Origin of the sequence: Burkholderia sp. PR2, from assembly GCF_052372875.1 — a bacterium.
Lineage (GTDB): Bacteria > Pseudomonadota > Gammaproteobacteria > Burkholderiales > Burkholderiaceae > Burkholderia > Burkholderia diffusa.
The window spans coordinates 1-57,671 of sequence record NZ_JBQRWH010000001.1 but is presented as its reverse complement, the minus strand read 5'-3'; the positions used below and the strand labels follow the sequence as shown (position 1 = coordinate 57,671).

At 65.7% G+C, this 57,671-nt stretch carries 40 protein-coding genes, 2 tRNA genes, 3 rRNA genes and 1 pseudogene (1 of these 46 running past the window's edge); 24 read left to right on the top strand and 22 right to left on the bottom strand.

Annotated features, from left to right (window positions below; translation table 11 throughout):
• Window positions 1-34 carry the 3' portion of a porin gene (locus ACT2FV_RS00230; protein ID WP_444502943.1) on the top strand. 1,061 nt of this gene lie to the left of the window's left edge, so the window shows 34 of its 1,095 coding nt (coding positions 1,062-1,095); the start codon falls outside the window, past its left edge; its stop codon occupies window positions 32-34.
• Window positions 35-55: 21 nt separating this feature from the next.
• On the opposite strand, the gene ACT2FV_RS00225 is transcribed toward ACT2FV_RS00230, so the two are convergent.
• Entirely contained in the window at window positions 56-502 is a 447-nt protein-coding gene (locus tag ACT2FV_RS00225; RefSeq protein WP_059599714.1) for a hypothetical protein, read from the bottom strand.
• Between the two features lie 26 nt (window positions 503-528).
• Between ACT2FV_RS00225 and ACT2FV_RS00220 the strand changes: the two genes are divergently transcribed.
• The 3 genes and pseudogenes from ACT2FV_RS00220 to ACT2FV_RS00210 all read left to right on the top strand — a co-directional run.
• Entirely contained in the window at window positions 529-741 is a 213-nt protein-coding gene (locus ACT2FV_RS00220; protein WP_444502942.1) for a hypothetical protein, read from the top strand.
• A 181-nt stretch (window positions 742-922) separates the two neighbouring features.
• A complete protein-coding gene (locus tag ACT2FV_RS00215) occupies window positions 923-3,109 on the top strand; it encodes a TonB-dependent siderophore receptor (RefSeq protein WP_444502941.1) in 2,187 nt (728 codons plus the stop codon).
• Between the two features lie 60 nt (window positions 3,110-3,169).
• A pseudogene (locus ACT2FV_RS00210) lies at window positions 3,170-3,451 on the top strand (c-type cytochrome); the annotation flags it as partial.
• A gap of 34 nt (window positions 3,452-3,485) precedes the next feature.
• Here the strand turns inward: ACT2FV_RS00210 and ACT2FV_RS00205 are convergent.
• Window positions 3,486-5,408 (bottom strand): SMP-30/gluconolactonase/LRE family protein, encoded by a 1,923-nt coding sequence (locus tag ACT2FV_RS00205; RefSeq protein WP_151050786.1) that lies wholly within the window; start codon window positions 5,406-5,408, stop codon window positions 3,486-3,488.
• A gap of 678 nt (window positions 5,409-6,086) precedes the next feature.
• Complete coding sequence (locus tag ACT2FV_RS00200; protein ID WP_444502940.1) at window positions 6,087-7,280, bottom strand: porin; 1,194 nt, start codon at window positions 7,278-7,280, stop codon at window positions 6,087-6,089.
• Window positions 7,281-7,594: 314 nt separating this feature from the next.
• On the opposite strand from ACT2FV_RS00200, the gene ACT2FV_RS00195 reads away from it, so the two are divergent.
• The 4 genes from ACT2FV_RS00195 (at window position 7,595) to ACT2FV_RS00180 (ending at window position 10,303) form a co-directional block, all read left to right on the top strand.
• Entirely contained in the window at window positions 7,595-8,227 is a 633-nt protein-coding gene (locus ACT2FV_RS00195) for a LysE family translocator (RefSeq protein ID WP_444502939.1), read from the top strand.
• A gap of 42 nt (window positions 8,228-8,269) precedes the next feature.
• Window positions 8,270-8,806: a GNAT family N-acetyltransferase gene (locus ACT2FV_RS00190; protein WP_444502938.1), complete on the top strand. Its 537-nt coding sequence runs from the start codon at window positions 8,270-8,272 to the stop codon at window positions 8,804-8,806.
• 97 nt (window positions 8,807-8,903) lie between these two features.
• Entirely contained in the window at window positions 8,904-9,638 is a 735-nt protein-coding gene (locus tag ACT2FV_RS00185; RefSeq protein ID WP_444502937.1) for a metallophosphoesterase family protein, read from the top strand.
• Between the two features lie 53 nt (window positions 9,639-9,691).
• Window positions 9,692-10,303, top strand: coding sequence for an alpha/beta fold hydrolase (locus ACT2FV_RS00180; protein ID WP_444502936.1), 612 nt, complete (start codon window positions 9,692-9,694; stop codon window positions 10,301-10,303).
• A gap of 45 nt (window positions 10,304-10,348) precedes the next feature.
• Here ACT2FV_RS00180 and ACT2FV_RS00175 read toward each other — a convergent pair whose 3' ends face one another.
• Both ACT2FV_RS00175 and ACT2FV_RS00170 read right to left on the bottom strand, forming a co-directional pair.
• Complete coding sequence (locus ACT2FV_RS00175; RefSeq protein ID WP_151050777.1) at window positions 10,349-11,671, bottom strand: ATP-binding protein; 1,323 nt, start codon at window positions 11,669-11,671, stop codon at window positions 10,349-10,351.
• Entirely contained in the window at window positions 11,668-12,408 is a 741-nt protein-coding gene (locus ACT2FV_RS00170; RefSeq protein ID WP_059532572.1) for a response regulator, read from the bottom strand. The genes ACT2FV_RS00175 and ACT2FV_RS00170 overlap by 4 nt, the downstream gene beginning before the upstream one ends.
• Window positions 12,409-12,636: 228 nt before the next feature.
• Here ACT2FV_RS00170 and ACT2FV_RS00165 point away from each other — a divergent pair, with 228 nt between their 5' ends.
• Window positions 12,637-13,218 (top strand): thioredoxin family protein, encoded by a 582-nt coding sequence (locus ACT2FV_RS00165; RefSeq protein ID WP_059598717.1) that lies wholly within the window; start codon window positions 12,637-12,639, stop codon window positions 13,216-13,218.
• 28 nt (window positions 13,219-13,246) lie between these two features.
• Here the strand turns inward: ACT2FV_RS00165 and ACT2FV_RS00160 are convergent, their stop codons facing one another.
• Entirely contained in the window at window positions 13,247-13,885 is a 639-nt protein-coding gene (locus ACT2FV_RS00160; protein ID WP_444502935.1) for an FMN-binding negative transcriptional regulator, read from the bottom strand.
• A gap of 123 nt (window positions 13,886-14,008) precedes the next feature.
• On the opposite strand from ACT2FV_RS00160, the gene pdxR reads away from it, so the two are divergent.
• A complete protein-coding gene (gene pdxR / locus ACT2FV_RS00155) occupies window positions 14,009-15,562 on the top strand; it encodes a MocR-like pyridoxine biosynthesis transcription factor PdxR (protein ID WP_444502934.1) in 1,554 nt (517 codons plus the stop codon).
• Between the two features lie 97 nt (window positions 15,563-15,659).
• A complete protein-coding gene (locus tag ACT2FV_RS00150) occupies window positions 15,660-17,858 on the top strand; it encodes a penicillin-binding protein 1A (protein ID WP_444502933.1) in 2,199 nt (732 codons plus the stop codon).
• Between the two features lie 78 nt (window positions 17,859-17,936).
• Here the strand turns inward: ACT2FV_RS00150 and ACT2FV_RS00145 are convergent, their stop codons facing one another.
• Complete coding sequence (locus ACT2FV_RS00145) at window positions 17,937-19,172, bottom strand: hypothetical protein (RefSeq protein WP_174919730.1); 1,236 nt, start codon at window positions 19,170-19,172, stop codon at window positions 17,937-17,939.
• 327 nt (window positions 19,173-19,499) lie between these two features.
• Window positions 19,500-20,918 carry an MFS transporter gene (locus ACT2FV_RS00140; protein WP_124905556.1) on the bottom strand — a complete coding sequence of 473 codons (1,419 nt, stop codon included), beginning with the start codon at window positions 20,916-20,918 and terminating at the stop codon, window positions 19,500-19,502.
• 419 nt (window positions 20,919-21,337) lie between these two features.
• Here ACT2FV_RS00140 and ACT2FV_RS00135 point away from each other — a divergent pair, with 419 nt between their 5' ends.
• Window positions 21,338-23,797: a DUF3772 domain-containing protein gene (locus ACT2FV_RS00135; protein ID WP_444502932.1), complete on the top strand. Its 2,460-nt coding sequence runs from the start codon at window positions 21,338-21,340 to the stop codon at window positions 23,795-23,797.
• Between the two features lie 132 nt (window positions 23,798-23,929).
• Here the strand turns inward: ACT2FV_RS00135 and amaB are convergent, their stop codons facing one another.
• Window positions 23,930-25,441 carry an L-piperidine-6-carboxylate dehydrogenase gene (gene amaB / locus ACT2FV_RS00130; RefSeq protein WP_059598724.1) on the bottom strand — a complete coding sequence of 504 codons (1,512 nt, stop codon included), beginning with the start codon at window positions 25,439-25,441 and terminating at the stop codon, window positions 23,930-23,932.
• 653 nt (window positions 25,442-26,094) lie between these two features.
• On the opposite strand from amaB, the gene ACT2FV_RS00125 reads away from it, so the two are divergent.
• From ACT2FV_RS00125 to ACT2FV_RS00115, 3 genes are all read left to right on the top strand, one after another.
• The gene (locus tag ACT2FV_RS00125; RefSeq protein ID WP_444502931.1) at window positions 26,095-27,675 is read left to right on the top strand and encodes an amino acid permease; all 1,581 of its coding nucleotides are present in this window, start codon (window positions 26,095-26,097) and stop codon (window positions 27,673-27,675) included.
• Between the two features lie 135 nt (window positions 27,676-27,810).
• On the top strand, window positions 27,811-29,079 hold the full coding sequence (locus tag ACT2FV_RS00120) for an NAD(P)/FAD-dependent oxidoreductase (protein ID WP_444502930.1): 1,269 nt from the start codon (window positions 27,811-27,813) through the stop codon (window positions 29,077-29,079).
• A gap of 115 nt (window positions 29,080-29,194) precedes the next feature.
• Window positions 29,195-29,869 carry a TetR family transcriptional regulator gene (locus tag ACT2FV_RS00115; RefSeq protein ID WP_059464545.1) on the top strand — a complete coding sequence of 225 codons (675 nt, stop codon included), beginning with the start codon at window positions 29,195-29,197 and terminating at the stop codon, window positions 29,867-29,869.
• 123 nt (window positions 29,870-29,992) lie between these two features.
• On the opposite strand, the gene ACT2FV_RS00110 is transcribed toward ACT2FV_RS00115, so the two are convergent.
• Together ACT2FV_RS00110 and ACT2FV_RS00105 are read right to left on the bottom strand one after the other, a co-directional pair.
• The gene (locus tag ACT2FV_RS00110) at window positions 29,993-31,819 is read right to left on the bottom strand and encodes a phospholipase D-like domain-containing protein (protein WP_444502929.1); all 1,827 of its coding nucleotides are present in this window, start codon (window positions 31,817-31,819) and stop codon (window positions 29,993-29,995) included.
• Between the two features lie 104 nt (window positions 31,820-31,923).
• The gene (locus ACT2FV_RS00105; RefSeq protein WP_059598728.1) at window positions 31,924-32,682 is read right to left on the bottom strand and encodes a DeoR/GlpR family DNA-binding transcription regulator; all 759 of its coding nucleotides are present in this window, start codon (window positions 32,680-32,682) and stop codon (window positions 31,924-31,926) included.
• A 205-nt stretch (window positions 32,683-32,887) separates the two neighbouring features.
• Between ACT2FV_RS00105 and ACT2FV_RS00100 the strand changes: the two genes are divergently transcribed.
• The 3 genes from ACT2FV_RS00100 to nadE all read left to right on the top strand — a co-directional run bounded on the left by ACT2FV_RS00100 (window position 32,888) and on the right by nadE (window position 35,276).
• A complete protein-coding gene (locus tag ACT2FV_RS00100; protein ID WP_006752380.1) occupies window positions 32,888-33,073 on the top strand; it encodes a hypothetical protein in 186 nt (61 codons plus the stop codon).
• A gap of 253 nt (window positions 33,074-33,326) precedes the next feature.
• Window positions 33,327-34,196: a DMT family transporter gene (locus ACT2FV_RS00095; RefSeq protein ID WP_059598729.1), complete on the top strand. Its 870-nt coding sequence runs from the start codon at window positions 33,327-33,329 to the stop codon at window positions 34,194-34,196.
• A gap of 231 nt (window positions 34,197-34,427) precedes the next feature.
• On the top strand, window positions 34,428-35,276 hold the full coding sequence (gene nadE, locus ACT2FV_RS00090) for an ammonia-dependent NAD(+) synthetase (RefSeq protein ID WP_124905572.1): 849 nt from the start codon (window positions 34,428-34,430) through the stop codon (window positions 35,274-35,276).
• Window positions 35,277-35,355: 79 nt separating this feature from the next.
• Here the strand turns inward: nadE and ACT2FV_RS00085 are convergent, their stop codons facing one another.
• The 3 genes from ACT2FV_RS00085 to ACT2FV_RS00075 all read right to left on the bottom strand — a co-directional run bounded on the left by ACT2FV_RS00085 (window position 35,356) and on the right by ACT2FV_RS00075 (window position 39,569).
• Window positions 35,356-37,032 (bottom strand): S10 family peptidase, encoded by a 1,677-nt coding sequence (locus tag ACT2FV_RS00085; protein WP_444502928.1) that lies wholly within the window; start codon window positions 37,030-37,032, stop codon window positions 35,356-35,358.
• A 75-nt stretch (window positions 37,033-37,107) separates the two neighbouring features.
• Window positions 37,108-38,703: a S53 family peptidase gene (locus ACT2FV_RS00080; RefSeq protein ID WP_059598732.1), complete on the bottom strand. Its 1,596-nt coding sequence runs from the start codon at window positions 38,701-38,703 to the stop codon at window positions 37,108-37,110.
• 242 nt (window positions 38,704-38,945) lie between these two features.
• Window positions 38,946-39,569 carry a LysE family translocator gene (locus ACT2FV_RS00075; protein WP_444502927.1) on the bottom strand — a complete coding sequence of 208 codons (624 nt, stop codon included), beginning with the start codon at window positions 39,567-39,569 and terminating at the stop codon, window positions 38,946-38,948.
• 134 nt (window positions 39,570-39,703) lie between these two features.
• Between ACT2FV_RS00075 and ACT2FV_RS00070 the strand changes: the two genes are divergently transcribed.
• On the top strand, window positions 39,704-40,168 hold the full coding sequence (locus ACT2FV_RS00070; RefSeq protein WP_044848788.1) for an Lrp/AsnC family transcriptional regulator: 465 nt from the start codon (window positions 39,704-39,706) through the stop codon (window positions 40,166-40,168).
• A 68-nt stretch (window positions 40,169-40,236) separates the two neighbouring features.
• Here ACT2FV_RS00070 and ACT2FV_RS00065 read toward each other — a convergent pair whose 3' ends face one another.
• Complete coding sequence (locus ACT2FV_RS00065; protein WP_059598734.1) at window positions 40,237-41,148, bottom strand: LysR family transcriptional regulator; 912 nt, start codon at window positions 41,146-41,148, stop codon at window positions 40,237-40,239.
• A gap of 139 nt (window positions 41,149-41,287) precedes the next feature.
• Between ACT2FV_RS00065 and speB the strand changes: the two genes are divergently transcribed.
• Together speB and ACT2FV_RS00055 are read left to right on the top strand one after the other, a co-directional pair.
• On the top strand, window positions 41,288-42,244 hold the full coding sequence (speB, locus tag ACT2FV_RS00060) for an agmatinase (protein WP_124629501.1): 957 nt from the start codon (window positions 41,288-41,290) through the stop codon (window positions 42,242-42,244).
• A 53-nt stretch (window positions 42,245-42,297) separates the two neighbouring features.
• Entirely contained in the window at window positions 42,298-43,623 is a 1,326-nt protein-coding gene (locus ACT2FV_RS00055) for an MFS transporter (RefSeq protein ID WP_059464556.1), read from the top strand.
• 158 nt (window positions 43,624-43,781) lie between these two features.
• Here the strand turns inward: ACT2FV_RS00055 and metE are convergent, their stop codons facing one another.
• On the bottom strand, window positions 43,782-46,076 hold the full coding sequence (metE, locus tag ACT2FV_RS00050; RefSeq protein ID WP_444502926.1) for a 5-methyltetrahydropteroyltriglutamate--homocysteine S-methyltransferase: 2,295 nt from the start codon (window positions 46,074-46,076) through the stop codon (window positions 43,782-43,784).
• 127 nt (window positions 46,077-46,203) lie between these two features.
• Here metE and ACT2FV_RS00045 point away from each other — a divergent pair, with 127 nt between their 5' ends.
• The 3 genes from ACT2FV_RS00045 (at window position 46,204) to ACT2FV_RS00035 (ending at window position 49,962) form a co-directional block, all read left to right on the top strand.
• Window positions 46,204-47,112, top strand: a complete 909-nt coding sequence (locus ACT2FV_RS00045) for a LysR family transcriptional regulator (RefSeq protein WP_059532643.1) — start codon at window positions 46,204-46,206, stop codon at window positions 47,110-47,112.
• 223 nt (window positions 47,113-47,335) lie between these two features.
• A complete protein-coding gene (locus ACT2FV_RS00040) occupies window positions 47,336-48,928 on the top strand; it encodes an inorganic phosphate transporter (protein ID WP_444502925.1) in 1,593 nt (530 codons plus the stop codon).
• 290 nt (window positions 48,929-49,218) lie between these two features.
• A complete protein-coding gene (locus tag ACT2FV_RS00035; RefSeq protein ID WP_444502924.1) occupies window positions 49,219-49,962 on the top strand; it encodes a 2OG-Fe(II) oxygenase in 744 nt (247 codons plus the stop codon).
• 261 nt (window positions 49,963-50,223) lie between these two features.
• Here the strand turns inward: ACT2FV_RS00035 and ACT2FV_RS00030 are convergent, their stop codons facing one another.
• The 6 genes from ACT2FV_RS00030 to ACT2FV_RS00005 form a co-directional block, all read right to left on the bottom strand.
• The gene (locus tag ACT2FV_RS00030; protein WP_444502923.1) at window positions 50,224-51,648 is read right to left on the bottom strand and encodes a DHA2 family efflux MFS transporter permease subunit; all 1,425 of its coding nucleotides are present in this window, start codon (window positions 51,646-51,648) and stop codon (window positions 50,224-50,226) included.
• A 420-nt stretch (window positions 51,649-52,068) separates the two neighbouring features.
• A 5S ribosomal RNA gene (gene rrf, locus ACT2FV_RS00025) occupies window positions 52,069-52,181 on the bottom strand.
• 129 nt (window positions 52,182-52,310) lie between these two features.
• A 23S ribosomal RNA gene (locus tag ACT2FV_RS00020) occupies window positions 52,311-55,192 on the bottom strand.
• Between the two features lie 278 nt (window positions 55,193-55,470).
• Window positions 55,471-55,546, bottom strand: a tRNA-Ala gene (locus ACT2FV_RS00015).
• Window positions 55,547-55,584: 38 nt separating this feature from the next.
• A tRNA-Ile gene (locus ACT2FV_RS00010) sits at window positions 55,585-55,661 on the bottom strand.
• Window positions 55,662-55,723: 62 nt separating this feature from the next.
• Window positions 55,724-57,256, bottom strand: a 16S ribosomal RNA gene (locus ACT2FV_RS00005).
• Together the 16S, 23S and 5S rRNA genes with 2 tRNA genes alongside form the textbook arrangement of a ribosomal RNA operon.
• Window positions 57,257-57,671 lie beyond the last annotated feature (415 nt).

Here is a 57,671-nt window from a genome sequence, read left to right as displayed (position 1 = left end):
CGGTGTGATGGCCGGCATTCAGCAGAAGTTCTGATCGCCGGACATCGCCCGTCGATCAATCGGCGAGCCGGCAATGCGAAAGCTTCAATCCGGGCAGCACCGGCGCGTCGATATAGCCTTCGTTCTCGCAACTGAAGCGGAAATTCGCGGACGCCGTGAACGGCTTGATCTCGCCGCCGGGGAATTTCGGTTTCAGCGCGGCCTGGTCGGCCACGTCGAAATGCGTATCGAACTGTTCGCCGTCGGTCGTCAACGCACCGAAGTACGTGCCGCCCGGGTCGCTGCCCATCCGGATCACGGCGCCGACGAACGCGAGGCGCTTGCCGTCGTATTTCGTCTTCGCGGCGGCCATGTCCTGCGTATAGGCCTCGATCACGGTGCCGTAGTGCGCGTCGATCGCGGGCTCGGCGGCCGGCGCGGCGCAGGCGGCCTGGTACACGCCCGCCAGCAGCGCGCATGCGGCCAACGCGGCCGTCATGAACGGCGCGGGAATCTTTTTCATGGGTGGTCTCCCGTCAAGCGTAGTGGTTGAAGTCGTTGACCGAGGCGCGGCGCCGGCTGCCCGGCGCCACGCCGGACGATCGTGCCGCCGTTGCTTTATTCGTTCGAATCGCGGAACGCGGCTGCAGTCACTTCACCACCCGCATGGTCGACGGCGGTGCGAAACATCGCGCTGCACGCGACGTGACAGAAGATGGCATGGTGCGGCCCCCGGCTCTCATTGAATTTCACTGCGTCTGATTTTGGCCGCTACGGTAGCAGACGGCCGAAGACCCGGCAATCGCGATGCACGGTCCATATCGGCCTCGCTACAATTGCAAACGATTCTCATTACATATATCATGCGCGTCCTGCCTCGGCGAATCAGTGAAGCGCCGCGGCCCGCGCCTTCATCCTTAGCACTCCGTCCATTCATCGATTCATGCCATCCCGTCGACCGCCCCGCCGCGCGCGGACCTTGCGTCCGTGGCGCGCGAGCCTGCCTGCCCTGATCACCCTTTGCGTCGCAAGCGGCGCGCATGCGGATGCCGACCCTGCCGCCACGGCCTCGCCGGCCGCGCCCTCGGGCTCGTCGACGCCCGCGCCGCCCGAACGCGAACTGCCGACGATCAGCGTCAGCGCATCGGCGGCCACTGATCCGACCGTCGGCTACCAGCCGCGCACCAGCAGCGTCGCCGGCGGCGACGATCGTCCGCTCAGGGAGATTCCGCAATCAGTTGCCGTGGTCAGCAGCAGTGTGATGCAGGACCAGCAGGCGCGTTCGCTCGATGACGTGCTCGGCAACATCAGCGGCGTGACGCAGACCAACACGCTCGGCGGCACGCGCGACGCGTTCATCAAGCGCGGCTTCGGCTCGAACAACGACGGTTCCGTGCTCGTCGACGGCGTGCGCACGCCGGTGCTGCACAGCTACCTCGCGACGATCGACCGCGTCGAAGTGCTGAAGGGCCCCGCTTCGCTGCTGTACGGGATGCAGGACCCGGGCGGCGTGATCAACCTCGTCACGCGCAAGCCGGAAGAAACATTCGGCGGCTCGATCTCGGCCTCGCGCACGAGCCACGGTGGCAGCGGCGCGCAGTTCGACCTGACCGGCCCGCTCGGCAAGCCGGGCCAGGTCGCGGGCGGCACGCTCGCGTTCCGGCTCACCGGCGAATACGACACGAGCCGCTACTGGCGCAGCTTCGGCCGCCAACGCGATGCGCTGATCGCGCCCGCGCTGTCGTGGCACGACGCGAACACGTCAATCGACGTCAGCTACCAGTACGTCGACTACACGACGCCGTTCGATCGCGGCACCGTGCTCGTGAACGGCCGCCCCGACGATGCGCTGCGCTATCGCCGCTACGAGGAAGCGTGGGCGCAAAGCAGCGGAATCCAGGAAACGCTGCGCGCACGCATCGAGCACCGCTTCTCCGACGCATGGCGCGTGCGCGCGACCTACGGCTGGGGCCGCGACCGCTACGATCAATACATCACCCGCGCGACCGCCTTCAACAGCACGACCGGCGCGCTATCGCGCACGTCCGACGCCAACCTCGGACGCAACGACTCCGACCAGATCGCGACGCTCGGCCTGCTCGGCAACCTGACGCTCGCGGGAATGAACCACGCGCTCTACATCGGGGGCGAATACGAGCGGCAGCGCAGCTTCCGCGGCGACACGATCCGCGGCACCGCGACCAGGGGCTTCGATCTCTACGATCCCGTCTACGGCCTGCTCGCGCCCGGCGGCACGGTAAGCACGAAGCAGAGCGATTCGCTTTCGAAGGTCCACACGTACTCGATGATCGTGCAGGACTCCGTGAAGATCACCGACCGGCTCACCGCGGTCGGCGGGTTGCGCTGGGAGGACTGGCAGCAGGAATCGGGAATGGGGCGGCCGTTCGTGTTCGCCGACCGCTCGCACGGCAACGTGTGGCTGCCGCAGTTCGGGCTCGCCTATGCGCTCACGCCGTCGCTGACCGCGTATGCGAACGTGAGCCGCTCGTTCAAGCCGAACGTCGCGTCGAACGTGGCTGCGCCGCTCGCGCCGGAATTCGGCCGCGTGCTGGAAGCCGGCCTGAAGTTCAACCTGAAGCCCGGCATCACTGGCACGCTCGCGGCCTATCAGATCGACAAGCGCAACGTCGCGGTCACGGTCGGCGACATCACGTCGACCATCGGCACCGCGCGCTCGCGCGGGATCGAACTCGACGTCGCGGGGCAGCTCACGCGCCATCTGAGCCTGATCGGCAGCTACGCGTACACGAACGCGAACGACCGCGACAGCAACACGCCGCTCGTCAACGTCGCGCGCCACACCGGCAGCCTGTTCGCGGTGTACGACACGGCGATCGCGAACCTGCCCGGACGCTGGCGCTTCGGCGGCGGCGCGCGGCTCGTCGGCGCACGGCCCGGCGACACCGCGAACAGCTTCACGCTGCCCGGCTACGTGACCGTCGATGCTTTCGCGGCCTATGAAACGACGATCGGCAAGTTCCCGACACGCATTCAGCTCAACGTGAAGAACCTGCTCGACAAGACCTACTATCCGTCGAGCAACAGCAATCTGATCGTCGCGGTCGGCGAGCCGCGGCTCGTCACGCTGACGACGACGGTGTCGTTCTGACGCACCTTCGCATCGGGCGGCACGATCGCCGTCGGCAACATGACATGGACGGTAAAGCCAGTCTTTCCCGCGCTCTAGGGTGCACGCTCGTTCAACTGGGGCGCGGGCATGGGCGACATCCGCAACGCGGCCGGTTTCGTGAAGGCGAACATGCTGCTTGGGCTCGGCGGCACGCTGACCGATCAGGAAGCGTGGGAGGTCGCGATCTTCATGGACAATCACGAGCGCCCGCAAGCCCCCCATTTCACCGGCTCGCTGCAGGACACGCGCGCGAAATGCCACGACACGCCCGACTCGATGTACGGACGCGAGGTGAACGGCCGCGTGCCCGGCGCGCCATGAAACCCTGCTTGCCCAAGCGGCGCGGCATACCTGATCACGGATGCCAGCGATACACGACGAGGCTCGACCCGTTGTAGTTGTCCTTCGTGATCACGTATTCGCCGGTCGAGCGCAGGTACGCACGGATGCCATACATCGAGTCGACGTCGTTGCCGACGTCCATCGCCGACGTGTTCGAATTCGTCAGCGTGGTCACGAGGCTGCCGGTGTTCAGGTCGAACACGTCGACGTTCGGCACCGTGTGCACGTAGCCGACGAACAGGTAGTGGCCTGCCGCCGCCATCGATTTCGGATTCGCGCTCGTCAGGTTGATCGCGACGTTCGGCGTGCTCGTGTTGCCGGCCTTCCAGCCGCGATAGACCTCGATGTGCCCGTTCATCGCTGTCCAGTCCCAGCTGCCCGAGATGCCCTGCGCGAGGATCATCGTGTCGCTGTCGGCCTGGTAGATGATTCGTGTGAGCGGCAGCACGGTGCGCGGAATCGGAATCTGCACCGGCTTGCCCCATGTCGGTTTCCCGGTCGCGTCGAAACCCGTCATCGGATAATGCGAAATGTTGTTCGTGCGATCGAGCCCGGCCCACACGTCGCCGTTGTCGTCGAGCGAGAAGCCGGCCGTCACCTGCAGCGTCGTGTTGAACGGCTTGCCGGGGATCGAGCCGTCCGGAATCGCGATGTAGCCGCTCGCGCCGTTGAAGTGATAGATGTTGTAGTTGCCCGGATTCTGTCCGGTCGCGACCAGCATCCGCGTGCCGTTCACGAGCGCGAGCTGGCCGAAATGTTGACCGCGCTGGTAGTCGTTCATGTCGAGGCGCGGGTCCTTCGGATAGGTGAACGGATCGATCGTGTTCGCGACGAACGTGCCGCCCGCGGTGCCGGTGTACACGTTGTTGCCGCTGTAGAAGAACGCGCCGTCGGTGGCGGGATCGGGCGCGGCGGCAGCCTCGAAGTTCAGTGCCTGCAGCTTCCATTGCAGCACGCCCGTCGGGCTGTACGAATGGAGGTCGGTGCTGCCATTGCGCCCGAGATCCCAGCCGCCGCCCCACGCGTTGTTCAGCACGTACAGGTTGCCTGCCGCGTCCTTGCCCATGCCGGCGACGCGCGTGAAGCGCTTGTCGCCGACCTGCCCCTTGATGCCCGAAGTCGTGTCGAGATACCCGCCGAGCACGCCGAACGTGCCGCGCTGCACGGGCTGGCCCACGAGCGCGTAGATCTTGATGTTCATGTCGGGGCCTTCGTCGCCCACCAGCAACTGCCCGCTCGGCGCATCGAAATACAGCGACGCCGGCCGCGCGCGGGCCGCCATCTGGATCGTGCTCATCGCCGTGCCCGTCGGGCTGAACTGCGCGACGACACCCGCACTCTTGCGCGCGACCCACAGGTTGCCGGCCGCATCGAGCGCCAGCGCACCGGGGCCCGATACGCCGATATCGCGCTGCCACACGCCGTCCGTCGTGTAGACGCGCACGCGGTTACCGTAGAAGTCGCTCACGTACAGCAGGTTGCCGGTCGTCGCGAGGCCCGTGATCACGTCCGCGTACTGGATGCCCGTCCACGTGCTGACAGGAATGCGCAGGTCGCGCTGGTTCGTGCTGCGGTTGTAGCGGCCGACCGAGCCGCTGCCGAACGTGCGGTTGTAGCCGAGCGCGACGAACAGCGAGTTCGCGTTGCCGGTGATCGCGCCACCCTGGAATTCGTCATGGATGCCGATCGTGCCGAGCGTCTGCCCGTTCTGGTAGATCGCGACACCGCCCGCGTTCTCGTCCCAGCGCGACGCCGTATAGATCACGCCCTCGGGCGCGACCCAAAGCGAGCGCGCACCGTTGCCGACGTGCGCGGCGAGCGTGCCGAACGTGTTCGCGAGCCAGTCCGTCGTGTATTGCGCTTGTGCGTGACCGGCCGGCGCCAGCATTGCCATGCACAGCCCAAGCAATGCCGCACGAATTTGTTTCGATAACATGAATGATGCTCCCGGACGATCGTTTTTTACACTCTAATTGGCCGCGTATGAAATATTGGTGATTTTTTCAAAAACCGATTCAATTTCGCTGCGAATGATTCATTACGTTCCTTTACCGCGCGATGCCGCCTGACTGAAGACGCATCGCTCCGGGCTTCGTATCGCAGCCCCGCCCGACAGCGCTCTCGCGAGCCGCTTTTTCCGGCACTTTATTCCGAAACACCTGACCATAACGCGTCATTTTTTCTGATTCGCGCACATTGAACTTCCATTGCCGTCGAATCGATTAAATGATTACAAATCGAAATTAAAATGAAAGAGAAAAAATATTGTCCCGTGCGCGCCGCATTGCCGGGAAAATCGTGAATACATGAAATAAGGCGACGTGCGGCAGGTTGCCGTTGCCAATGAAGATGCGGATGAGGAGCGGGATGGACCGCGCGTGCGGCGAAGGAGAGGTGGACACCGATGATGAGGAAGGCCGCGCCCCGGCCGGGCGTGCGGCCGGTTCAGGTCAGCTCGCGCTGTCGAGCGTCGCGCCGCCCCAACCGTCGAGGCACCTGGGCAGCGCATCGACGACGTCGATCACGCGCTGGCGGTGGAACAGACATCGATCAGCAGCGGGCCACGCAACCGGCGGCCCGCATCGAACGCGAGCGGCCGGTCATGCGCGTGACGTCAGAACTTCTGGCGCAGGCCGAGGCTGACGATCGCCTGCGACCGCGAGTCGGACGAGTGGCCGTTCGCCTTGTCCGACACCGATGCGGTCGCGGCCACCGGCCGGCCGAGCGCGTCGAGCGTCGTGCCGGACGCATGCTGGTACGCGCCGAGCAGGTACACGCTGGTGCGCTTCGACAGGTCGTAGACCGCGCCAAGCGTGACGTTGTGATACTGCGCGCGGTTGTCGATGCCGTCGACGTCGCTGCCGCGCGTGTAGCTGTAGCCCGCGAACAGCTGCGTCTGCGGCTGCACGTTCCAGCGCGTGAACACGCCCGCGACGTTGAAGGTCGCGTGGCCGTTGAACAGCGACTGGGCACCGCTGCGGTACTGCACGTTGCTGTAGTTCACGCCGACCACGGCCGGGCCGAAGTCGTACGTCGCGCCGGTCGCGATGATCTGCTGCGACTGCGCGCTCGCATAGCCTTCGTTGATCGACGAGTTGAACAGGCCGTCGTCGGTGCTCTGCCACTTGCCGGCCGTCGGGTCGGTCGCGCCCGTCTTGCTGTTGTCCGAACGCTCGTAGCCGACGCCCACGCGCAGCGGCCCCGCCGCGTATGCCGCGCCGACGCTCCACGTGTTGCGCTGCTTCATGCTGCCCGGCTGACTGCCGAAGCCGTACAGCGCGCCGAACGTGAAGCCCGCGTAGTTCGCGCTCGTGTACTTGATCGAACTGTCGACGCGCGCGGTCTGGTCGAGATCGTCGATGTCGCCCGGGTGCGCGCCGAAACCGCCGATGAACGACGACGGGCCGACCGGGCTCACGAAGTCATCGAGCGACGTGTACTGGCGGCCGAGCGTGACCGTGCCGTAACGGTTGCTGCCGACGCCGACGAAGGCCTGCCGGCCGAACTGGCGACCGCCCTGACCCGACGTGCCGTTGGTGATGTCGAAGCCGTTCTCGAGCACGAACAGCGCGCGCATCCCGCCGCCGAGATCCTCGGAACCCTTGATGCCCCAGCGGCTGCCGGACAGGTTGCCGGTGGTCAGCCCGACGTTCGAATGCCCTGTATAGGCGCCCGGCGAGCCGACCCGTTCGTTGCTGCGATAGGTCACGCCCGCGTCGACGATGCCGTACAGCGTGACGGAGCTTTGCGCGGATGCGATGCCCGCGAGCGAGAGCAGCAGCGGTGCTGCGATCAGTTGCTTGTTCATGGTTTTTAGCGTCTCCGGGCGGTGAGCCCGTTGTTCTATGCGAGTAGCGCGTGCGGCCGGAAGCCCCGCCGGCATGCGACGCCGGCCGCGTCCGCACACGGGAACGCGCGCGTGCGATACGCGCGCGCGACGTCGCGGCGAGCATGCCCGCCACGGCCGCCATGGTAGTTGGAACCGGTTCCCATCAACAGCGCAATAATGAAAACAACTTCTTGCCAGAATCGAGATAATCGGCCGCGCAGCGAACGCCGCTGTACAGCGCGACAACGCGCGCCCGATAATCGAGCACCCGCGTTCCACATGGAGCCATCGGCATGCATCAAACGACCTTGCTGATCTTCGCCGCCGTCGCGTTCGTCGGAATCGCGACGCCAGGCCCGACCGTGCTGCTCGCACTGACCAACGGCTCGCGCTACGGCGTGCGCCGCGCGGCCTACGGTTTCGCCGGCGCGATGCTGTCCGACTTCGTGCTGATCGTCGCGGTCGCGCTCGGCCTCGGCGCCCTGCTGATGGCGTCGGCATGGTGGTTCTCGGTGGTGAAATGGCTGGGCGCCGCCTATCTCGCGTATGTCGGCATCCGGCTGCTCACGTCGAAGGGCTCGCTCGACGTCACCGTCGGGCATGGCGGCACGGCGCACGGACGCAACGCGTTGATCTTCGCGAAGAGCTTCCTGACCGCGGTGACCAATCCCAAGGGCTATCTGTTCTTCTCCGCATTCCTGCCGCAGTTCCTCGATCCGTCCGCGCCGCTCGCGCCGCAATACGTCGCGCTCGCGGTCACGTTCGCGCTGCTCGACGGGGCGGTGATGTTCGGCTACGCGCTGCTCGGCGCTCGTGCGGTGCGGCTGCTGAAGCGCTCGGGCGCGCTGTGGCTCGAACGCACGTGCGGCGCGATGCTGCTCGCACTGGCCGGTTCGCTCGCGCTGTACCGGCGTCATGCCGCATAGGCGCGTCGGCATGCGCGCCGCATCGCGCGTGATGGGTGCGCGATGAGGATCGCCGCGCCGCCCCGCTCCGGTTTCCCCGGTCTGTCGCTCCGGCAGCTCGACCGCTCGGATCTCGACGCGTGGTACGCGTACCTGTCGAGGCGCGACGTCGTCCGCCACACGAGCTGGAACCTGCATGCGCGCGACGATCTGCTGCCGCTGTTCGACGATATCGAGTCGACTCATCCGGATTCGATCCGCCGTCTCGCAATCGTCGACGACGCGTCGGGCGCGCTCACGGGGACGATCGGATTGCATACGGTGTCCACCGCGAACCGTTCGGCCGAGATCGCGTACGACCTCGCACCGTCGCACTGGGGGCGCGGCATCGCGAGCGCGCTGTGCGCGAGCGTCACCGCGTGGGCGTTCGCCGAAGGTGGCTTCATGCGCATCCAGGGCGTCGTGCTGAGCAGCAACGCCGCCTCCGCGCGCGTCCTGCAGAAATGCGGCTACCGGTACGAAGGGTTGTTGCGCGCGTACCGGATGGTGCGCGGCGTGCCGGGCGATTTCGCGATGTACGCGCGCATCGCGACCGACTGAAACTCGTCGCGCGTCGCGCGTGTCGCGTCACCGACGCGATTGGACGAACCGCGCCGAATTCGCGACAATCGCCGTTCCCCGCCTCGACTTGCTCACCATGAAAATCGCCGCGCTGTCCGACATCCACGGCAACCTCGCCGCGCTCGACGCGGTGCTCGACGACGTGCGTCGCCGCGGCGCCGACGTGATCGTCAACCTCGGCGACATCGTGTCGGGCGCGCTCCATCCGGCCGAAACGGCCGACCGCCTGATCGCGCTCGACCTGCCAACCATCAAGGGCAATCACGAACGGCAACTGCTGACCGGCGATCGCGACACGATGCGGCTGTCCGATCGCTGGGCGCACGATGCGCTGCGCGACGAGCATCGCGCGTGGATCGCCGCGCTGCCCGAGCGCCTGACGCTCGACGAAGACGTGCTGATGGTGCACGGTACGCCCGCCAGCGACCTCGTCTATTTCCTCGAAACGGTGACGCCCGATGGCTGCCGCGCGGCGACGCCCGATGAAATCGCGCAGCGCGCGGGCGACGCGCCGGCGTCGCTGATCCTGTGCGGCCACACGCATGTGCCGCGCATCGCGAAGCTCGACGACGGCCGTGTGATCGTCAACCCGGGCAGCGTCGGGCTGCAGGCGTACATGGACGATCTACCGCATCCGCACCGGATCGAAACCGGTTCGCCGCATGCGCGCTATGCAACGGTGTCGCGCACGTCGGCCGGCTGGCACGCCGAGTTCCATGCGGTCGAATACGACTGGCATACGGCCGCCGCCACCGCGGCATCGCGCGGCCGCGACGACTGGACCGTGGCGCTGCGCACCGGCCGGTGCTGACGCAGCGTCACGCCTTGTTCAACCCACTTCGCTTCCCGGAAAACCACCCCGTCATGCCCGTTCCATCGCAACTGCTCTTCCTGCCCGGCGCGTCGGGCAGCACCGCGTTCTGGCAACCGCTCGCGAGCCGCCTCGCGCATCCGGCCGCGCGACGGATCGTCGGCTATCCGGGCTTCGGCGACACGCCGCGCGATTCGACCGTCGACGACTTCGACGGCCTCGTGCGCCATGTGCTGACCTCGATCGACCGGCCGACCGCCGTGATCGCGCAATCGATGGGCGGCGTGATCGCGATGCGCGCGGCGCTCGAACGTTCGGCGCTCGTCACGCACCTGGTGCTGACGGTCACGTCCGGCGGCCTCGACATGCAGGGGCTCGGCGCGCAGGACTGGCGCGCCGCCTTCGCGGAAGCGAACCCCCAGTTGCCCGACTGGTTCCTGACGTTTCGCGCCGACCTGTCGCATGACCTCGGCCGCATCGCGCAGCCGACGCTCCTGCTGTGGGGTGATGACGATCCGATCAGTCCGGTCGCGGCCGGCCGGCGCCTGCTCGAACGGCTGCCCGATGCGCAGCTGCATGTCGTGCCGGGCGGCCGCCACGATCTCGCGGCGATGCATGCGGATACGCTTGCGCCGCTTGTCGACGCGCATTTGCAGCGCGTGTGACGCGGGCCGCTTCGATTCGAAACCCGCAATGCCCTTGGCGCCGCATCACGCGGCGTTCGCCAGCGTCAGCCGCGCTTCGAGCCCGCCGCCGTCCGGCCGGTTGCGCAACGTGAGCGTGCCGCCCATCGCGAGCGCGAGCTGACGCGCGATCGCGAGGCCGAGGCCCGTGCCGCCCGTCTCGCGATTGCGCGACGTCTCCACGCGCCGGAACGGTTCGAACACCGCGTCGAGCTGATCGTCCGGAATGCCGGGGCCGCGATCGAGCACCGCAATGACCGCGCCGCCGCCCGCTGCCGGCTGCACGTCGATCTCGGCCGCGCCCGCGAACTTCAGCGCGTTGTCGACGAGGTTGCCGACGATCCGGCGCAGCGCCTTCGGCCGCGTGACGAGCGCGAGCGGCCCGCCGCTGTGCAGCGCGACGTCCTGCCCCGCATCCGTGTAGTCGCACACGATGCTGTCGAGCAGTGCGTCGAGATCGATGCGGCGCGCGGCCTCTTCCGTGCCGTGCAGCGTGCGCGCATACGCGACGCCTTCCTTCACCAGATGCTCCATCTCGAGCAGATCCTGGCGCAGCTTCGCGCCCTGCGCGTCGTCGTCCATCACGTCGACGCGCAGCCGCATCCGCGTGATGGGTGTCTGCAAGTCGTGCGAGATCGACGCGAGAATCTGCATGCGCTCGGCCATGTACTGCGCGATGCGGTCCTGCATCGCGTTGAACGCGCGGGCTGCGCGCGCGACTTCGGACGGGCCGTCCTCGTTCAGGCGTTCGCCCTTCAGGTCGGGGCCGAGCGCGTCGGCCGCCTGCGCGAGCTGCTTCAGCGGCCGCGTCGCGAGCCGCACCGCGAGCCAGCAGCACGCGGCCAGCACCGCGAGCTGCAGCGCGAGCACGACCGGCAGCCAGCCCGACAGCGGCACCGTCGACATCGGGTGGATGTCGATCGTCAGCGGCGAGCCGTCGGTCAGGCGCAGATGCACCTGCAGATGCTCGCGATCGCCGGGGAGCGCGTTCGCGGTCAACGGGTAATCGCCGCCGATGCCGTCCGAAATCGAGCGCTCGACGCGCGCCGAGAGCCGCGCCTCCGGAGGCGTGCCCGTCTGGCCCGGCCCGAGGATGAACGCGTAGCTGCGCCGCGCGAGACGCGGCAGCCACGCGGCGCGCTGGTCGGGCGGCAGGTGATCGAGCAGCGCGACCGAGCTCGCGACCTCGCGCTCGATGTAGCCCATCATCAGGTTGGTGGTCGCCTGGTCGCGCTCGGTCACGGTGAGCCAGAACGACAGCGTCTGCGCGAGCACGAGGCCCACGCACAGGATCAGCGCGAGCCGCGCGAACAGCGAGCGCGGCCAGTGCCACAGCGTGCGCGTGTTCATGCGTCGCCTTCGACCGCGGTCACCGCCGACGAAAACACGTAGCCCTCGTTGCGCAGCGTCTTGATGTAGCGCGGCTCGCGCGCGCCGTCGCGCAGGCGCTGCCGCAGCCGGCTCACGAGCAGGTCGATCGACCGGTCGAACGGATCGGACTGCCGGCCCTGCGTGAGGTTGAGCAACTGGTCCCGCGTCAGCACGCGCTGCGGATTGTCGAGGAACACCCGCAGCAGCCGATACTCGGCGCCGCTCAACGCGACCAGCGTGCCTTCGGTGTCGAGCAGGTGACGCCCCGTCGTGTCGAGCCGCCATTCGCCGAACGCCAGCATCGCGGCCGTCTCCGTCACCTGCATGCCGGGCGGCAGCATGCGCGCGCGGCGCAGCACCGAGCGGATCCGCGCGAGCAGTTCGCGCACCGCGAACGGCTTCGCGAGATAGTCGTCGGCGCCCATCTCGAGGCCGATGATGCGATCGGTTTCCTCGCCGCGCGCGGTCAGCATCAGCACCGGCACCGTCCGGAACTTGCCCGCGCGCAGGTCGCGACACAGCGTGAGGCCGTCCTCGCCGGGCATCATCAGATCGAGCACGATCAGGTCGGGCGCGCCGTCGTCGAGCGCGTTTCGCATCTCGCGGCCGTTCGCGGCAAGCGACACGCGCATGCCGTTCTTCTCCAGATAGTCCGCGATCAGTTCGCGGATCGCGCGATCGTCGTCGACGATCAGTACGTGGTCGATCTTGTCCATGAGTCGATGTCGTTGGCGTGATGTTCCGGCTGGCGATGTCCGCTTTTATACCGCATCGCAGGCGCGCGTTTGTATCCCAATGTATCGCGCCGCCGCGACGACACACAACATTGCACAGGCGCGGCTTGCCGGACACACCGCAGATACGTCGGCGCGGCCCAATGACGGCTGTCGAAACCTGTCCGGCCCGTGCACTTGCGCGGCGGCCGGCCGAACCGGAGAACCGCCATGCTGCCCAGATTCAGGACCGCCGCCCTCGTGATCGCCCTCGCCGCCACGGCAGGGCTCGCCGCATTCGCCGGCACCCGCGACGACGCGGGCACGACCACCTCGCTGGCCGGCACGCCGGCGCCCGACTTCACCGGCATCGAGCGCTGGCACAACAGCGCGCCGCTCAAGCTCGATCAGTTGCGCGGCAAGGTCGTGCTGGTCGATTTCTGGACGTACTCGTGCATCAACTGCATTCATACGATCCCGTACGTGAACGACTGGTACCGGAAGTATCGCGACCAGGGGCTCGTCGTGGTCGGCGTGCATACGCCCGAGTATCCGTTCGAACGCGACGCGAAGAACGTCGCCGATGCGATCAAGCGCTTCGGCATCCAGTATCCGGTCGCGCAGGACAACCGCTACGACACCTGGCGTGCGTACGGGAACCAGTACTGGCCCGCGCTGTACCTGATCGACGCGAACGGGAAGGTCGTCTATACGCGGTATGGCGAGGGCGGGTATGACAAAACGGAAGCGGCGATCCGGGGGGCGCTGGCGCAGGCGGGAGAAGGGGCGAAGGGCGCGACGCATACGCAGTAGCATGCGCCCCCATGCGATTCACCGTGACCTACCCCCGCTTCGCATCCGCCTCCGCCAGCATCGCCTCCCCGATCGCGAGATTCCCGTCCGCGATCAGCGCGTCGCCCGCGCCGCGGATATCGTCGACCGCCTTGTTCTGCCCGAGCTTGCGCTTGCCGACGAGCCGCGTGATCTCGATCTGCAGCCCGACGATCGACTGCAGCATCGTGTCGAGATAGTCCTTCGGCGCGTCGGCCATCTTCCAGGGCACCGGCTGCGACGCCTCGTGCGTGCGCGTCAGCCGCGCGACCACGCCGCGCACGAACTTCTCGTCGTCGCGCACCGTGATGCGGCCGTGCGCATGCACGACCACGTAGTTCCACGTCGGCACCTGCCGATGCGCGGCATGCTTGCTCGGGTACCAGTTCGGCGAAATGTACGCGTCGCCGGCGCGAAAGATCACGAGCACGTCGTCGCCGTTCGCGACCTCCTGCCAGACCGGATTCGCACGCGCGACGTGCGCATGCAGTTCGCCGAGGCCGCCGTCGCCCGGCAGCAACTCGAACGGGAGGTGGTTCGCGTCGAGCCCGCTCTTCCCGTGCGTGACCAGGCTGCCGAACGGATGCTGCACGATCAGTTCGCGCAATGCGTCGAGGTTGGGCTCGTTGAAATCGGCAGGGACGTACATGTCGGCTCCACGGTCGTGCAGGGATTGAAATGGCTCGGGCACTGGCCCGTCATGCGCAGATTGTGACCGCTAACTGGTTTATTCTGTAGAGCCGGTTTCGAACAATTTCAGAAGACCAGAATCATGGCCAGAACCGCCCGGATCGTCGAAATCCCGTCGCTCGGCGTGCTCGACCGCGCGGCCGGCGACCTGAGCCGCCAGCTCGCGCAGGCGTTGCGGGAAGCGGTGCGGCGCGGCGACGTGCGGCCCGGCGACACGCTGCCGTCGACGCGGCTGCTCGCGACGTCGCTCCAGGTCGCGCGCGGCACCGTCGTCGACGCGTATGCGCAGCTCGTCGCCGAAGGCTTCCTGGCGGCGCGCGGCGGCGCCGGTACGCGTGTCGCGAACGCGCTCGCCGAGCCCTCTCCGCCGACCGTCGAACCACCCGCCGCCCGGCGGCGTGCCGCACACGCCGGGCTGCCCGAACCGGCCGCGACGTTCGCGCGGATCGCCCGCGAATTCCGTCCGTTGCCGGCCGTGCCGTTCGCGATCTCGGTGCCGGTCGGGCTCACCGCACCCGACGACATCTGGCGCCGGCTCGGCAACCGCCTGCGCGCCCGCGGCGCCGGTGCGCCGTCCGGTTATGCGGATCCGCAAGGCGCGCTGCCGCTGCGCGAAGCGATCGCCGATTACGTGCGCCGCTCGCGCTCGGTGCGCTGCAGCGCCGATCAGGTCGTGATCACGAGCGGCACGCAACAAGGGCTGCACCTCGCGAGCCAGGTCCTGCTCGGCCCGACCGATCGCGCGTGGGTCGAGAATCCCGCCTATCGCGGCATCACCGCACTGCTCGAGAGCACCGGGCGGCGTGACGCGATGGTCCGCGTGCCGGTCGACGCGGACGGCATCGACGTCGAGGCCGGCATCCGTCTCGCGCCGAACGCACGCGCGGCGTTCGTCACGCCATCGCACCAGTACCCGCTCGGGATGCCGATGAGCATGGCGCGGCGCAACGCGCTGCTCGGCTGGGCGCGCGCGCATCGCGCGTGGGTGGTCGAGGACGACTACGACAGCGAGCTGCGCTACGAAGGCTATCCGTTTCCGTCGCTGCAAGGGCTGGATCCAGAACACGTGATCTATCTCGGCACGTTCAGCAAGATCCTGTTCCCGTCGCTGCGGCTCGGCTACGTGATCGCGCCCGGCGATCTCGTGCCCGCGTTCTGCGGTGCGCGCGTGCTGATGGATCGGCACGCGCCGACCGCCGATCAGCACGTGCTCGCCGCCTTCATCGCGAAAGGGCATCTCGACCGCCACATTCGCCGTGTGCGCGGCGTCTATGCGGAACAGCGCGCGTTGCTGATCGACACGCTCGGCGCGCGGCTGCCGCGCGAGCGCGCGTGGGTGCAGCCTGGCGATCAGGGGATGCACGTCGTGCTGTGGCTCGCCGAAGGGATCGACGATCTCGACGTGGTGGCGCGCGCCGCGCAGGCGGGCGTCGCGGTGCGCGCGGTATCGCCGATGTTCGCGCCGGGCACCGCGCGCCCGGGCCTCGTGCTCGGCTTCGGCGGGTTCGATCGCGCACGGATGGAAGCGGCCGCGCAGCGCCTAGCGGATGTGGTCGGCGAAGCGGCCGGCACCGTTTCATCGGAAGAATCGCGGCAACGCGTACGACCAAAGGTTGTCCGCGGGAAACAAACGTAATCGTCTGTAAATCCTGCAAGAAAACGGGCTGTTTGGCCACGGACAACGGTTCGCGGTTTGCTAGGATCGCGCCTTTTCCGCTCGCGCTCCTGCCGCCGTGAATCGCTTCGTGCCGTTTCTTCGAGACCTGTGGCTTCGCTGCCGCACCGGCGCCCGCTTGCTGGGCGCCGGCGCCTGGCATCGCCTGCGCCATCCGACGCGCCGCGGTGTCGCCCTGACGCTCGCCGCGATACCGGTGCTCGGCCTGCTGGTCCTGCTCGCGTTCGTCCCGTTCACGCCGAGCATCGGCGACATCCGCAAGGCACGCATCGACCGCCCCGCGCGCGTGCTGTCGGCCGACGGTCAGCTGATCGCCGAGTTTCGGCCCGTCAATCGCGAATGGGTGCCGCTCAAGCAGATCTCGCCGCACATGGTCGACGCGCTGATCGCGACCGAGGACCACCGCTTCTACGCGCATCACGGCATCGACTGGCGCCGCACGCTCGCGGCCGGGCTGCACACGTTCTCGGGCAGCCGCCAGGGCGGCTCGACGATCACGCAGCAGCTCGCGCGCAACCTGTATCCGGACGAAGTCGGCCGCGCGCCGACGCTCACGCGCAAGGTGAAGGAGCTGATCACGGCATTCAAGATCGAGACGGTGTACAGCAAGGACGAAATTCTCGAGACCTACCTGAACACGGTGCCGTTCCTGTACAACGCGTACGGCGTCGAGATGGCCGCGCGCACCTATTTCGGCAAGTCGGCGGACCAGCTCGACATCGTCGAAAGCGCGACGCTCGTCGGGATGCTGAAGGGCAACAGCTACTACAACCCGGTGCTGAACCCGGAGCGCGCGGTACAGCGCCGCAACATCGTGCTCGCCCGGATGGCGGCAATGGGCATGCTGTCGCAGCGGCAGCTCGCGCAGTTGCAGCGCCGGCCGCTACGCGTCGACTTCGAGCCGCAGACCGCGCAACCCGGCCCCGCGCCCCACTTCGCGGTGCAGCTGCGCAAGTGGCTGATCGCATGGGCCGACCGCAACAACTACGATCTCTACGCCGACGGCCTCGTCGTGCGCACGACGCTCGATGCACAGCTGCAGGACATGGCGACGCAAGCGCTGACGCAGCAGACCGATCGCCTGCAGGCGATCGCCGACAGCGCGTGGCACAACCCGTCCGGCTGCGGGCTGCGCAACGACCTGTTCCGCGGCTTCATCCGGCAGACGCCCGACTATCGCGCCGCGCGTGACGCAGGGCTCACCGATGTGGCGGCGCTGAAGCAGCTCGGCGCGAATCGCGCGTTCATCCGCGCGTTGTGCGAGCGCAAGACGCAGGTGCAGGCGGGCTTCGTCGCGATCGATCCGCGCAACGGCGCGATTCGCGCGTGGGTCGGCAGCCCCGATTTCGGCAGCGAGCCGTTCGATCACGTCGTGCAGGCGCGACGCCAGCCGGGCTCAACGTTCAAACCGTTCGTCTATGGCGCCGCGTTCGCGGACGGCATGCAGCCCGGCGATACGTTCGTCGATCGCCCCGTCGCAATCCCGATCGGCGCGCACGCGGTGTGGCATCCGACCGATGCCGAGCCGCCGACCGACGCACCGATGACGCTGCGCGACGCGCTTGCGCTGTCGCGCAATCGCATCACCGCGCAGGTGATGCAGCGCGAAGGCGCGGCCAGGGTCGCGCAGCTCGCGCGCGCGATGGGCGTGCGCGACAGCGCGCTCGACGCGGTGCCGTCGCTCGCGCTCGGCACGAGCCCCGTCACGCTGAAGGAAATGGTGTCCGCGTACGGGACGATCGCGAACCGCGGCGTGTACGTCGCACCGCAGATGATCACGCGCATCGAGGATCGCGACGGCAAGGTGCTCGCCGCGTTCGGCAGCGCGCCGCCCGAACGCGCGCTGCCGGTGGCCGCGGCACAGACGCTGGTGGACGTGATGCGCGGCGTCGTCGATTACGGGACCGGTGCCGACATCCGCTCGCGCTACGGGATTCGCGTCGACGTCGCGGGCAAGACCGGCACGACGCAGGACAACACGGACGGCTGGTTCATCCTGATGCATCCGCAACTGGTGGCTGGTGCATGGGTCGGCTTCGACGACGGCAGCGTGACGCTGCGCAGCGACTACTGGGGCGCGGGCGCGCACAGCGCGCTGCCGATCGTCGGCTCGTTCTACGATGCGGCGCTGCGTGCGCGCGCGATCGATTCGCACGCGCAGTTTTCGCCAGACTTCCGTCCGCGCAGTGCACCGGCGCCCGCACCGAGGCGGCGTCCGCATCCCGGCCTGTTCGACTGGCTGAAAATCTTCCGCTGAGCACTGCTCGGCAACGACGCCTCGTCCTCCCGGACGAAGCGATCCCGGCATGCACCACCTTCGTCGGAGCGGCCGTCGTCAGTCCGCCGTGTCGCCGCTCTTCGGCAGCTTCGACCAAGCGTTGCGTCCCGGCGCCGGCGACCATGCCGGACGCGTCTTGCGCGCGCTGTCGATCACGACCAGATAGCGGCCGGCGATCGGCGTGATGTCGCGATCGCGGCGCAGCACCCACAACGACTTGCCAGCATCGACGCGCGCCTGATAGTCGTCGTCGAGAATGCCGTGCCGGTCCAGGAACGTGTTCAGCGAAGCAGGAATGCGCACACAGCCTTTCGAGTGCCGGATGCCGAGCAGCGGCTCGAGGCGATCGGGGTCGGTCGCGTGCATCTGGAAGCGCATCGGCGACTTGCCGCCCTTGCCCCAGCCCCGCTCGCCGTCCACCCAGCCGAAGTCGTAGATGCGCATGTCGCGCATGCCGTAGCCGCGAATGCCGTTGTCGTTCGTCGTGCCTTCCGCGCGGAAGTCCATGTTGTCGGGTGAATGGTGGAACACGCCGAGCGGCGTCAGGAAGTGATCGTATTGGCCGGGCCAGCCGGTGGCGACCGGCGACGCGCCGATCAACAGCCACGCATCGGACGGCGTCGCGCGGAAGTAGATGAACAGCGCCTGCACGTTCGGTGCACGGTCGACGAGCGCAACGTATTCGCCGGCCAGGTCGCCGAGATCCGCATCGGCGAGCGCGTTCTGAAGGCGATCGCCATACGCGCGCTGCTCGCTCGCGGGCACGTTCAGGCGTCGCTTGACTTCCTGCGTGAAGCGCTTGCGCATGTCGATCGCACGCGCGGTTGCGTTCTTCGCCTCCTCGGCCGACAGCGGCGGGTGCCGGCGCGGCGGCGTCGGTGCGGGTGCTTCGGCTCCGCTTGCCGGTGTGCCGGATGCTGCCGATGCCGCGGAAGCGGGAGAGGCCGCGGACGCAGCGGATGCCGGCGATGCCCCGCTGGCGGGTAACGCATGATGCACGGCGGACGCCGCAGACGCGGGCCCAGCCTCCGACGACACATGCGCTGGCGAAGCCGGATGCGCGGCCGAAGCAGATGATGAGGAAAACGTAGCAGTGGCCGACGGCACGTCGGACGCAGCGAAGGCTGGCCGCGCGACGAGAACGGAGATCGGGAGAGCGGCTGCAAGCCACACATACGTGGCGACCGCCAGGGTACGGCAACGCGGCCTGGACAACCGCCGCGTCAGGTCGGAGAGCATCATGCGATCGAAGCCATCGGCCGATCCGGCCGCCGCACGTTGCAAACGGCGCATCTCCCGCGCGAGCCATCGACAAGCCGGGGGCACGCGTGCGCCCGGCGCCGACGCCTCTTCCCGGTGGAGTCGTTCGCAGTACAACGCGTTCGGTCCAATGGCGGCTAATGAGTCGTCAGGTCTTTCATTCTACCCGCTCGGACACGAATCGGCAGGGCCGAACCCCCGGTTTCGTGGCGGTTTTGCGCTTCGTCACGCTTTGTTTCAACTCGTTGCCGCTTGCTTCGCCGCTGCATGGCAGGTTGCTTCGCTGGGCGTTTCCGGCAACTCGAAGCGCCGGAAATTCACGCGCGTGCCGCATGCGGCACGTGCGTGCGCAACCCGCGCCTACTTCGAAATGGCTTCGAGCGCGATGCCTTTGGTACGCGGCCCCATGAATCCGATCGCGGCCATCACGATCACCATCGCGCCGGCAATGAACGCGAACACGCCGAACGTGCCGAAGCCCTTCAGCACGGCCGCGATCACGAACGACGAGAAGATCGCCGAGAAGCGGCTCCATGAGTAGACGAAGCCCACCGCGCGCGCGCGGATCGACGTCGGGAACAGCTCGGCCTGATAGGCGTGGAAGCTGTACGACATGATGTTGCTCGCGAGCGTGAGGCCGATGCCGAGCACGATCAGGAACGCGCCCACCGTCGTCTGGCTGAACAGCAGCCCGCAGACGACGATCGCCGCCGCCATCGCAACGATCACCGACTTGCGCTCGAAGCGGTCGGCGATCACGAGGCCGATCAGCGGGCCGAGCGGTGCGGCGAGGGCGATCACGCTCGAATACATGAGGCTCGACGTGATCGTGATGCCCTGCTTGATCAGCAGCGTCGGCACCCAGTTCGCGAAGCCGTAGAAGCCGACCGTCTGAAACACGTTGAAGATCGTCATCATGATCGTGCGGCTGCGATACGGCGGCACCCACATGTCGCGGAAGCTGCCGCGCGGCGGCACCGGCTCGGCCGGCGCGGGCGGCGGCAGCGGCCGGCCGTATTCGGCTTCGACCTTCGCCTCGAGCGCGCGCATGATGCGATCGGCTTCGTCGACGCGACCCTGCTGCGCGAGCCAGCGCGGGCTCTCCGGTAGCTCGCGGCGAATCCACCACACGAACAGCGCGCCGTGCGCGCCAATCAGCACGACCCAGCGCCAGCCGTCGAGGCCGAGCGGTGCGTGCGGCACGAGCAGGTACGCGAGGAATGCGACCACCGGCACCGCGACGAACCCGACCGCCTGCTCGCACGCGAACGCGCGGCCACGGATCTGCTTCGGCACGAGTTCGGAGATGTACGTGCCGATCGTCACCATCTCGACGCCGAGGCCGAGACCGACGACGAAGCGCCAGAAGTTCAATCCGCCTGCCGTATCCTGGAACGCCATCACGACGTTGGCGGCGGTGTACCACAGCAGCGACCACGTGAAGATCGCGCGGCGGCCGAAGCGATCCGCGAGGAAGCCGCATGCGATCGTGCCGATGAAAAGGCCGGAGAACAGCGCGGCGATGAAGCTCGCGACGCCCGTGGTGCCGAACAGGCCGTGCGTCGTCGCGGACAGAATCCCGCTTTTCACGAGGCCCGGCGCGACATAGCCGCTGTACAGCAGATCGTAGAGTTCGAAGAAGAAGCCGAGGCTCAGCAGCACGACGAGCTTCCAGACGCTGCGGGTCGGCGGCAGGCGATCGAGGCGGGCCGAAATCGAGCCGGCGTCGATGGAAGAGGACGAGGCGGCTGCCTGTGGAAAGCTGTCCGTTGAGACCATCTTGGTCGTGTCTCCTGATCGTGTCGTGTGTTTTGTTGTCCGGCGGCCAGCGGGCCGCCGTCGGGCGATTCGCTGCATTGTACCGGCACGCCGCTCGGGCCGCGTTGCATGGCCAACCGGTTCGGACACCCCACTTTCGCGCCGGCTATTGTGTAAATTGCGTAACGTTCTGTCGGATCTGTAAGGTTCGCCGGCGTCACGACGTTGCGCTGCCGGACTGCGAATGCGACCGTCACGGCCCCGCCGGCAAGGGCCCGCGCGGCAATCGCATGCCCGTGCGGGCACCGCTGTACGCGAAAGGCAAGGCGCACGATCGGCAGCGCCGCGGCCGCCATGCCCCGGTAACATGCTACCGGGCCAACTCCCGGCTTCCGGGCGCCTTGCGGCACCCGGCATTGTCGGCAAAACGTAAGCATTCCATGTCCATACAACGACTATCCACGTACGCACGCCGAATCGCGCTGTTCGCACTGCTGCAGTTCGCGGCGATCGCGACCGCGTCGGCATTTCCGACGGCCGCGTCCGCACCGGGCGCGAGCGGCGTCGGCGTCCCCGTGCCGACGATTTCGCTCAGCGACGCCGTTGCGCAACTCAAGCAGATGCAGGTGCAACAGGACCGCATCAAGCAGCAGACGTCGAACGCGACCAACAGCAAGGAGCTCGACGAGCTCGGTGACGCGACCCAGGAACTGAGCGCCGACGTCGACAAGCTGCAGAGCCAGCTCGCGCCGCAGCGCACGCAGGTCCAGGCTCAGCTCGACGTGCTCGGCCCGCCGCCGGCCCCGGGCGCATCGCCCGAAACACCCGCCGTCGCACAGCAGCGGGCGACGCTGAACGCGCGCAAGGCGCAGATCGACGCGGCGCTGAAGCAGGCCGCCGACCAGAAGACCAACCTCGCGAACCTGAACGACCAGTTCTCGAAGCTGCACCGCAGCCTGCTGAAGAACCAGCTCGCGTTCCGTTCCGGCAGCATCTTCGGCGCGCAGTTCTGGCTGCCGCTGTTCCATCTGTCGCCGGACGACGTGCAGCGGCTCGACGATTTCAACGACGAACTGCGCGACATGCTGCGCTCGTCCTGGACACCCGGCCAGCGCGCGCTCACCACGCTGCTGATGATCGCAGCGCTCGCGGTCTGGCTCGGCGGCCGCCGCATCGTCGAACGCGGGCTCGCGTGGTTCTGCCTGAACCGCCTGCCGCCCACCCGGCTGCGCCGCAGTGCGCTGGCGCTGGCCACGGCGTTCTCGACGCTGCTCGCGACCGCGGTCGCCGTCCAGATCCTCTATCTCGCGCTCGCCCGCCACTCCGAGCTCACGTCGTCGATGACCGATCTGTGGGACCAGTTCGCGAAGCTCGCCGTGACCTGCGCGCTGATCGCCGGCCTCGGCCGCGCGCTGCTCTGCACGAAGCATCCGTCGTGGCGGCTGCCCGCGCTCGCCGATCCCGTCGCGCTCGCGATGAAGCCGTTCCCCGGCGTGCTGGCCGCGCTGCTGCTGATGTCGGGCACGCTCGAATCGATCAACCGGATCGTCGATACCAGCCTGTCCGTCACGCTGTTCGGCCGCGGCATCGTCTCGCTCGTCGTCGCGCTGACCGTCGGCGCGTCGATCCTGCGCGCGAATCGCGTACGCAGCGCGCTTGCGGCATCCGGCGAGGCGCCCGAGGATCGCTCGACGCTCGCGGGGCTGATCCATGCGGGCGTCACGCTGGCGATCGTCGTGTCGCTCGGCGCGCTGCTGATCGGCTACATCACGGTCGCACGCTTCATCACCTACGAGCTTGTGTGGTTCGAGATCGTGCTGTGCAGCGTCTACATCATGACGCAGCTGACGCGCGACGCGAGCGAAAGCCTGTTCTCCGCGAACCTGTCGACCGGCAGGCAGATCAAGCACCTGTTCGCGCTCGACGACCGTCATCTCGACCAAGCCCATACCGTCGTGTCCGGCCTCGGCACGAGCCTGCTGATGCTGGTCGCGGCGATCGCGTTGCTGACGGGCGGTTTCGGCACGACGCCGAGCGACCTCCTCGACAGCGCGGTCGCGATGATCGGCGGCCAGCGGCTGCAGAGCCTGAACATCATGCCCGACCGGATCATGAACGCGGTGATCGGGTTCGCGATCGGCTTCTACCTGCTGCGCTCGGTGCGCCGCTGGCTCGACAGCGAGTTCATGCCGGCACTCGGCATGGATGCGGGAATGCGCGTGTCGCTGATCACGCTGTTCACCAACGTCGGCTACGTGCTGCTCGTGCTGATGGCGCTCGGGCTGCTCGGCGTCAGATGGAGCAACCTTGCGTGGATCGTCAGCGCGCTGTCGGTCGGTATCGGTTTCGGCCTGCAGGAGATCGTGAAGAACTTCGTGTCGGGGCTGATCCTGCTGACCGAGCGGCCGGTGAAGGTGGGCGACATGGTCAGCATCGCGGGCGTCGAAGGCGACATCCGCCGCATCAACGTGCGCGCGACCGAGATCCAGCTCAGCGACCGCTCGACCGTGATCGTGCCGAACTCGCAACTGATCTCGCAGAACGTGCGCAACGTGACGATGGGCAACAGCACGCAGGGCGTCGCGACGCTGATGCTGACGTTCCCGCTGAACACCGACCCCGAGCAGGTGCGCGACCTGCTGCTCGACGCGTATCGCGAGCATCCGGCGATTCTCGACAAGCCGGCGCCGTCGGTCACGTTCAGCCAGCTGGCGCCCGACGGGATCACGCTGAGCGTCACGGGCTACGTGGCGAGCCCGCGGATCGCGAGCGCGACGAAGAGCGACCTGCTGTTCGAGATCCTGAAACAGTTGCGGGCGTCGCAGATCACGCTGTCGACGCCGCAGATGCTGGTCGTGCAGAACATGCCGGCAATCGACGGATCTGCAACTCACAAATGAATACGTGATCGGGCGGGCGCAGATCGGGCATCGCCACGCACGCATCGCCGAAAACGACAAGGGCCGGTTACCGCCTTCGCGGCAACCGGCTCTCGTCATTCGAACGTCGACGCGCCCTTGCGGGCCCCTCCGTCAGACGTCGAACTTCACGCCCTGCGCCAACGGCAGCTGACGGCTGTAGTTGATCGTGTTCGTCGCACGGCGCATGTATGCCTTCCACGCATCCGAACCCGACTCGCGGCCGCCGCCCGTTTCCTTCTCGCCGCCGAACGCGCCGCCGATCTCAGCGCCGCTCGTGCCGATGTTCACGTTGACGATCCCGCAATCGCTGCCCGCCGACGACATGAACTGCTCGGCCTCGCGCATGTCGTTCGTGAAGATCGCCGACGACAGGCCCTGCGGCACCGCGTTGTGCACGTCGATCGCGTCCTCGAAGTTGTCGTAGACCATCACGTAGAGAATCGGCGCGAACGTCTCGCGCTCGACCACCGCCGATTGCTTCGGCATCCGCACGATGGCCGGACGCACGTAGTACGCATCCGCGTGACCGACATCGATGCGCTCACCGCCCTTCACTTCGCCGCCCTGCTCGCGTGCGTCGGCCAGCGCCTTCTGCATCGCGTCGAACGACGCACGGTCGACCAGCGGGCCGACGAGCGTGCCTTCCTCGAGCGGGCTGCCGACCTTCACCGACGCATAGGCCTTCTCGATGCGCGGCAGCAGCTGGTCGACGACGCTGCGATGCACGATCAGGCGGCGCAGCGTCGTGCAGCGCTGGCCGGCCGTGCCGACCGCCGCGAACGTGACGGCGCGCACCACGAGGTCGAGGTCGGCGCTCGGCGCGACGATCATCCCGTTGTTGCCGCCGAGCTCGAGGATGCCGCGTGCGAGACGCTGGCTCAGCACCTTCGCCACTTCCTGGCCCATCCGCACACTGCCCGTCGCGCTGACGACCGGCACCTTCTTCGACGACGTCAGCACCTCGCCGACATCGCGCATGCCGAGCACCAGCTGGCTCAGGCCCTTCGGCGCGACGCCCGGGTGGGTCTTCTCGAATTCGCGGATCGCCTTCTCGAGCAGCACGTGGCACGCAATCGCGGTGAGCGGCGTCTTCTCCGACGGCTTCCACACGACCGAATCGCCGCACACAAACGCGAGCGCCGCATTCCAGGCCCACACCGCGACCGGGAAGTTGAACGCCGAGATCACGCCGCACACGCCGATCGGGTGCCACGTCTCCATCATCCGGTGACCCGGGCGCTCGGACGCGATCGTCAGGCCGTAAAGCTGGCGCGACAGGCCGACCGCGAAGTCGCAGATGTCGATCATTTCCTGAACTTCGCCGAGCCCTTCCGACGTGATCTTGCCGGCTTCGAGCGTGACGAGGCGGCCGAGTTCGGCCTTGTGCTCGCGCAGCACGTTGCCGAACACGCGCACGAGCTCGCCGCGCACCGGCGCCGGCACCGTGCGCCACTTGAGGAATGCGTCGTGCGCGGCGTCGATCTTGCGCTCGGCGTCGGCGGGCGAGTCAACCGCCAGCGTCGCGAGCGTCGCGCCGTCGAGCGGCGAACGCGCGGTCAGCGCATTGCCTTTCCACTGGGCGAGATCGATGTCGAGCGCAGCAAGAATGTCGTTGAATTGCATCACTTCCTCTTCAGGGACAGATTGATCGGTGCGGCGGCAACGCCGCCCGCGTGATTCGATTGGAGCGCGTTCGCGCGCCCTGTGCAAGCGGATGCGCAGCTCGGCAGGCCCGGTGCGCCGCGTGGCGCATCGCGCGGCGCCGCCACCGGAAACCCGGCCGGACGGCACGCCCCGGCCTCGCGAGGCACGATCCATGAGACACATTGTCGGTGGCCACAAGTCGGGCCGCTATTGATATTAACTCACGACTTCATTCCCAAAACGCAACACCCGGGCAGGACGAGACCGCTTGATTCGGTACGGTCACGGGACCTGTCCGGGGCCAGTGGCCGGGCCACCGGGCCGGTTTCGATGCGCGACAAGTTGATGACAAAGTTGCATCACCCTGTGCGGAAATATCGTTTGCCGCGCATGCGGCCGGCACATACGATCGGTGCGGCGTCGAGGTGCACCGCACCCGGCGCCCCGACGCGCCGCCGATCAGCGGCCGGACGACAGACGAAGGCGACACGCGTCGCTGCCCGGTGCACCGGTCGTTCCAGTCGATCCGGATCAAGCCCGCGCAGCAGTGCCGCTGCCCGCCGTGGCGGCCGGCGACGCGTCACGCTTCGCAGCCAAAAAAACAATCCTGGAGACAGCGCCCAGCACCCGCCATGCATTCAGATGCCCGCCCCGACTCGCCCCGTCCGTCCGGCTCGCCGCCCGCGAAGCCGTCCCTCCACCGCGCACTGCAGGCGCGCCATCTGCGGATGATCGCGATCGGCGGCTCGATCGGCACGGGCCTGTTCGTCGCGTCCGGCGCGTCGATCTCGCAAGCCGGCCCCGGTGGCGCGATGCTCGCGTACATGGTGATCGGCCTGATGGTCTACTTCCTGATGACGAGCCTCGGCGAAATGGCCGCGTTCATGCCGGTGTCGGGCTCGTTCGCGACCTACGGCGCGAAATTCGTCGACGAGGGCTTCGGCTTCGCGCTCGGCTGGAACTACTGGTACAGCTGGGCCGTGACGCTCGCGGTCGAGCTCGTCGCCGCGCAGCTCGTGATGCACTACTGGTTTCCGCACGTGCCAGGCGTCTGGTGGAGCGCGATCTTCCTCGCGCTGATCTTCGCGCTCAACGCGCTGTCGGTGCGCGGCTTCGGGGAAGCCGAATACTGGTTCGCGCTGATCAAGGTGCTGACGGTGCTCGCGTTCGTTGGCGTCGGCCTGCTGATGATCTTCGGGATCATGCAAGGCGGGCCGAGCGCGGGCTGGGGCAACTTCACGATCGGCGACGCGCCCTTCGTGGGCGGTTGGGCAACGATGCTCGGCGTCGCGATGATCGCGGGCTTCTCGTTCCAGGGCACCGAAATGATCGGCGTCGCGGCCGGCGAATCGGAGAACCCGCGCACGACGATCCCGCGCGCGGTCAGCCAGATCTTCTGGCGCATCCTGCTGTTCTACGTGTTCGCGATCTTCGTGATCGGCGTGCTGATTCCGTACACCGACCCGAGCCTGCTGAAGAGCGACGTCACCGACGTGGGCGCGAGCCCGTTTACGCTCGTGTTCCGCCACGCGGGCCTCGCGTTCGCGGCCGGCGTGATGAACGCGGTGATCCTGACGGCCGTGCTGTCGGCCGGCAACTCGGGCATGTACGCGTCGACGCGGATGCTCTATAACCTCTCGGTCGAAGGCCGCGCGCCGAAGCTGTTCGCGAAGCTGTCGCCGGGCGGCGTGCCGCGCAACGCGCTGTACGCGACGACCGCCGTCGGCGCGCTGTGCTTCCTCACGTCGCTGTTCGGCGACAAAACCGTCTACCTGTGGCTGCTGAACACGTCGGGCATGGCCGGCTTCATCACCTGGCTCGGCATCGCGGTCAGCCACTACCGGTTCCGCAAGGGCTTCCTCAAGCAGGGCTATCGGCTCGACCAGCTGCCATACCGGTCGAAGTGGTTTCCATTCGGCCCGCTGTTCGCATTCGCGTTGTGCGCGGTCGTCGCACTCGGCCAGGACTACCAGGCGTTCCTCGCCGACAGGATCGACTGGGCCGGCATCGCCGCGACCTACATCGGCCTGCCGTTCTTCCTCGCGATCTGGCTCGGCTACGCGCTGGTGCGCAAATGCCGCCTCGTCCGCTACGAGGACATGGAGATCGCGCCGTGGATCGAGCGCAACGCGACGCCCGAAGCGACGGTAAAGGCCAGTACCGGCTATCCGGCCTACGTTGCCGCCCCGCCCAACCCGACGCCGGGCGCCTGACGCCCGGTCGTGCAACGGCCGCCGCCCGACCGCCGCGGCCGTTGCACTGAAAAACCCATTCGACGCGACGCGCGCGTTCAGGCAAGATCGACGCGCGCCGTCCGTTTTTCCGTCGTGACGAATCACCGAAAACGCATGCAGAACTTCTACGAAGCCACCGTTACCCGCCAGCCCTACCCGCAACTGAGCGGCACCATCGACACGCAGGTCTGCATCGTCGGCGGCGGCCTCGCCGGCCTGTGCACGGCGCTCGGCCTCGTCGAGCGCGGCGTGCGGGACGTCGTCGTGCTCGACGGAGAGCGGGTCGGCTTCGGCGCATCGGGCCGCAACGGCGGCTTCGTGTTCGGCGGCTACAGCCTCGACAACGCAGACCTGCTACGCACGCTCGGCCGCGACGAAGGCCGCCGCCTGTACCGGCTCACCGTCGATGCGGTCGACCTGATCCGCGCGCGGATCGCGCGCTACGGGATCGACTGCGACATCGTCGACGAGGGCGTGATGCTCGCGAACTGGTTCGACGATCCATCGCGGCTCGACGGCGTGCGCACGCTGATGAAGCAGGAATTCAACGTCGACTGGGAACCCGTTTCGACGGACGCGCTGCGCGCGCGGCTGAAGACACAGCGCTATTACGGCGGTCTGTTCGAGCCGAACGCGTTTCACTTCCATCCGCTCAAGTACGTGCTCGGCGTCGCGGCGGCCGCATCGCGCGGCGGCGCGCGCGTGTACGAACGCTCGGCCGCGCTCGGCATCGCGCGCGAAGGCGCCGGCTACGTCGTGCGCACGGCGCAGGGCACGGTGCGCGCGAAGGACGTCGTGTTCGCCGGCGGCGGCTATGCGCGCGGCGTGTCGCCGCGCATCGAGCGCGCGGTGCTGCCGATCGCGACCTACGTGATCGCGACCGAACCGCTCGGCACGCGCCTGCCCGACGCGATCGACGCGCCGTACGCGATCTACGATACGCGTTTCGCGTTCGACTACTACCGCCCGCTGAAGGACACGCGCATTCTGTGGGGCGGCCGGATCTCCGTGCTCGACCGCGGCCCCGACGCGATCGCGCGACTGCTGCGACGCGACCTTTTGCGCGTGTATCCGCAGCTCGAAGGCGTGAAGGTCGAATACGCCTGGGGCGGGCTGATGAGCTACGCGCGGCACAAGATGCCGCAGATCGGCCGCGACACGGACGGCGTGTGGCACGCGATCGCATTCGGCGGTCACGGGATGGCGCCCACCACCGTCGCCGGTGAAGCGCTCGCCGCCGCGCTGGCCGGGGAGCGGCCCGTGCCGGAGGGCTTCGCCGCGTTCGGGCTCACGCGCACGTTCGGGCTCGCGGGACTCGCCGCCGCGCAGCTCACGTACACCGCGTACCAGGCCCGCGACGCGCTCGCGTCGTGCCGGCGCTGAGCGGCGGCAGCAGCCGAAACCGCACGGCCGATTAGAACGAAAGGTCGGCCGGGCCGGCATTTCCCGCATGCTAGAATGGATTTTTCATGCCGCCGCGAACCCACAACAAAGTCACATGAAAGCTGGAAGCAAGGCCGCCACGTCCGAAAGCCGCGCACTTGCGACCGATGCGCGGCGCAAATACGATCCCGAGCAAACCAAGCGCAACATCCTCGACGTCGCCACGCAGGAGTTTTCCGCGATGGGCCTCGCCGGTGCGCGCGTCGACGCGATCGCCGAGCGTACGAACACGACGAAGCGGATGCTGTACTACTACTTCGAAAGCAAGGAAGGCCTGTACGAGGCCGTGCTGGAGAAGGTGTACGGCGACATCCGCGCACTCGAGCAGGAACTGCACGTCGGCGACATGGAGCCGCGCGAAGGCATGCGCCGGCTCGTCGAATTCACGTTCGACTATCACGACAAGCACCGCGACTTCGTCCGCCTCGTGTCGATCGAGAACATCCACGGCGCGAAGTATCTCGAACAGCTCAAGTCGTTCAAGAACCGCAACGTCAGCATCATCAAGACGCTCGAGGAACTGCTAGAGCGCGGTGCGGCGAGCGGCGCCTTCCGCAAGGACATCGACGCGTTCGACCTGCATCTGCTGATCAGCTCGTTCTGCTTCCACCGCGTGTCGAACCGTTATACGTTCGGCGCCGCGTTCGGCCGCGATCCGTCGGCGCCGCGGCTGCGCGCGCGACATCGCGAGACGATCACCGACTCCGTGCTGCGCTACGTCGCCGCATAGGCGCACCGCGCGATTCCGCCCGAAGGCTGGCCGGCGAGCATTCCACTCGCCGCCCGGCACACCTCCCGAACCTCGCCGCGCCGCCTGCAACCGGCACGAGCCGAACGCACGCCGCGCACTGCTTCATGCCGCCTCACGCCGCGCGTGCGTCGCGGGCGAGTCCGTCTGCACGGTCGACGCCAGCGCGATCCGCGCCTTCTCCTCCGGGCTTCCCGCCACGTAATATTTCTTCGCCCAGCTCGAATCCGGTGCGAGCGCGAGCTGCCGCTGCGCACCGGCGCCATGCCGTTTCGTTTCGATCGACAGCGCCCGCGCGCGGTAGTGCTCGTAGAGCCGCAGGAATTCCGCGAGATAGATCGCCGCGATCCGCGTGTCGCGAATCTCGAGCAGGTTCTCGTCGTTGTACTGCTCGGAGTTGCGGCTCATGTTCGCCGAGCCCGTATAGACGATCGGGTTCGCGCCTTCCGCATCGATCACGATGAACTTGTGGTGGATCACGACCGGCGGATACATCGGCGCCGGCTCGCCCGGAAAGAGGCGCAGCTCCGGTTCGAAACCCTGCGGCACCGTTGCCGGCGAAAAATAGGCGGCATCGATCACGTCGCGCCGATCGCGCTGGCGATGGTAAAGCTCGAGGTTCGCGAGCGTCGCCGCATCGAGCGACTGCCCGTCGTGCTGCGCGGCATCAGCCTTCGTCGCGCTACCGACGTTGATGCGGTTCACCAGGCCGAACATCATCAGGCCGCGGTCGCCGGCTGCAAAGCATGCGTCGCGCAGCGCAGCGTCGGTCGGCATGAACAGGCAGAACGACACCGAATGCTTCGCGGCCGCGATCGCGGCGACGATCGTATCGATCTCGGTGCGCTGCCCCGCCGGCTCCGGCGAAAACGCGACGCGCACCTGCGCGCTGCCGATCGTCATCGGCGCCGACCAGCCCGCCGACAATTTCGCCGTCTCCGCGATCGGCGGATTCGCAGCCAGCGCGTGCGCACGCGCGTTGTACAGCGCCGCGAGCGCCGGCGAATCGAATGCGTGCAGCACGTTCGCCTGCTCCGTCAGTCCTTCGGTCGTGAAGTTCGCGGAACCGGTCAGCACGCGCGTGGGCGTCACCGCGGTCGTCGCATTCGCCGGTGCGTCGGTCACGATGAACTTGTCGTGCATGATGTGCGTCCGGTCGCGCGGCGCGCGCGTCGCGAGGCCCTGCAGCGCGTCGACGGCCGGCTGGTTCGGCGACGGCAGCGGCGGCTTGCCCTTGCGCGCAGTCTCGTGCGCGTCGTAGACGATCGCGAGCGACGCTTCGCCATGTTGCCGTCCGAACGCCTCGAATGCGGGCAGCGCCCACAGCGTGTCCGTCAGATGATAGACGGCCGACACCGCGCGCGACGCGGGGTCGAGCATCGCCGCGAACACCTGTTCCATGTCGTTCGCGAGCCACGTGCGCAGCTTCAGTGCCTGGTCCGCGCTCGGCGCAGCATCCGGCGCGAGACCCAGTGCCGCGACCTGCTTCGCGAACGCCTGCGAGCTGACGACCGCACGGTTGAACCACGTACCGACGCCATCCACGACGTGAGCGGGCAATACGACCTCGCACACGCCGGCCTCCGCATCGAGCACCTGCAGGTGCTCCGGCGTGCCGACGACCGGATAGACGTCATAGCGGAATGATGCATCGCGGTCCTGCGGATCGATGCGCGCGTCCCACCACATGAATTTCTGGATCGGCGCCTGGTCGGTCGGTGCGTCGCCCTGCGTGTCGGCGGCCGGGCCGTCGAACGTGAGCCGGTTCGGCAGCCAGCTGTACGGCGCCCGCGTCTTGCCGTCGGCCGCCCAGAAACCGGGCGTGCGCCGGATCGCGAAGCCGAGGAAGTCGGTGCGCGACGCCGCGTCGGGCCAGTCGAAGGCCAGCAGGACCAGGGTCGGAGAAAGATAGCTGCGTACGCTGACGGTCATTCGTTGCTCCTGCCGGGCGGCCCGGTCGAGATGAATGAGTCAGTGTTGACGGTGGTTCTTCCCGTGCGATGACGGTTCGATGAACCTTGTATGTCGGACGCGCGTCAATCGCACACGAGCAGCTCGATGCCGCGTGCGGTCAGCGCGCGGCGCACGGCCTTGTCCGGCGCGCGCTCGGTGACGAGGTAGCGCGCGGCCGACGTGCCGTTGATCCGCACCGGCGTCACGCGGCCGAACTTCGAATGGTCGGCAACGATGATCGCCGTGCCGGCGGCCGCGATCATCCGGCTGCGCACTTCGGCCGCGAGCCGCGAGTAGTCGGTGCAGTCGCCGTCGGCCGTGATGCCGCCCGCGCCGACGAACGCGAAATCGACATGGTATTGCGCGAGTTGCTGGATCGTATCGAGCCCGAACGTCGCGTCCTCGTCGTCGGACAGTTCGCCGCCGAGCAGCGTCACACGATTGCCGTTGCGCCGCGCGAGCACGAACGCCGTGCGCCAGTCGTTCGTGTAGATCGACAGCCGGTGCCGGTCGGCCAGCGCGAGCGCGACCGCGTGCGGCGTGCTGCCCGAGTCGATCAGCACCGATGCGTCGTCGGGCACGAATTCGGCCGCGCGTCGCCCGATCGTGCGCTTCGCTTCGGCGTTCGCCGCTTCACGCTCGGACAGGCTCGGCTCGCGGCGGTCCGCTGCCAGCGCGCCGCCATGCGTCATCACGAGCAGGCCGCGCGCCGCGAGCGCATTCAGGTCGCGCCGGATCGTCTCGCGCGACACGTCGAGCGAGCGCACGAGTTCGGCTACCGACAGCGCGCCCGACCGTCCGAGCTCCGACAGAATGTATTGATGACGTTGTTCCGCCAGCATCGCAATGCGCCCGAGGCGACTGGTAATGGGTAAGCCGAGCATTGTATTACGGCCGCTTGACCGCCATTTGACGGCGGTGCGGCTGGCGGTCGTCGCGTTTCACGAAAGCGAAATTCTGTATTGCCCGATGCGCGCGAATCGGCACGGCAAGCGGTTGCTACACTTTGCGTTTCGCCGAACGACAAACCATAAAGGGGCTTGGGGAATGTATCGCAAAGGCAGTGTGCTCGAAATCCAGTTTTCGCCAGAACGACTCAACGACGGAGCGGGCGATCCATACTGGATCGACCTGACGCTCGACGAGGCGCGCCGGCTTTACGAACAGCTCGCTGCGCGCTTCGCGACCGACGCGCGCGCGAACCAGCCGCTCGACACGTTCTCGCTCGACTGATCGCCCGTCCCTTCCGCGCGCCACGGCGCGCTTTCATGCCGCAGCACCTTCATCTGGCCGGCCGGTAACGGAATGGCCGGCGCGCCGCCGCGCTCGCGGCACGTCACGCCCACGGCCAACGCGCCGCGCACGGCAACCGCATGCAGCGCGCACGCGCCACGAGCAAGTGCAGAATCCGACAAGACGGCGGCACCGGTTCGACCGATACTGGCCGACTTCACGATTCGTCCGGCCGTATCGCGGCCCGCCACGCATGTTTAACTCGCTCGTCGCCGCGGCGTTCGTCGCGCTGTGGTCCACCGGCTTCATCGTCGCACGGGCAATCAAGCCCTACGCCGATCCGAACCTGTTCCTGCTCGCACGTTTCGCCGGCACGGCCGTGCTGTTCGGCGCGGTGGCGCTCGCCGCGCGCGCGCCGTGGCCGGCCCGCCGCGAATGGCCGCGCCACCTGATCGCGGGCGCGCTGCTGCAAGGCGTCTATCTCGGCGCCAGCTACTGGGCCGTCGCGCAGGGACTGAATGCGGGCGTGATGGCGTTGCTCGGCGCACTGCAGCCGCTCGCCACCGCCGTGCTCGCAGTGCCGCTGTTCAATGAGCGCCTGCCCGCGCGCGGCTGGCTCGGGATGGCACTCGGGCTCGCCGGCGTCGCGCTCGTGCTCGCGCCAAAGGTCGCGGGCGGCGTCGCGCCGCCACCGGGCGCCGCGCCCGCGTGGTTCGTCGTGGCCGTGTCGATCCTGTCGGTCGGCTCGATCACCGCCGGCTCGCTGTATCAGAAGGGCAAGCTCGCGCAGAACGACCTGCGCACGGCCGTCGCCGTGCAGAACCTCGGCGCGGCGATCGTCGCGGCCGTCTTCGTCGCGTTGCTGCACGAAACGCGCTGGATCGGCGCGCCGGCGCTGTGGATATCGCTCGTGTGGGGCGTCGTGTTCCTGTCCGGCGGCGCGGTCACGATGCTGATGTGGATGCTGCGGCGCGGCAACGCCGCGCGCGCGACGTCGTTGCTGTTCCTCGCGCCGCCGCTCGCCGCCCTGCAGGGCTATCTGCTGTTTGGCGAAACGCTCGCGGCCGTCCAACTCGCCGGCTTCGGGCTCGCGCTGGCGGGCGTCGTGCTCGCGCGGCGCTGACGCGGGCGAGTGAGCGAAAGCAGGAAGCGTCCGTCACCGCCCCCCTTCCATGCATCGAAACGAAGCATCCGCGTGCACGCCGGAGTCGACGCGCCCCGCGCGCTGCCCCATGACGATGCAGCGCGTCTCGCCAATGCAACGCGCGGTCGCCGGGTCGCATGCCCGGCGCGGCGCCGGGCCGCGATTGCGCTTATGATGGGCGCCTTGCATTTCGTTCCGGAACCACACTCCATGACATCCGCCGATTACGCCAGCCGCCAACGCGCGATCATCGCCGAACTGAACGTCACCCCGCACTTCGACGTCGATGCCGAGATCGCCCGGCGCGTCGACTTCCTCGCGCAGTACCTTCGTTCGACCGGCCTGCGGACCTACGTGCTCGGCATCAGCGGCGGCGTCGATTCCTCGACGGCCGGACGGCTCGCGCAGCTGGCGGTCGAACGGCTGCGCGCCGACGGCTACGACGCCCGCTTCATCGCGATGCGCTTGCCGAACGGCGTGCAGAACGACGAAGCCGATGCACAGCGCGCGCTCGCATTCGTACGCGCGGACGAGACGTTCACGGTCGACGTGAAGCCGGCCGCCGACGCGATGCTCGCATCGCTCGTCGCCTCCGGCCACGCGTTCGAAAACCCGGCACAGCAGGACTTCGTGCACGGCAACATCAAGGCACGCGAACGCATGATCGCGCAGTACGCGGTCGCCGGCGCGCGGCGCGGCATCGTGATCGGCACCGACCACGCGGCCGAATCGCTGATGGGTTTCTTCACGAAATTCGGCGATGGCGGCGCGGACGTGCTGCCGCTCGCCGGCCTGAGCAAGCGCCGCGTGCGTGCGGTCGCCCGCGCGCTTGGCGGTGACGAACTGATCGTGATGAAGGTGCCGACGGCCGACCTCGAGGAACTGCGTCCGCTGCGCCCCGACGAGCACGCGTATGGCGTCACCTACGACGAGATCGACGATTTCCTCGAAGGCAAACCCGTGGCCGACAGCGTGTACGAAACGGTGCTGCGCTTCTACGACGGCTCGCGCCACAAGCGCGCGCTGCCGTACACGCCGTTCGACTGGCCGGCCGCGTAAGCCGGCGCCATCGCCGCAACACCATGCCGCGCCGCGCGGAACCTGGCGGTTACGCGCGGCACGTGCAAGATGGGCAACGCTACGCGTGCCCGCCCGTCTTCTTCGCTTGGAGTGCGCGAATCCGCATCCGCGCGCCCGTATCGCTGACCGTCGCGTCGTACATCGTCGCGAGATCGCGCTTGAGCGCGGTGCGCGAACCGCCGTCGAGATACACCATGTGCCCCGACGGATAAAAGCGCGCGGACAGGTTCTGCCGCACTTTCTGATCCTCGAGCGGCATCTGCTGCAGGTCGATCACGGTCTGGTAGAACGGCGTGACGAAATCGTAGAGGCCGTTCGCCGACAGCACCTTCAGGTCGACGTTCAGCGCCATCACCGCGGCGAGATCGCCGGCCGTATAGAGGATCACGTTCCCCTTCGCATCGATGCCCTGCTGCGCGCCGGTCGGATCGATATGGCTGAAGTCCCAGTTCTGGAACGCCTGGTCGTTCAGGTCCGTGAACGCGGAATTCGACGTGAACTTCAACTGCTCGTTCAGGTAGCTGTTCCACATCGCCGTGTAGACACCCGTCACGGCCGTCATCGTCGGGTCATTGCCGCCCGAGTTCGGATCGATCTTGCCGGCGATGCCCGACGAGATCCCGGTCACGCGGCCGTCGTACGAACCGAGCGCGAGCCCCTGCGCGTGCAGCAGCGTCGTCAGGAACAACGAATTGCCACGCGCGTCGTAGCCCGCGATGTCGAGCCCCCAGGTCTGCAGCGTCGCGGTGTCGATGCCCGTGTAGTCCGACAGCTTCCGCACGGCGGCCAGATCGGCATGCGGCACGTTGCGCAGTGCGCTCAGGTAGTCGGTACGCGCGAACTGCGCGACTTCCTCGACGAACGTGCCGAGATCGGTCGGCGCGGGCGTGACGCCGAGCTTCTTGTGATACCACGCGTCGGCCGCTGCGGTCGGCAGCGCGCCGACCGGGTTGCCGGCCTGCCGGTAGTCGAGGATCGACGACTGCAGCGTGATGCCGTTCAGGTCGACGCCGTCCTCGTGCAGTTTGTACGCGAGCACGCAGCTGCGCGCGGTGCCGTACGACTCGCCGAACAGGTATTTCGGCGAATTCCAGCGGTTGTTCTTCGTCAGGTAGCGCTTGATGAACTGCTTCAGCGAATTCGCGTCCTGGTCGACGCCCCAGAAATTGCGGTTTTTGTTCGGCGCGACGGCCGCCGAATAGCCGGTGCCGACGGGGTTGATGAACACCAGGTCGCTGTGGTCGATCATGCTGTCCGGATTGTCTTCCATCTGGTACGGCGCAGGCGGCGTGAACCCCGGCATCGAGGTCTTGATGCGCTTCGGCGCGAACGAGCCGAGCAGCACAAACACCGACGACGACCCGGGACCGCCGTTGTAGAAGAACGTGACGGGCCGCGTTTCCTCCTTCGCGCCGTCGGCCGTGAACGCGACGTAGAAGATCTTCGCGGCCGGCTGCGAACTGCTCGGATCGACCGTCACGAGATGGCCGGCTGTCGCCGTGTACGCGAGGCGCTTGCCGTCGATCAGGATCGTGTGGTGCGTGATCGCAGCCGCTTCGGTCGTGTCGGTGACCGAGTCGTCGGGGCCATTGCCGTACGCGACCGGATCGAAGAACGGCTGGTCGCGGCCGTGGCTCAGCGCGACCGGATTGATGGTCGGCGGCACGCCATGCGAATTGTGGTCGCCGTGATGCAGCGGATACACGCCGCCGGAAGATGCGGAATCGATGCCCATCGTGCTGCTCCTGGAGGTGAGAAAAAGGCGCGGGCCGGAAGCCCGCGCCATACGAAAAGCCGTGTACCGCGGCCGTCAGCTCGACGGCTTGCGCGTCAGGATCGCCGCGAGCTGCGCGCCGTTCGGGCTGCCGAGGCCCGTGCACGCATCCCAGCCCTGCGCGGCCGCATACGCGCCGTTCGAGCCGTGCGTGATGTCGCGCAGCGCACCCGGGTTCTTGTACAGCACCGGGTTGACCCAGCCGACGGCCGCACCGCCCGCCGCCGCATTGATCCGTGCGATCAGCGCGGCCCACAGTGGGGCGACCGCGCTCGTGCCGCCCATCACCGTGGCCGTGCCCGCGATCGACACTTCGTAGCCCGTCTGCGGCGACGCATCGCCGGCGACGTCCGGCACGCCGCGCTTCGCGAGCGGTGCGCTGCTGCCATCGGCGCGCGTGACGGTCAGCCCCTGCTGCCACGCCGGCAGGTCGAACAGCGTGCTGACACCGCCCCCGCCCGCGCCGCCGCCGGCCGCCTCATCGTTCCACGTGACCTCGCTGCGAATGCCCTGCCCGGGCAATGCATCGAGCTGCGTGCCGCCGCAGCCGAGCACATACGGGCTCGATGCGGGGAAGTCGACATGATCGGCGCCGTCCTGCAGCCCGTCGCCCGAGCCGCTGTCACCGGATGCCGCGCACACCGTGATGCCCTGCGCGGCCGCTGCCTGCAGCACGCGGTTGAACGCCTGCGCGGATTGCGCCTGCCAGATCGCCTCCGGGCCGCCCCAACTGATCGAGATCACCGACGGTTTGTTGGTCCTGTCGCTGACTGCCGCGTTGACGGCCTGGACGAAGCCCGCGTCGCTGTTCGGCGCGAAGTAGACGGCGATCTTCGCGGCCGGCGCGATTGCGCCGGCAATCTCGATGTCGAGCGCGACTTCGCCGTCCGGGCCGCTCGGGTCGCCGGTCGGTGTGTTGCGGCCGGTGCCGACGTTCACGTCGACGAGCGTCGGCGGCGTCTTGATGCCGAGCCCGTGGAAATACTGCTGGATGTCGGCCGCGCGGTAGCCACCGCCGAGCTCGATGATCGCGATGCACTGCCCGGCACCGTCGCCGGCCGGGAAGCCGTACAGCGACGCCAGCTGGATCGGGGTGAACGTGACGCCCGCCGCGCCGCCGCGTGCGGGCTTGAACGGCGGTCGCAGCCGGAAGTGCGGCCGCGCCTGGGGGCGGCTGTCGAGGCCGAGCACGGCCGTGACGACATCGCCGAGATCGTCGGGCAGCGCGATCGGGCCGGAGCGGCCGCGATACTGGCCGATCGACTGATGCTCGAAGCGCTCGAGCTTGACGCTGAACGCGGCTTCGAACTGCTGGATCGTGCCGGACAGGACGACGACGCTTTCAACGGGATCGACGCGATCGACCGTCAGCTGGTGGTGACGCGCGAAGTCCTCGGCCTTGCGAATGTCGTCGGGATTGGCGGAAAAGCGTTGCGCGAAGGTTTCGCGCGACACCGGTTTCGCTTGCGCGTCGCCGGCGGCGAGCTGGTGGACCAACGTATCGAGTTGCCCTTCTTCCTGCCGCCGCAACATGATCGTGACGTGGATGCGTTCTGCCGGATCGCACGGGCCGAGGCACTTGGACTCGGCGACGATTCGGGGTTCACGGTCGGCGTGAAGATGCCTTGCCATGTTCAGACCCTCCTTGGTACCGCGTTGCACGGAACAGCCAGGAAATCGGACATGGCCGGCGGAAGTCGGTTCCGTTCGGTCAGTCGGTTCGCGAATGCGCGAAGTTGAAGGGAGTTTAGATCAGTCAGACGATTTGCGCGCACGCCCTTCTGCGGCGGGGCATGGCCACGAAGGCCGGCATTGCACGCGGCCTCTGTCGATCGTCACATCGCTGCCGAGCGGCAGCGATGTGACGATGCGGCTCAATCCATCGACAGCCGCAGCGCGAACCCGATGAGCGCAGCGGAAAACGTCCAGCGCTGGACCGTCTGCGCGAGCGGATGCGCGCGCATCCACGCCGCGATGCGCGACGCGCCGAGCACGCTTGCGAGGTCGAAGCACACGCCGGCCGCGACCAGCAGCGCGCCGAGCTCGAACATCTGCCACACGACGGGCCCGGCCTCGGGGCGCACGAACTGCGGTAGCAGCACCGAGCAGAACAGCAGCGCCTTCGGGTTCAGCAGGTTCGTCAGCAGCCCCTTGAAGAACGACTGCCGCAGTTCGCCCGGGGCCGCCTCGTCACCGTCGCCGAGTGTGAACCCCGGGGAGCGGAACACCTGGATCGCGACGTACGCGAGATAAAGCGCGCCGCCGTAACGGATCGCCTCGTACAGCCACGGCGCGCTGCGGATCAGCGCCGCGACGCCGCACGCGGAGAGCGTCACGTGCGCGGTGCGCGACAGCGAAAGGCCGGCGGCCGCCGCCATGCCCGGGCGCACGCCGCGGCCGATGCTGGTCTGCAGCACGAGCGCCATGTCGGGCCCGGGCACCGCGTAGATGGCCGCCAGCGCGGCGAGATAAATCAACAGCAAATGCGTGGAAATCATGGTCTGCCCCCGTCCTTCAATGACGATATGTTGCCGCTGAAGGTAGAGGGATTACTGGCCATCTTTGGCTCAGGATTGGCGATTCATAGCGGAATCCGCCACAATCATGGAATCTATGCAAGGATTCCGCCAACATGACCGAACTCGACAAAACCGATCGCGCGATTCTCGCCGCGGTGCAGCGCGACGGCCGCCTGCCGATCGCGCGTCTCGCCGATTCCGTCGGCCTGTCCGAAACGCCGTGCGCGCGGCGCCTGAAACGTCTCGAAAACGACGGCTACATCGAGCGCTACCGCGCGCAGTTGTCACGCCAGGCGCTCGGCTTCGGCGTCGTCGCGTTCGTGCTGGTTCGGTTCGCGACGCACGATCGCAAGGTCGCCGACCGGTTCGAACGGGAAGTGCTCGGCATCGAGCGGATCCTCGCGTGCCACAACGTCGCGGGCACGGCCGACTACCTGCTGCAAGTGGTCGCGCGCGATCTCGACGACTACGGCACGTTCCTGCGCGACTCGCTGCGGATGCTGCCTGGCGTCACGTCGATCGAATCGGCGCTGTCGTTGCGGGAGGTGAAACACGATGCGGGGTTGCCGGTGCCGTGATGCAGACAGCGGCTCGCTCCGGCGTGACACTCGTCCACATTGCCGGCGTTGTCCGACCTCACGCGGCCTCACACGACGTCGGGCGACTGGTGCGCGCGCTCGAGATCCTCGAGGAACGCCTCGACGAGCGGATCGCCGCGCCCGTCGCGCGCCACGACCATGTGGAACGTGACCTCGTAATGCAGCCGATCCGGGTTGAGCGGCGCGAGGAGCCCCTGCGCGACATACGGCGCCGCGAAGTGCTGCGGCAGGTAGCCGAGGTGATGGCCTGACAGGATCAGCAGCGCGACCGCCTCCATGTTGTCTGCGGTCGCGCTCACGCGATCGGGCGTCGTCGACATCTGCGCCTCCGGCAGCGGATACGAGCGCCAGGCCCATTCGAATCCCGCGACGTCGGCCGGCGTCAGCGCGCCAGCGCGTTCGAACAGCGGATGGCCGCGACCGCAGTACGCGACCTGCCGCTCGATGAACAGCGGCGTGTAGTGCAGCGTCGGCACGCGATGCCAGAAGTAGCCAACCGCGATCTGGATCTCGCCGTTCAGCAGTTTCTCCTCGAGATCGCCCGGCGCACGCACCGAGATCGAGAAGCGCACGGCCTCGTCGCGTGTGCGGAACGCGGCGATCGCCTCCGCGATCCGCGCGTTCTGGCTGACCGGCGTATGGCCGATCAGGCCGATACTCAGCGTACCGACCAGCTGGCGGTCCATGTGCCGCGCGGCCATCCCGAATTCGTCGAGCGCGGCGAGCAGCTTGCGGCTCATCGCGTGGAACCGCTCGCCCTTCGGCGTGAGCCGGAAGCCGCTGCGGCCGCGCTCGCAGAGCCGGTAGCCGAGCCGCGTCTCGAGCGACGACAGTTGCGCGCTGATGGTCGACTGGCCGACGTTCAGCATCGCCTGCGCCGCCGACACGCCGCCCGCGTCCGTGACCGCGAGAAACACGCGGATCAACCGCAGATCGAGGGTCGACAGATTCCCCAGCACGCTATTCCCCTTCCATACATCGATGAAAATCGATGTTTACGTCGATATCTTCGCATTCTTCTTTCCCGCCGGACGCGTAAAACTATGCGCCAAGCCGCGTCGAATGATACGGCAACCCCACATCGGAAGAGACAAGCCCATGAACGACCACACCCATTTCCAGCCGCTCGGCGGCAATGAAATGCCGCGCAGCGGCGGCATCGCGACGATGATGCGCCTGCCGCACGTGACGAGCGCTGCCGGCCTCGACGCGTGTTTCGTCGGCGTGCCGTTCGACCTCGGCACCTCCAATCGCACCGGCGCACGCTTCGGCCCGCGCCAGATCCGCACGGAATCCGTGCTGCTGCGCCCTTACAACATGGCCACGCGCGCCGCGCCGTTCGATTCGCTGCAGATCGCCGACATCGGCGACGTCGCGATCAACCCGTACAACCTGCACGATTCCATCGCGCGCATCGAGACCGCGTACGACGCGATTCTCGCGCACGACTGCAAGCCGATCACGCTCGGCGGCGACCACACGATCGCGCTGCCGATCCTGCGCGCGATCCACCGCAAGCACGGCAAGGTTGCATTGATCCACGTCGATGCACACGCCGACGTGAACGATACGATGATGGGCGAAAAGATCGCGCACGGCACGCCGTTCCGCCGCGCGGTCGAGGAAGGCCTGCTGCATGGCGACAAGGTCACGCAGATCGGCCTGCGCGGCACCGGCTACGCCGCCGAGGATTTCGACTGGTGCCGCGAGCAGGGCTTCCGCGTGGTCCAGGCCGAGGAGTGCTGGAACAAGTCGCTCGCGCCGCTGATGGAAGAAGTGCGCGCGCGCATCGGCGACACGCCCGTCTACATCACCTTCGACATCGACGGCATCGACCCGGCCTACGCACCGGGCACCGGCACGCCGGAAATCGCCGGCCTCACGGTGCCGCAGGCGCTCGAGATCATCCGCGGCGCGAAGGGGCTGAATATCGTCGGTTGTGATCTCGTCGAAGTCGCGCCGCCCTACGACCCATTCGGCACCACCGCCCTGCTCGGCGCGAACCTCGCCTACGAGTTGCTGTGCGTGCTGCCCGGCGTCGCGTACCGCGACTGATCCCGGCGCACAACCTATTCAAAATCAGAGGATTCCAGAGGAGCACATAACAGATGGGGACTGCCATCAAGCAACCGAAGCGGGCTGCGCTCGCTTCGTTCGTCGGCACCACGATCGAATGGTACGACTTCTATAGCTACGCGACCGCCGCCGCCATCGTGTTCGGGCCGCTGTTCTTTCCCGGCGAAAGCCGTTTCGTCAGCCTGCTCGCGTCGTTCGGCTCGTTCGCGGTCGGCTTCTTCGCGCGGCCGCTCGGCGGCGTGATGTTCGGCTATCTCGGAGACCGCTTCGGCCGCAAGCGCTCGCTGCTCGCGACGCTGATGCTGATGGCCGTGTCGACGGTCGCGATCGGCCTGCTGCCGACCCATGCGCAAGCCGGCGTGATCGCACCGATCCTGCTGGTTCTGATGCGCGTGCTGCAAGGTATCGCGGTCGGCGGCGAATGGGGCGGCGCGGTGCTGCTCGCCGGCGAGCATGCACCCGAAGGCAAGCGCACGTTCTTCGCGTCGTTCGCGCAGCTCGGCAGCGCGAGCGGCCTGATCCTGTCGATGCTCGCGTTCGGCGCGATCAGCACGCTGTCGAAGGACGACATGATGAGCTGGGGCTGGCGCGTGCCGTTCCTCGCGAGCGCCGTGCTGCTGGCGGTCGGCTTCGTGATCCGCGCGAGCGTGTCCGAGTCACCCGAGTTCGAGGAAGTCAGGAAGAGCGGCAACACCGCGCAGAACCCGGTGCGCGAGGCACTCAAGTACTGGCCGCTGCTGCTGCTCGCGATCGGCGCGAACGTGTACGGGATCGCCGGCGTGTATTTCAGCAACATCTTCATGATCAGCTATGCGACGCAGTTCCTGTCGCTCGACCGGTCGATGGTGCTGCATTGCATGACGATCGTCGCCGTACTGCAGTTCGTCGTGCAGCTCGCGGCCGCGTTCATCGCGCAGCGCTTCGGCACGACGCGCGTGCTGCTGATCACCGGCGCCTGGGCCGCGATCGTACCGTTCGTGATGCTGCCCCTCGTGCACATGGGCACGCCGCTGTCGATCACCGTCGGCGTCGGCCTCGCGACGCTCGCGGAATCGGGCTACTACTCGGTGGTCGCTGGTTTCGTCAGCGGCATCTTCATCGCGCGCATCCGCTACACGGCGATCTCGATCGCGTACCAAGTGTGCGGCGCGATCGCCGGCGGCCTCACGCCGCTCGTCGCCACGCTGATCGCACAAAACACCGCGCCGCAATGGTGGCCGCTCGCGATCCAGTATACGAGCGCCGCCGTGTTGTCGTCGGTGTGCGTGTGGCTGATCTCGCGCCGCGTCAGCATCGACGATGCCGGCGCGCCCGGCAAGGCGGACGAAGCGCTGCCGCGCGGCGCACGCACCGCGTAACCTCACGCAGCGGGCAGGCGGCATCGCCTGCCCGTTTGCGGTGCGCGTACCGCAGTACGCCGCAATATCCCACCCCGCGGAACAAGCGGCCCACACATGCGGGCCGCTTGTTGCCATCCGATCGTCGATCGCGACGGCGTACACCCAGCGTTCGCGCGTTATCGCACCTGGCCGCGCAGCGTCTTCGCGGCGGCGACCATGTTCGTCAGCGCCGGTATCACTTCCGCCCACTGGCGCGTCTTCAGCCCGCAGTCCGGATTCACCCACAGGCGCTCCGCCGGAATCCGCTCGGCCGCCTTCTTCATCAGACCGACGATGTGATCCTGCGTCGGGATGTTCGGCGAGTGGATGTCGTACACGCCCGGCCCGATCTCGTTCGGATACCTGAAGCTGTCGAACGCGTCGAGCAGCTCCATGTCCGAGCGCGACGTCTCGATCGTGATCACGTCCGCGTCCATGTCGGCGATCGACGCGATGATGTCGTTGAACTCCGAATAGCACATGTGCGTATGGATCTGCGTATCGTCCTGCACGCCGTTCGCGGCGATGCGGAACGACTCGACCGCCCACTGCAGGTACTCGCCCCATTGCGCGCGGCGCAGCGGCAGCCCTTCGCGCAGCGCGGCCTCGTCGATCTGGATCACGCGCACGCCGGCCTGCTCGAGATCGAGCACCTCGTCGCGGATCGCCAGCGCGAGCTGGTAGCACGACACCGAACGCGGCTGGTCGTCGCGCACGAACGACCAGTTCAGGATCGTCACCGGGCCGGTCAGCATGCCCTTCATCGGCTTGCTCGTCAGCGACTGCGCATACGCGATCCATTCGACCGTCATCGCCTTCGGGCGGCTGATGTCGCCGAACAGGATCGGCGGCTTCACGCAGCGCGAACCGTACGACTGCACCCAGCCGAACTGGCTGAATACATAGCCGTCGAGCTGCTCGCCGAAGTATTCGACCATGTCGTTGCGTTCGGCTTCACCGTGCACCAGCACGTCGAGCTCGAGCGACTCCTGCTCGCGCACGCTGCGCTCGATTTCCGCCTGCATCGCCTTGCGGTAGCCGGCTTCATCCAGCGCGCCCGCCTTGAACTGGCTACGCGCCAGGCGAATCTCGGCGGTCTGTGGAAACGAGCCAATCGTCGTCGTCGGGAACGCCGGCAGACTCAGGCGCGCCGACTGTTTCGGCGCGCGCTGCGTGTACGGGCTCGCGCGGTTGCCGAGTTGCGCGTCGATGCGTGCGATCGCGGCCTTCACCGCCGGGTTGTTCACGCGCTGCGAGCGACGGCGCGCTTCGATCGCGGCGGCGTTCGCGGTGAGCGCGTCGGCCACCTTGTCGCGGCCTTCGTTCAGCGCGGTCGCGAGCACCTTCAGTTCGTCGAGTTTCTGCAGCGCGAACGCAAGCCATGCACGGATCTCCGCGTCGAGCTTCTCCTCGCTCGCGAGATCGACCGGCACATGCAGCAGCGAGCACGACGGTGCGAGCCACAAGCGGTCGCCCAGTTGCTTCGCGAGCGGTTCGAGCCAGTCGAGCGTCGCGTTCAGGTCCGTCTTCCAGATGTTGCGGCCGTTGATCACGCCCACCGACAGCACGCGGTCGGCCGGCAGTTCGCGCACGAGCGCGCCGATTTCGTCGCAGGCGTTGATCGCATCGATATGCAGGCCGTCGACCGGCAGCGAGGCCGCGAGCGTCAGGTTGTCCTGAAGCTGGCCGAAGTACGTCGCGAGCAGCAGCTTGATGCGGCGCGTCTCGAGCGTGTCGTACGCGGTGCGCAGCGCCAGGCGCCATTCGGCGTCGAGCTCGGTGACGAGGATCGGTTCGTCGATCTGCACCCATTCGACACCCTGCGCGGTCAGCGTATCGAGCAGCGCGCCATATACCGGCAGCAGCTTCGGCAGCAGCGCAAGGCGATCGGAATCGTCCTTCGCCTTGCCGAGCCACAGATACGTGACGGGGCCGAGAATCACCGGCTTCGCGGCGACGCCCTGCGCCTGCGCTTGCGCCAGTTGCTGGAGCAGGCGCGACGGATCGAGCGAGAAGTTCGTGTCCGCGTGGAACTCCGGCACGATGTAGTGATAGTTCGTGTCGAACCACTTCGTCATTTCACCGGCGGCGACACCGCCGCAGCATGCCGCGTGTTCTTCCGCCGACTGCGCCGAACGGCCGCGCGCGACGCGGAAATAGTTGTCGAGCGCGTCGCCATGGAAGTCCTGCACGCGCTTCGGCAAGTTGCCGAGCGTGAAACTCATGTCGAGCACCTGATCGTAGAACGCGAAATCGCCGATCGGTACGAGATCGAGGTCGCGCTGGTCGTTCCAGTGGCGTTGGCGAAGTTCGGCGCCGAGGGCCTTCAGTTCATCGCGCGACGATTCGCCCTTCCAGTAGCGTTCGAGACCGAACTTGAGTTCGCGCTTCGCGCCGATGCGCGGAAAACCGAGGTTGTGTGTCGTAACCATGAAGCTGCCATCCAGAAGAAATTGAAGATCCGGCAGCCATCATAGGGATTTCATCCCATGAAATAAAATGGCATTATTTCATTCATCCATTAAAGTTGTTCATGTATCTGTTGGGTGAACGATCTCCATGCTGGAACGATTCCATCTCGTCGTGATCCGCGAAGTCGAGCGCCAAGGCTCGCTGACCGCGGCCGCCAATGCGCTGCATCTCACGCAATCGGCGCTCAGCCATACCGTCCGGAAAATCGAGCAGCAGCTCGGTACGCCGATCTGGGACCGGGAAGGACGCGGCCTGCGGCTCACACAGGGCGGGCAGTATCTGCTGAAGCTGGCGAACCGGCTGCTGCCGCAGTTCGAACTCGCCGAAGAGCGGATGAAGCAGTACGCGAAGGGCGAGCGCGGCACGCTGCGCATCGGGATGGAGTGCCATCCGTGCTACCAGTGGCTGCTGAAGGTCGTGTCGCCGTACCTGTCGCGCTGGCCGGACGTCGACGTGGACGTGAAGCAGCGCTTCCAGTTCGGCGGCATCGGCGCGCTGTTCGGCCATGACATCGACGTGCTCGTGACGCCCGACCCGCTCAACAAGCCGGGGCTGCGCTTCGATCCCGTGTTCGATTACGAGCAGGTGCTCGTGGTCGCGGATGCGCATCGCTTTGCGAACGCCGACTACGTGACGCCCGAGCAGCTGACCGACGAGGTCCTGATCACCTATCCGGTCGAAACCGACCGGCTCGACATCTACAACCAGTTCCTGACGCCAGCCGGCATCGTGCCGCGGCGCCACAAGTCGATCGAGACGACCGACATCATGCTGCAGATGGTGGCGAGCGGCCGGGGCGTGGCCGCGCTGCCGAGGTGGCTTGCGGATGAATACGCGGACCGGATGCCGGTCGTGCCGGTCAAGCTCGGCAAGAAGGGCATTGCGAAACAGATCTTTCTCGGCATCCGCGAGGCGGATGCGTCGATCGACTATCTGGCCGCATTCGTCGCGCTGGCGCGCGAATCGACGTGGAGTGCGCCACGCATGCTGCGCTAGCCGCGCTCGCACACTACGCACTTCCGGCAGTCCGCATGTCGGTGCGCAGGCTCGTGTTCACTATATGGACGACGACGCGAGCCGTGCACGACATGTTGCGTCACGACGTTACGGCACCGCCCCCTTACACATCCGTAAGACCATGATTCGCCATCCGTACTGTCATCAAACTGACTGCTAGCGAAAGCTAGGATCGGACGCGGTTCCTTTACGAGATGCCGTCATGAATCATCCTGCTTCGTCCGCGCCGAACAATTCGGGTTCAGTCGAACGCACCAGGCAGGTCGGCTATGCCGTGTTCCTGCTGGTGCTCGCATTCGGCGCCGCGTATATCGCCACGCACCTGATCGCCGATCTGTCGCCGGTCCGCGAAGGGTCGCTGTTCCCGTACCTCATGCTCGGCGCCGCGCTGCTGATCGCGCTCGGCTTCGAATTCGTCAACGGCTTCCACGACACCGCGAACGCGGTGGCCACCGTGATCTATACCCACTCGCTGACGCCCAACGTCGCGGTGATCTGGTCCGGCATGTGGAACTTCCTCGGCGTGATGGTCTCGAGCGGCGCCGTCGCGTTCGGCATCCTGCAGTTGCTGCCGGTCGAACTGATCCTGCAGGTCGGTAGCGGCGCAGGCTTCGCAATGGTGTTCGCGCTGCTGATCGCCGCGATCATGTGGAATCTCGCGACCTGGTATTTCGGGCTACCGTCGTCGAGCTCGCATACGCTGATCGGGTCGATCATCGGCGTCGGTCTGATGAACCAGCTGATGCACGGGCCGTCCGGCACAAGCGGCGTCGACTGGGGCCAGGCGCTCGGCGTCGGCAAGTCGCTGCTGTTCTCGCCGATCGTGGGCTTCCTGTGCGCGGCACTGCTGCTGCTCGTGCTGAAGGCGCTCGTGCGGATTCCCGATCTGTACAAGGAGCCGCCGAAGGATCAGCCGCCGCCGTTCTGGATTCGCTGCCTGCTGATCTTGACCTGCACGGGCGTGTCGTTCGCGCACGGATCGAACGACGGGCAGAAAGGGATGGGCCTCATCATGCTGATCCTGATCGGCACCGTGCCGACCGCGTATGCGCTGAACAAGGCCGTCACGCCAGCCGAAACGCAGACGTTCGTCGCCGTCGCGAACCAGGCTGCCGCGACGTTCGGGAAGTATACGAACGGCGTCGCGCCGTCCGCGAACCCGCGCGCCGACGTCGAACACTACGTGCAGCATCGTGAACTGACGCCCGCCGTGCTGCCTGCCGTGCAACAGCTGTCCACGATGCTCGCGACCGCGGTCGGCACGTCGGGGTCGATGGCGGCGGTGCCGCAACGCGACGTCGACAACGTGCGCAACACGATGTATCTGGTATCCGAAGCGATTCGCCTGATCGAGAAGTCGGGGCAGCCCGCGCTCGCCGCCGACGACAAACTCGCCATCGACAACTATCGCAAGCAACTCGACCACGCGACCAAGTTCATTCCGACGTGGGTGAAAGTCGCCGTCGCGATCGCACTTGGCCTCGGCACGATGGTCGGCTGGAAGCGGATCGTCGTGACCGTCGGCGAGAAGATCGGCAAGCAGCATTTGACGTATGGGCAGGGTGCGTCGGCCGAACTCGTCGCGATGCTGACGATCGGTGCCGCCGACGTGTACGGGCTACCCGTGTCGACGACGCACGTGCTGTCGTCGGGCGTTGCGGGCACGATGGCCGCGAACGGATCAGGGCTGCAGTGGAGCACGGTGCGCAGCCTCGTGCTCGCGTGGGTGCTGACGCTGCCCGCGTCGATCGTGCTGGCAGGCGGGCTCTACTGGTTGTTCCGGTCAGTGGCGTGATCGGGCAAACGGTGGGTGGCCGGTGAGAGCCGGTCGCCTGCCGTGGAAGATTTCGCCGTCGCTTCTCCGCTTTTCCGCTTCGACACTTCTCGGCATTCGATGGGTTCGTGCCACGTCCTTGCCTTTTCGGCCTTTCCAGATTGAAGCGCAAGATCTGGAGCGCGCCGGCACACGGACGCCGCTAGACTGGGTTCATCAACTTTCATCGTGGCTTCAACCGTGCATGCGACGCTTGCGAATATTCCGTGCGAGCGTACGGCGCCACATCGCTGACGAACCGAGGTACGCCCGTGAATATCGCCAATCTGCAACCTGCCGTCGAATCGACGGACATCGCGCAACGCGTCGATACACTCGACTGGCCGACCGTCGATGTCGAGCTCGGTCGCTACGGATGTGCGCGAGTACCGGGCCTGATCTCCGCAAGCGAGTGCGACGCGCTCGCCTCGCTCTATCCGCGGGATGCGCTCTATCGTTCGCGCATCGTGATGGCACGGCACGGCTTCGGGCGCGGCGAATACAAGTACTTCGCGTATCCGCTGCCTGGCGTCGTCGCCGCGCTACGCATGACGCTCTACCCGCATCTTGCGCCGATCGCCAATCGCTGGAACCAGGCACTCGGGATCGACGTCCGCTATCCGAAAGAGCACCGGACATTCCTCGATCGCTGCCACGCGGCGGGACAGACACGACCGACGCCGCTGATCCTGCAATACGGTCCCGACGACTACAATTGCCTCCATCAGGACCTGTACGGCGAGCATGTCTTTCCGCTTCAGGTCGCCATCCTGCTGTCGGTACCTGGTCGGGATTTCACGGGCGGCGAGTTCGTGTTGACGGAACAGCGACCACGCATGCAGTCACGCGCGGAAGTGGTGCCGCTGACGCAAGGCGATGCGGTGTTCTTCGCCGTCCACGGCAGGCCCGTGCAGGGAACGCGCGGCGTCTATCGCGTCAACCTGCGCCATGGCGTGAGCAGAATCCGAAGCGGCCACCGCCACACGGTCGGCATCATCTTCCATGACGCACAGTGACGGCCTGCGGGGTGCAACGTGATGTTGTCTCGCCATTCGGCATGCGGATGAGTTGGCGCAACAGGCACCGCGCATCATTGCGCAAGGATCGTTGTGTTGTGCCGTGCCGCCACCGCACGGTCTGCGCATCATTGGTGGTAACGGGCGACGGGGCGCACTGCACTTCAGACGATCGTCGCCATGACGGATCGACGTTTCGAGTGAGCTTCAATAATCTGAAGCCCACACCCGTCGCGACGCCAATGCAATGAGAAATCCTGCTTACCCGCGGGCCGCATTTGCCCGGAGGTGATCGCCAGCATTGGAAGCCAGCCGGGCATAGCCGGGCAACGTCAGCAGCGCGAGCACGCCCGCCGCAACGAACGCCCAGCGAAAATCGTCGAGCACGTAATGCATGCCGGCCGCGTCGCCACGCACCAACGCCGCCAACCGCAGCGACAACGCACCGAATGCAATCCCCATCCCGATCGTCATCTGCTGCGCCGCGCTCCACAGCGTGCTGGCCGCGCTCGTCTGTCGAGCAGGAATGTCCGCATATGCCAGCGTCGCGAGCGTCGTGAACTGCATCGACCGCGTGAGCCCGTAGACGAATACGACGAACAGCGTGACCGCCAGCGGCGTCGACGCTGTCAGCCAGCCACACGCGATCGTGAAGAGACCTGCGATCGTCACGTCGACGAGCGCAACGCGCCGGAAACCGAATCGGTCGAGGATCCACGACGTTCCCGCCTTCATCCCAAGATTGCCAAGCGCGCTCGCGAGCAGCAGCAGGCCGGACTGGAATGGCGACAGCCCGAAGCCGATCTGGAACAGCAGCGGCAGCAGATACGGCACGGCGTTGATCGCCATCCGCGTGATGGAGCCGGTGATCACCGTCACCGAGAATGTCGGCACTTTCAGCGTCGAGAAATCGAGCAGCGGATGCGCACAGCGTTGCCCGTGCATCCACACGGCGATGCCGAACAGCACGCTCGCGCCCACCAGAATACCCGCGCGCGTGAAGTCGACGTCCTGCTGTCCAGCCGCTTCGGTACTGATCAGCAGACAGGTCAGCGCAGCGCCTCCCAGCACGAAGCCGACCCAGTCGAGCGGTCGTTGCTCGTCGGCACGCGTGTTCCGGACGATCAGCCAGGTACAGACGAGCGCAACAATGCCGAACGGGACATTCAGCAGGAAGATCCATCGCCACGACGCGTAGGTCGTGATGAAGCCGCCGATGGGCGGCCCGACGACCGGCGCGACGATGCCCGGCCACGTGATCGTCGCGATTGCGCGCATCAGCTCGGCCTTCTCGGTGCTGCGAACGACGATCAGCCGTCCGACCGGCACCATCATCGCCCCGCCGACGCCCTGCAGCAGGCGCGCGGCCGTAAACGTCATCACGCCCTCGGACAGCCCGCACAGCACCGACGCGCCGGTAAATACGAAGATGGCGGTGGCAAACACCGTGCGCGAGCCGTAACGATCCGCAATCCAGCCGCTGATCGGGATGAACACCGCGAGCGCCAGCATATAGGCCGTTATCCCGAGGCTGAGCGCGTTCGGACCGACGCCGAACGAGCGTGCCATCTGAGGCAGCGCGGTCGCGATCACGGTCGTGTCGAGATACTCCATGAAGAACGTTGCAGCGACCAGATACGGCAAGAAGTCGGTCATCCTACCACGGTGGGCAGGGCTATTAATCATGAATGGTGCGGGAAACGAAATACGAAGGACACCGAGTGCCGGCTATGCAGATGAACGCCAGGAATCGGGATGAATGGTGATATTACCCTGATGGGCTGCTGGTCTGCTCTGCCGGGCATGCGCGAATGGACTTTATGCGCATAGATTTTTATGACGATATCGTGCTGCAGTCACCGAATGGCGTACGCGATCAGGTCGGCACGACACGTCGAGGGACGGAAACATCAATTCGGGCGCATTTTGCTCGAAAGTGACATTTTTCGACGATCATCGATCAATGTCGCTCATCATCGGCCATCACAGCACCATGGCTGGATGCCAGCTCCAACCGCCTTGCACTCGCCGTTTCGCTCGTATTCATTTTCGACGCCGAAATGCAAAAACCCCCGCCTTGTCGGGCGGGGGTTTCTGGCTTAGGGAGCCTGACGATTACCTACTTTCACACGGGAATCCGCACTATCATCGGCGTAGAGTCGTTTCACGGTCCTGTTCGGGATGGGAAGGGGTGGGACCGACTCGCTATGGTCATCAGGCAAAGAGGGTTGTTGCGCTGCTTCGCAGCACAACCAATCTTGGAAGAAGCAGTAATTTAGGTTGTGTGTATCACACACGAGAATCAACCAGTCCGACGCGCTGTCATCAGCGCGAGACAGACTTGTTATAGGATCAAGCCTTACGGGCAATTAGTATCAGTTAGCTGAACGCATTACTGCGCTTACACACCTGACCTATCAACGTCCTGGTCTCGAACGACCCTTCAAGGGGATCTAGTCCCCAGGGATATCTCATCTTAAGGCGAGTTTCCCGCTTAGATGCTTTCAGCGGTTATCTCTTCCGAACATAGCTACCCGGCGATGCCACTGGCGTGACAACCGGTACACCAGAGGTTCGTCCACTCCGGTCCTCTCGTACTAGGAGCAGCCCCCTTCAAATATCCAACGCCCACGGCAGATAGGGACCAAACTGTCTCACGACGTTTTAAACCCAGCTCACGTACCTCTTTAAATGGCGAACAGCCATACCCTTGGGACCGGCTACAGCCCCAGGATGAGATGAGCCGACATCGAGGTGCCAAACACCGCCGTCGATATGAACTCTTGGGCGGTATCAGCCTGTTATCCCCAGAGTACCTTTTATCCGTTGAGCGATGGCCCTTCCATACAGAACCACCGGATCACTATGACCTGCTTTCGCACCTGCTCGACTTGTCGGTCTCGCAGTTAAGCACGCTTATGCCATTGCACTATCAGCACGATTTCCGACCGTACCTAGCGTACCTTCGTACTCCTCCGTTACGCTTTGGGAGGAGACCGCCCCAGTCAAACTGCCTACCATGCACTGTCCCCGACCCGGATCACGGGCCAAGGTTAGAACCTCAAACAAACCAGGGTGGTATTTCAAGGACGGCTCCACCGAAACTAGCGTTCCGGTTTCATAGCCTCCCACCTATCCTACACAGATCGGTTCAAAGTCCAATGCAAAGCTACAGTAAAGGTTCATGGGGTCTTTCCGTCTAGCCGCGGGTAGATTGCATCATCACAAACACTTCAACTTCGCTGAGTCTCGGGAGGAGACAGTGTGGCCATCGTTACGCCATTCGTGCAGGTCGGAACTTACCCGACAAGGAATTTCGCTACCTTAGGACCGTTATAGTTACGGCCGCCGTTTACCGGGACTTCAATCAAGAGCTTGCACCCCATCATTTAATCTTCCGGCACCGGGCAGGCGTCACACCCTATACGTCCACTTTCGTGTTTGCAGAGTGCTGTGTTTTTATTAAACAGTCGCAGCCACCAGTTTATTGCAACCCCTTCACCCTCCTGGCGCAGGCCAGTCAAGCTACAAGGGCGTACCTTATCCCGAAGTTACGGTACCAATTTGCCGAGTTCCTTCTCCCGAGTTCTCTCAAGCGCCTTAGAATACTCATCTCGCCCACCTGTGTCGGTTTGCGGTACGGTCATCGTTAGACTGAAGCTTAGAGGCTTTTCTTGGAACCACTTCCAATTGCTTCGCTTCCGAAGAAGCTCGCGCCACACCCTTGAATTGCGCACCCGGATTTGCCTAAGTGCCTTCTCCAATGCAGCGACCGGGACTTCCAACACCCGGACAACCTTCCGCGATCCGTCCCCCCATCGCATCTAACAATGGTGCAGGAATATTGACCTGCTTCCCATCAGCTACGCATTTCTGCCTCGCCTTAGGGGCCGACTCACCCTACGCCGATGAACGTTGCGTAGGAAACCTTGGGCTTACGGCGAGGGGGCCTTTCACCCCCTTTATCGCTACTCATGTCAGCATTCGCACTTCCGATACCTCCAGCACCCTTTACAAGGCACCTTCGCAGGCTTACGGAACGCTCTCCTACCATGCGAGCAAAGCTCGCATCCGCAGCTTCGGTATATAGCTTAGCCCCGTTACATCTTCCGCGCAGGACGACTCGATCAGTGAGCTATTACGCTTTCTTTAAAGGGTGGCTGCTTCTAAGCCAACCTCCTGACTGTTTTAGCCTTCCCACTTCGTTTCCCACTTAGCTATATTTGGGGACCTTAGCTGGCGGTCTGGGTTGTTTCCCTCTTGACACCGGACGTTAGCACCCGATGTCTGTCTCCCGTGATTGCACTCTTCGGTATTCGGAGTTTGCTATGGCGGGGTAATCTGCAATAGACCCCCCAACCATGACAGTGCTCTACCCCCGAAGGTGAGACACGAGGCACTACCTAAATAGTTTTCGGAGAGAACCAGCTATTTCCAAGTTTGTTTAGCCTTTCACCCCTATCCACAGCTCATCCCCTAACTTTTCAACGTTAGTGGGTTCGGACCTCCAGTACGTGTTACCGCACCTTCATCCTGGCCATGGATAGATCACTTGGTTTCGGGTCTACGCCCAGCAACTGAACGCCCTATTCGGACTCGCTTTCGCTACGCCTGCCCTATACGGTTAAGCTTGCTACTGAACGTAAGTCGCTGACCCATTATACAAAAGGTACGCCGTCACCCCTTTCGAGGCTCCGACTGTTTGTATGCATGCGGTTTCAGGATCTATTTCACTCCCCTCCCGGGGTTCTTTTCGCCTTTCCCTCACGGTACTGGTTCACTATCGGTCGATCACGAGTATTTAGCCTTGGAGGATGGTCCCCCCATCTTCAGACAGGATTTCACGTGTCCCGCCCTACTTGTCGCACACCTAGTTCTTTCATACTGTTTTCGCCTACAGGGCTATCACCTGCTATGGCCGCACTTTCCAGAGCGTTCGGCTAACAATACAAATAAAGAGTGCAAGGCTCATCCCATTTCGCTCGCCACTACTTTGGGAATCTCGGTTGATTTCTTTTCCTGCGGTTACTTAGATGTTTCAGTTCACCGCGTTCGCTTCGCATGACCTATGTATTCAGTCATGGATACTCCAAAAGGAGTGGGTTTCCCCATTCGGACATCTACGGATCAAAGCTCGTTTGCCAGCTCCCCGTAGCTTTTCGCAGGCTACCGCGTCCTTCATCGCCTGTGATCGCCAAGGCATCCACCACATGCACTTGTTCGCTTGACCCTATAACGAGTCTGTCTCGTTACAGGTTGAGTTCTCGCGTTGTGCCGTATTCCAATTGAGTCAAACTTAGAGTTCGAATCATCTTGAGATACATCGATACAATCACAACCCGGATAGTTTTCACGTCCATCTCAAGACGCTTCCGCTATCCAAATTACTTACTTCTTCCAGATTGTTAAAGAACGACAGCCGATACGTACTACGTATCGCTCTGACTGGCTCAATCGCCAATGACAAAGACTCGAACAATCGTCATTCGAATGTTTGTCATTGAAGATTGGTGGAGGCAGACGGGATCGAACCGACGACCCCCTGCTTGCAAAGCAGGTGCTCTCCCAGCTGAGCTATGCCCCCATGAGTACAGATTTGCCTCAGGTGTTACCGCCAGACAATGGTGGGTCTGGTTGGATTCGAACCAACGACCCCCGCCTTATCAAGACGGTGCTCTAACCGACTGAGCTACAGACCCCTGAGTCTGTCTTTAATTTACAGCCGATAAGCGTGAGCGCTCAACTTTGCGAGAAGCTCTGGAAAGGAGGTGATCCAGCCGCACCTTCCGATACGGCTACCTTGTTACGACTTCACCCCAGTCATGAATCCTACCGTGGTGACCGTCCTCCTTGCGGTTAGACTAGCCACTTCTGGTAAAACCCACTCCCATGGTGTGACGGGCGGTGTGTACAAGACCCGGGAACGTATTCACCGCGGCATGCTGATCCGCGATTACTAGCGATTCCAGCTTCATGCACTCGAGTTGCAGAGTGCAATCCGGACTACGATCGGTTTTCTGGGATTAGCTCCCCCTCGCGGGTTGGCAACCCTCTGTTCCGACCATTGTATGACGTGTGAAGCCCTACCCATAAGGGCCATGAGGACTTGACGTCATCCCCACCTTCCTCCGGTTTGTCACCGGCAGTCTCCTTAGAGTGCTCTTGCGTAGCAACTAAGGACAAGGGTTGCGCTCGTTGCGGGACTTAACCCAACATCTCACGACACGAGCTGACGACAGCCATGCAGCACCTGTGCGCCGGTTCTCTTTCGAGCACTCCCACCTCTCAGCAGGATTCCGACCATGTCAAGGGTAGGTAAGGTTTTTCGCGTTGCATCGAATTAATCCACATCATCCACCGCTTGTGCGGGTCCCCGTCAATTCCTTTGAGTTTTAATCTTGCGACCGTACTCCCCAGGCGGTCAACTTCACGCGTTAGCTACGTTACTAAGGAAATGAATCCCCAACAACTAGTTGACATCGTTTAGGGCGTGGACTACCAGGGTATCTAATCCTGTTTGCTCCCCACGCTTTCGTGCATGAGCGTCAGTATTGGCCCAGGGGGCTGCCTTCGCCATCGGTATTCCTCCACATCTCTACGCATTTCACTGCTACACGTGGAATTCTACCCCCCTCTGCCATACTCTAGCTTGCCAGTCACCAATGCAGTTCCCAGGTTGAGCCCGGGGATTTCACATCGGTCTTAACAAACCGCCTGCGCACGCTTTACGCCCAGTAATTCCGATTAACGCTTGCACCCTACGTATTACCGCGGCTGCTGGCACGTAGTTAGCCGGTGCTTATTCTTCCGGTACCGTCATCCCCCGGCTATATTAGAACCAAGGATTTCTTTCCGGACAAAAGTGCTTTACAACCCGAAGGCCTTCTTCACACACGCGGCATTGCTGGATCAGGCTTTCGCCCATTGTCCAAAATTCCCCACTGCTGCCTCCCGTAGGAGTCTGGGCCGTGTCTCAGTCCCAGTGTGGCTGGTCGTCCTCTCAGACCAGCTACTGATCGTCGCCTTGGTAGGCCTTTACCCCACCAACTAGCTAATCAGCCATCGGCCAACCCTATAGCGCGAGGCCCGAAGGTCCCCCGCTTTCATCCGTAGATCGTATGCGGTATTAATCCGGCTTTCGCCGGGCTATCCCCCACTACAGGACATGTTCCGATGTATTACTCACCCGTTCGCCACTCGCCACCAGGTGCAAGCACCCGTGCTGCCGTTCGACTTGCATGTGTAAGGCATGCCGCCAGCGTTCAATCTGAGCCAGGATCAAACTCTTCAGTTTAAACCTGTTACTGTTTTCGGTTCTTTCGAACCGGTCGCTCACTCAAAGCTGACAGGAATATGAATCACTTCATAAACCTGACTTACTTTAGTGTGAGACTCTTGATACTTTCGCTATCTGATCCGAAGATCAGCTCGCTTCCATCAAGCGCCCACACTTATCGGCTGTTAATTTTTAAAGAGCATTTCTGCGAGAAACCTGAAGTTTCTCAGCAGCGCTGCGTTTTCAGCAGCAGAGAAGCGAGATTATGAACCGTCTTTTTCAGTCAGTCAACAACTTTTTGAACTGCTTCGTTGCGACGACTGGGTTCAACTTCATGTGCGCCGGGGCTCGACAACCGACCCTCCATCGCACCGCTTCCCTTCTTCCTCCGCGCCGCGTTTCCGTTAGCGCGAAAGAGGCGTGATTCTAAGCA

Bases quoted from the DNA above. Each gene is read 5' to 3' on its own strand.
- ACT2FV_RS00105 (WP_059598728.1), bottom strand. From the start codon at position 32,682: ATGCTGGCGGAACAACGTCATCAATACATTCTGTCGGAGCTCGGACGG.
- pdxR (WP_444502934.1), top strand. From the start codon at position 14,009: ATGGCCAGAACCGCCCGGATCGTCGAAATCCCGTCGCTCGGCGTGCTC.
- ACT2FV_RS00225 (WP_059599714.1), bottom strand. From the start codon at position 502: ATGAAAAAGATTCCCGCGCCGTTCATGACGGCCGCGTTGGCCGCATGC.
- ACT2FV_RS00045 (WP_059532643.1), top strand. From the start codon at position 46,204: ATGCTGGAACGATTCCATCTCGTCGTGATCCGCGAAGTCGAGCGCCAA.
- ACT2FV_RS00200 (WP_444502940.1), bottom strand. From the start codon at position 7,280: ATGAACAAGCAACTGATCGCAGCACCGCTGCTGCTCTCGCTCGCGGGC.
- ACT2FV_RS00140 (WP_124905556.1), bottom strand. From the start codon at position 20,918: ATGGTCTCAACGGACAGCTTTCCACAGGCAGCCGCCTCGTCCTCTTCC.
- ACT2FV_RS00135 (WP_444502932.1), top strand. From the start codon at position 21,338: ATGTCCATACAACGACTATCCACGTACGCACGCCGAATCGCGCTGTTC.
- ACT2FV_RS00070 (WP_044848788.1), top strand. From the start codon at position 39,704: ATGACCGAACTCGACAAAACCGATCGCGCGATTCTCGCCGCGGTGCAG.
- nadE (WP_124905572.1), top strand. From the start codon at position 34,428: ATGACATCCGCCGATTACGCCAGCCGCCAACGCGCGATCATCGCCGAA.
- ACT2FV_RS00110 (WP_444502929.1), bottom strand. From the start codon at position 31,819: ATGACCGTCAGCGTACGCAGCTATCTTTCTCCGACCCTGGTCCTGCTG.
- ACT2FV_RS00205 (WP_151050786.1), bottom strand. From the start codon at position 5,408: ATGTTATCGAAACAAATTCGTGCGGCATTGCTTGGGCTGTGCATGGCA.
- ACT2FV_RS00085 (WP_444502928.1), bottom strand. From the start codon at position 37,032: ATGGGCATCGATTCCGCATCTTCCGGCGGCGTGTATCCGCTGCATCAC.
- ACT2FV_RS00125 (WP_444502931.1), top strand. From the start codon at position 26,095: ATGCATTCAGATGCCCGCCCCGACTCGCCCCGTCCGTCCGGCTCGCCG.
- ACT2FV_RS00075 (WP_444502927.1), bottom strand. From the start codon at position 39,569: ATGATTTCCACGCATTTGCTGTTGATTTATCTCGCCGCGCTGGCGGCC.
- ACT2FV_RS00190 (WP_444502938.1), top strand. From the start codon at position 8,270: ATGAGGATCGCCGCGCCGCCCCGCTCCGGTTTCCCCGGTCTGTCGCTC.
- ACT2FV_RS00215 (WP_444502941.1), top strand. From the start codon at position 923: ATGCCATCCCGTCGACCGCCCCGCCGCGCGCGGACCTTGCGTCCGTGG.
- ACT2FV_RS00040 (WP_444502925.1), top strand. From the start codon at position 47,336: ATGAATCATCCTGCTTCGTCCGCGCCGAACAATTCGGGTTCAGTCGAA.
- ACT2FV_RS00030 (WP_444502923.1), bottom strand. From the start codon at position 51,648: ATGATTAATAGCCCTGCCCACCGTGGTAGGATGACCGACTTCTTGCCG.
- speB (WP_124629501.1), top strand. From the start codon at position 41,288: ATGAACGACCACACCCATTTCCAGCCGCTCGGCGGCAATGAAATGCCG.
- ACT2FV_RS00100 (WP_006752380.1), top strand. From the start codon at position 32,888: ATGTATCGCAAAGGCAGTGTGCTCGAAATCCAGTTTTCGCCAGAACGA.
- ACT2FV_RS00180 (WP_444502936.1), top strand. From the start codon at position 9,692: ATGCCCGTTCCATCGCAACTGCTCTTCCTGCCCGGCGCGTCGGGCAGC.
- ACT2FV_RS00165 (WP_059598717.1), top strand. From the start codon at position 12,637: ATGCTGCCCAGATTCAGGACCGCCGCCCTCGTGATCGCCCTCGCCGCC.
- ACT2FV_RS00185 (WP_444502937.1), top strand. From the start codon at position 8,904: ATGAAAATCGCCGCGCTGTCCGACATCCACGGCAACCTCGCCGCGCTC.
- ACT2FV_RS00145 (WP_174919730.1), bottom strand. From the start codon at position 19,172: ATGCGCCGTTTGCAACGTGCGGCGGCCGGATCGGCCGATGGCTTCGAT.
- ACT2FV_RS00175 (WP_151050777.1), bottom strand. From the start codon at position 11,671: ATGAACACGCGCACGCTGTGGCACTGGCCGCGCTCGCTGTTCGCGCGG.
- ACT2FV_RS00080 (WP_059598732.1), bottom strand. From the start codon at position 38,703: ATGGCAAGGCATCTTCACGCCGACCGTGAACCCCGAATCGTCGCCGAG.
- ACT2FV_RS00095 (WP_059598729.1), top strand. From the start codon at position 33,327: ATGTTTAACTCGCTCGTCGCCGCGGCGTTCGTCGCGCTGTGGTCCACC.
- ACT2FV_RS00055 (WP_059464556.1), top strand. From the start codon at position 42,298: ATGGGGACTGCCATCAAGCAACCGAAGCGGGCTGCGCTCGCTTCGTTC.
- amaB (WP_059598724.1), bottom strand. From the start codon at position 25,441: ATGCAATTCAACGACATTCTTGCTGCGCTCGACATCGATCTCGCCCAG.
- ACT2FV_RS00170 (WP_059532572.1), bottom strand. From the start codon at position 12,408: ATGGACAAGATCGACCACGTACTGATCGTCGACGACGATCGCGCGATC.
- ACT2FV_RS00160 (WP_444502935.1), bottom strand. From the start codon at position 13,885: ATGTACGTCCCTGCCGATTTCAACGAGCCCAACCTCGACGCATTGCGC.
- ACT2FV_RS00195 (WP_444502939.1), top strand. From the start codon at position 7,595: ATGCATCAAACGACCTTGCTGATCTTCGCCGCCGTCGCGTTCGTCGGA.
- ACT2FV_RS00120 (WP_444502930.1), top strand. From the start codon at position 27,811: ATGCAGAACTTCTACGAAGCCACCGTTACCCGCCAGCCCTACCCGCAA.
- ACT2FV_RS00115 (WP_059464545.1), top strand. From the start codon at position 29,195: ATGAAAGCTGGAAGCAAGGCCGCCACGTCCGAAAGCCGCGCACTTGCG.
- metE (WP_444502926.1), bottom strand. From the start codon at position 46,076: ATGGTTACGACACACAACCTCGGTTTTCCGCGCATCGGCGCGAAGCGC.